General features: G+C 62.6%; 64 protein-coding genes and 1 pseudogene (1 of these 65 only partly in view). 28 read left to right on the forward strand and 37 right to left on the reverse strand.

Annotated elements, in window-relative coordinates; genetic code table 11:
- Nucleotides 1-384: the end of a thioredoxin-disulfide reductase gene (gene trxB, locus LJD17_RS13350; protein ID WP_227384674.1), read on the forward strand. Its footprint begins 579 nt before the window's first position; 384 of the gene's 963 nt are visible here — the last part of the coding sequence; its start codon lies beyond the left edge, outside the window; its stop codon occupies nt 382-384.
- Between the two features lie 112 nt (nt 385-496).
- On the forward strand, nt 497-1,387 hold the full coding sequence (locus LJD17_RS13355) for a LysR family transcriptional regulator (RefSeq protein ID WP_227384675.1): 891 nt from the start codon (nt 497-499) through the stop codon (nt 1,385-1,387).
- Between the two features lie 389 nt (nt 1,388-1,776).
- Here the strand turns inward: LJD17_RS13355 and LJD17_RS13360 are convergent, their stop codons facing one another.
- The 5 genes from LJD17_RS13360 to LJD17_RS13380 all read right to left on the reverse strand — a co-directional run bounded on the left by LJD17_RS13360 (nt 1,777) and on the right by LJD17_RS13380 (nt 7,986).
- Nucleotides 1,777-3,501, reverse strand: a complete 1,725-nt coding sequence (locus LJD17_RS13360) for an AMP-binding protein (protein ID WP_227384676.1) — start codon at nt 3,499-3,501, stop codon at nt 1,777-1,779.
- 207 nt (nt 3,502-3,708) lie between these two features.
- Nucleotides 3,709-5,748, reverse strand: a complete 2,040-nt coding sequence (locus LJD17_RS13365) for an elongation factor G (protein ID WP_227384677.1) — start codon at nt 5,746-5,748, stop codon at nt 3,709-3,711.
- A 179-nt stretch (nt 5,749-5,927) separates the two neighbouring features.
- Nucleotides 5,928-6,401, reverse strand: a complete 474-nt coding sequence (locus LJD17_RS13370; RefSeq protein ID WP_227384678.1) for a DUF992 domain-containing protein — start codon at nt 6,399-6,401, stop codon at nt 5,928-5,930.
- 74 nt (nt 6,402-6,475) lie between these two features.
- A complete protein-coding gene (locus LJD17_RS13375; RefSeq protein ID WP_227384679.1) occupies nt 6,476-6,787 on the reverse strand; it encodes a hypothetical protein in 312 nt (103 codons plus the stop codon).
- Nucleotides 6,784-7,986 carry a pyridoxal phosphate-dependent aminotransferase gene (locus LJD17_RS13380; RefSeq protein WP_227384680.1) on the reverse strand — a complete coding sequence of 401 codons (1,203 nt, stop codon included), beginning with the start codon at nt 7,984-7,986 and terminating at the stop codon, nt 6,784-6,786. Before LJD17_RS13380 ends, LJD17_RS13375 begins: the two co-directional genes overlap by 4 nt.
- A 122-nt stretch (nt 7,987-8,108) precedes the next feature.
- Here LJD17_RS13380 and LJD17_RS13385 point away from each other — a divergent pair, with 122 nt between their 5' ends.
- From LJD17_RS13385 to LJD17_RS13400, 4 genes are all read left to right on the forward strand, one after another.
- Nucleotides 8,109-9,098 (forward strand): Bug family tripartite tricarboxylate transporter substrate binding protein, encoded by a 990-nt coding sequence (locus LJD17_RS13385; protein WP_227384681.1) that lies wholly within the window; start codon nt 8,109-8,111, stop codon nt 9,096-9,098.
- Between the two features lie 113 nt (nt 9,099-9,211).
- Nucleotides 9,212-9,643 carry a VOC family protein gene (locus tag LJD17_RS13390; protein WP_227384682.1) on the forward strand — a complete coding sequence of 144 codons (432 nt, stop codon included), beginning with the start codon at nt 9,212-9,214 and terminating at the stop codon, nt 9,641-9,643.
- Nucleotides 9,644-9,755: 112 nt separating this feature from the next.
- Complete coding sequence (locus LJD17_RS13395; RefSeq protein ID WP_227384683.1) at nt 9,756-9,950, forward strand: hypothetical protein; 195 nt, start codon at nt 9,756-9,758, stop codon at nt 9,948-9,950.
- Between the two features lie 81 nt (nt 9,951-10,031).
- Complete coding sequence (locus tag LJD17_RS13400) at nt 10,032-11,171, forward strand: PQQ-dependent sugar dehydrogenase (RefSeq protein WP_227384684.1); 1,140 nt, start codon at nt 10,032-10,034, stop codon at nt 11,169-11,171.
- Nucleotides 11,172-11,184: 13 nt separating this feature from the next.
- On the opposite strand, the gene LJD17_RS13405 is transcribed toward LJD17_RS13400, so the two are convergent.
- Complete coding sequence (locus LJD17_RS13405; RefSeq protein ID WP_227384685.1) at nt 11,185-11,523, reverse strand: DMT family protein; 339 nt, start codon at nt 11,521-11,523, stop codon at nt 11,185-11,187.
- Nucleotides 11,524-11,768: 245 nt separating this feature from the next.
- Here LJD17_RS13405 and LJD17_RS13410 point away from each other — a divergent pair, with 245 nt between their 5' ends.
- Nucleotides 11,769-12,569, forward strand: a complete 801-nt coding sequence (locus tag LJD17_RS13410) for a class I SAM-dependent methyltransferase (protein ID WP_227384686.1) — start codon at nt 11,769-11,771, stop codon at nt 12,567-12,569.
- Between the two features lie 46 nt (nt 12,570-12,615).
- Here LJD17_RS13410 and LJD17_RS13415 read toward each other — a convergent pair whose 3' ends face one another.
- Nucleotides 12,616-13,413, reverse strand: a complete 798-nt coding sequence (locus LJD17_RS13415) for a C13 family peptidase (RefSeq protein ID WP_227384687.1) — start codon at nt 13,411-13,413, stop codon at nt 12,616-12,618.
- 21 nt (nt 13,414-13,434) lie between these two features.
- A complete protein-coding gene (locus LJD17_RS13420; protein WP_227384688.1) occupies nt 13,435-13,689 on the reverse strand; it encodes a SemiSWEET transporter in 255 nt (84 codons plus the stop codon).
- 181 nt (nt 13,690-13,870) lie between these two features.
- Here LJD17_RS13420 and LJD17_RS13425 point away from each other — a divergent pair, with 181 nt between their 5' ends.
- Nucleotides 13,871-14,305, forward strand: a complete 435-nt coding sequence (locus tag LJD17_RS13425) for a DUF3775 domain-containing protein (protein ID WP_227384689.1) — start codon at nt 13,871-13,873, stop codon at nt 14,303-14,305.
- Nucleotides 14,306-14,478: 173 nt separating this feature from the next.
- On the forward strand, nt 14,479-14,679 hold the full coding sequence (locus LJD17_RS13430; protein WP_227384690.1) for a hypothetical protein: 201 nt from the start codon (nt 14,479-14,481) through the stop codon (nt 14,677-14,679).
- A 75-nt stretch (nt 14,680-14,754) separates the two neighbouring features.
- On the opposite strand, the gene LJD17_RS13435 is transcribed toward LJD17_RS13430, so the two are convergent.
- Nucleotides 14,755-16,938, reverse strand: a complete 2,184-nt coding sequence (locus LJD17_RS13435; protein ID WP_227384691.1) for an esterase-like activity of phytase family protein — start codon at nt 16,936-16,938, stop codon at nt 14,755-14,757.
- Nucleotides 16,939-17,061: 123 nt separating this feature from the next.
- Between LJD17_RS13435 and uvrB the strand changes: the two genes are divergently transcribed.
- A complete protein-coding gene (gene uvrB, locus LJD17_RS13440) occupies nt 17,062-19,767 on the forward strand; it encodes an excinuclease ABC subunit UvrB (RefSeq protein WP_227384791.1) in 2,706 nt (901 codons plus the stop codon).
- 10 nt (nt 19,768-19,777) lie between these two features.
- On the opposite strand, the gene LJD17_RS13445 is transcribed toward uvrB, so the two are convergent.
- Nucleotides 19,778-20,131, reverse strand: coding sequence for a hypothetical protein (locus LJD17_RS13445; RefSeq protein ID WP_227384692.1), 354 nt, complete (start codon nt 20,129-20,131; stop codon nt 19,778-19,780).
- Nucleotides 20,132-20,296: 165 nt separating this feature from the next.
- Nucleotides 20,297-20,374: pseudogene (locus LJD17_RS13450) on the reverse strand (IS5/IS1182 family transposase); the annotation flags it as partial.
- 319 nt (nt 20,375-20,693) lie between these two features.
- Between LJD17_RS13450 and LJD17_RS13455 the strand changes: the two are divergent.
- Nucleotides 20,694-21,575: an AraC family transcriptional regulator gene (locus LJD17_RS13455; protein WP_227384693.1), complete on the forward strand. Its 882-nt coding sequence runs from the start codon at nt 20,694-20,696 to the stop codon at nt 21,573-21,575.
- 97 nt (nt 21,576-21,672) lie between these two features.
- Here the strand turns inward: LJD17_RS13455 and LJD17_RS13460 are convergent, their stop codons facing one another.
- Nucleotides 21,673-21,909, reverse strand: coding sequence for a helix-turn-helix domain-containing protein (locus LJD17_RS13460; protein ID WP_227384694.1), 237 nt, complete (start codon nt 21,907-21,909; stop codon nt 21,673-21,675).
- 97 nt (nt 21,910-22,006) lie between these two features.
- Between LJD17_RS13460 and LJD17_RS13465 the strand changes: the two genes are divergently transcribed.
- Nucleotides 22,007-22,246 (forward strand): hypothetical protein, encoded by a 240-nt coding sequence (locus tag LJD17_RS13465; RefSeq protein ID WP_227384695.1) that lies wholly within the window; start codon nt 22,007-22,009, stop codon nt 22,244-22,246.
- Between the two features lie 401 nt (nt 22,247-22,647).
- On the opposite strand, the gene LJD17_RS13470 is transcribed toward LJD17_RS13465, so the two are convergent.
- The 3 genes from LJD17_RS13470 to LJD17_RS13480 form a co-directional block, all read right to left on the reverse strand.
- Nucleotides 22,648-22,935, reverse strand: a complete 288-nt coding sequence (locus LJD17_RS13470) for a hypothetical protein (RefSeq protein ID WP_227384696.1) — start codon at nt 22,933-22,935, stop codon at nt 22,648-22,650.
- A 99-nt stretch (nt 22,936-23,034) separates the two neighbouring features.
- Nucleotides 23,035-23,796, reverse strand: coding sequence for a ZIP family metal transporter (locus LJD17_RS13475; protein ID WP_227384697.1), 762 nt, complete (start codon nt 23,794-23,796; stop codon nt 23,035-23,037).
- A 128-nt stretch (nt 23,797-23,924) separates the two neighbouring features.
- Nucleotides 23,925-24,083, reverse strand: a complete 159-nt coding sequence (locus tag LJD17_RS13480; protein ID WP_227384698.1) for a DUF3309 family protein — start codon at nt 24,081-24,083, stop codon at nt 23,925-23,927.
- Nucleotides 24,084-24,377: 294 nt separating this feature from the next.
- Here LJD17_RS13480 and LJD17_RS13485 point away from each other — a divergent pair, with 294 nt between their 5' ends.
- The gene (locus LJD17_RS13485) at nt 24,378-24,602 is read left to right on the forward strand and encodes a NepR family anti-sigma factor (RefSeq protein ID WP_227384699.1); all 225 of its coding nucleotides are present in this window, start codon (nt 24,378-24,380) and stop codon (nt 24,600-24,602) included.
- Nucleotides 24,599-25,147 carry a sigma-70 family RNA polymerase sigma factor gene (locus tag LJD17_RS13490; protein WP_227384700.1) on the forward strand — a complete coding sequence of 183 codons (549 nt, stop codon included), beginning with the start codon at nt 24,599-24,601 and terminating at the stop codon, nt 25,145-25,147. Before LJD17_RS13485 ends, LJD17_RS13490 begins: the two co-directional genes overlap by 4 nt.
- Nucleotides 25,148-25,164: 17 nt before the next feature.
- On the opposite strand, the gene infA is transcribed toward LJD17_RS13490, so the two are convergent.
- Together infA and LJD17_RS13500 are read right to left on the reverse strand one after the other, a co-directional pair.
- A complete protein-coding gene (gene infA, locus LJD17_RS13495; protein ID WP_224314919.1) occupies nt 25,165-25,446 on the reverse strand; it encodes a translation initiation factor IF-1 in 282 nt (93 codons plus the stop codon).
- Nucleotides 25,447-25,541: 95 nt separating this feature from the next.
- Entirely contained in the window at nt 25,542-25,751 is a 210-nt protein-coding gene (locus LJD17_RS13500; protein WP_109595655.1) for a cold-shock protein, read from the reverse strand.
- 336 nt (nt 25,752-26,087) lie between these two features.
- Between LJD17_RS13500 and LJD17_RS13505 the strand changes: the two genes are divergently transcribed.
- From LJD17_RS13505 to LJD17_RS13525, 5 genes are all read left to right on the forward strand, one after another.
- Entirely contained in the window at nt 26,088-27,002 is a 915-nt protein-coding gene (locus tag LJD17_RS13505; RefSeq protein ID WP_227384701.1) for a BON domain-containing protein, read from the forward strand.
- 161 nt (nt 27,003-27,163) lie between these two features.
- On the forward strand, nt 27,164-27,535 hold the full coding sequence (locus LJD17_RS13510) for a hypothetical protein (RefSeq protein ID WP_227384702.1): 372 nt from the start codon (nt 27,164-27,166) through the stop codon (nt 27,533-27,535).
- A 61-nt stretch (nt 27,536-27,596) separates the two neighbouring features.
- On the forward strand, nt 27,597-29,204 hold the full coding sequence (locus tag LJD17_RS13515) for a methyltransferase regulatory domain-containing protein (RefSeq protein ID WP_227384703.1): 1,608 nt from the start codon (nt 27,597-27,599) through the stop codon (nt 29,202-29,204).
- A 97-nt stretch (nt 29,205-29,301) separates the two neighbouring features.
- A complete protein-coding gene (locus tag LJD17_RS13520) occupies nt 29,302-30,117 on the forward strand; it encodes a nucleotidyltransferase family protein (RefSeq protein WP_227384704.1) in 816 nt (271 codons plus the stop codon).
- Entirely contained in the window at nt 30,110-30,832 is a 723-nt protein-coding gene (locus LJD17_RS13525) for a metallophosphoesterase family protein (protein WP_227384705.1), read from the forward strand. Before LJD17_RS13520 ends, LJD17_RS13525 begins: the two co-directional genes overlap by 8 nt.
- 16 nt (nt 30,833-30,848) lie before the next feature.
- Here LJD17_RS13525 and LJD17_RS13530 read toward each other — a convergent pair whose 3' ends face one another.
- Nucleotides 30,849-31,007 (reverse strand): hypothetical protein, encoded by a 159-nt coding sequence (locus LJD17_RS13530; RefSeq protein WP_227384706.1) that lies wholly within the window; start codon nt 31,005-31,007, stop codon nt 30,849-30,851.
- 12 nt (nt 31,008-31,019) lie between these two features.
- Nucleotides 31,020-31,238 (reverse strand): hypothetical protein, encoded by a 219-nt coding sequence (locus LJD17_RS13535; RefSeq protein WP_227384707.1) that lies wholly within the window; start codon nt 31,236-31,238, stop codon nt 31,020-31,022.
- A gap of 129 nt (nt 31,239-31,367) precedes the next feature.
- On the opposite strand from LJD17_RS13535, the gene LJD17_RS13540 reads away from it, so the two are divergent.
- Nucleotides 31,368-31,949: a type 1 glutamine amidotransferase domain-containing protein gene (locus tag LJD17_RS13540; RefSeq protein ID WP_227384708.1), complete on the forward strand. Its 582-nt coding sequence runs from the start codon at nt 31,368-31,370 to the stop codon at nt 31,947-31,949.
- Nucleotides 31,950-32,023: 74 nt separating this feature from the next.
- Here LJD17_RS13540 and LJD17_RS13545 read toward each other — a convergent pair whose 3' ends face one another.
- A complete protein-coding gene (locus LJD17_RS13545; RefSeq protein ID WP_227384709.1) occupies nt 32,024-33,043 on the reverse strand; it encodes a Tim44 domain-containing protein in 1,020 nt (339 codons plus the stop codon).
- Between the two features lie 64 nt (nt 33,044-33,107).
- Complete coding sequence (locus LJD17_RS13550; RefSeq protein ID WP_227384710.1) at nt 33,108-33,719, reverse strand: hypothetical protein; 612 nt, start codon at nt 33,717-33,719, stop codon at nt 33,108-33,110.
- Nucleotides 33,720-34,209: 490 nt separating this feature from the next.
- Here LJD17_RS13550 and LJD17_RS13555 point away from each other — a divergent pair, with 490 nt between their 5' ends.
- The gene (locus tag LJD17_RS13555; RefSeq protein WP_227384711.1) at nt 34,210-35,460 is read left to right on the forward strand and encodes a Y-family DNA polymerase; all 1,251 of its coding nucleotides are present in this window, start codon (nt 34,210-34,212) and stop codon (nt 35,458-35,460) included.
- Between the two features lie 72 nt (nt 35,461-35,532).
- Here LJD17_RS13555 and LJD17_RS13560 read toward each other — a convergent pair whose 3' ends face one another.
- A complete protein-coding gene (locus tag LJD17_RS13560; protein WP_227384712.1) occupies nt 35,533-36,420 on the reverse strand; it encodes a branched-chain amino acid aminotransferase in 888 nt (295 codons plus the stop codon).
- Between the two features lie 162 nt (nt 36,421-36,582).
- On the opposite strand from LJD17_RS13560, the gene LJD17_RS13565 reads away from it, so the two are divergent.
- From LJD17_RS13565 to LJD17_RS13575, 3 genes are read left to right on the forward strand one after another with little or no spacing between them, the layout of a single operon-like run.
- Nucleotides 36,583-37,101 carry a MarR family winged helix-turn-helix transcriptional regulator gene (locus tag LJD17_RS13565; protein WP_406600803.1) on the forward strand — a complete coding sequence of 173 codons (519 nt, stop codon included), beginning with the start codon at nt 36,583-36,585 and terminating at the stop codon, nt 37,099-37,101.
- Between the two features lie 14 nt (nt 37,102-37,115).
- Nucleotides 37,116-37,835 (forward strand): response regulator, encoded by a 720-nt coding sequence (locus LJD17_RS13570; RefSeq protein WP_227384713.1) that lies wholly within the window; start codon nt 37,116-37,118, stop codon nt 37,833-37,835.
- Nucleotides 37,832-39,190, forward strand: a complete 1,359-nt coding sequence (locus tag LJD17_RS13575) for an ATP-binding protein (protein WP_406600804.1) — start codon at nt 37,832-37,834, stop codon at nt 39,188-39,190. The genes LJD17_RS13570 and LJD17_RS13575 overlap by 4 nt, the downstream gene beginning before the upstream one ends.
- An 11-nt stretch (nt 39,191-39,201) precedes the next feature.
- On the opposite strand, the gene LJD17_RS13580 is transcribed toward LJD17_RS13575, so the two are convergent.
- The 5 genes from LJD17_RS13580 to LJD17_RS13600 form a co-directional block, all read right to left on the reverse strand.
- Nucleotides 39,202-39,561, reverse strand: coding sequence for a tRNA-binding protein (locus LJD17_RS13580; protein ID WP_227384714.1), 360 nt, complete (start codon nt 39,559-39,561; stop codon nt 39,202-39,204).
- Nucleotides 39,562-39,587: 26 nt separating this feature from the next.
- Complete coding sequence (locus LJD17_RS13585; RefSeq protein ID WP_227384715.1) at nt 39,588-40,286, reverse strand: TetR/AcrR family transcriptional regulator; 699 nt, start codon at nt 40,284-40,286, stop codon at nt 39,588-39,590.
- Nucleotides 40,287-40,345: 59 nt separating this feature from the next.
- On the reverse strand, nt 40,346-41,173 hold the full coding sequence (gene proC / locus LJD17_RS13590) for a pyrroline-5-carboxylate reductase (protein WP_227384716.1): 828 nt from the start codon (nt 41,171-41,173) through the stop codon (nt 40,346-40,348).
- 68 nt (nt 41,174-41,241) lie between these two features.
- A complete protein-coding gene (locus LJD17_RS13595; RefSeq protein WP_227384717.1) occupies nt 41,242-41,742 on the reverse strand; it encodes a type III secretion system chaperone family protein in 501 nt (166 codons plus the stop codon).
- Between the two features lie 240 nt (nt 41,743-41,982).
- Complete coding sequence (locus LJD17_RS13600) at nt 41,983-42,258, reverse strand: accessory factor UbiK family protein (protein ID WP_227384718.1); 276 nt, start codon at nt 42,256-42,258, stop codon at nt 41,983-41,985.
- Nucleotides 42,259-42,395: 137 nt separating this feature from the next.
- On the opposite strand from LJD17_RS13600, the gene lgt reads away from it, so the two are divergent.
- The 3 genes from lgt to pgeF are packed head-to-tail and all read left to right on the forward strand — an operon-like array spanning nt 42,396 to nt 45,126.
- Nucleotides 42,396-43,262, forward strand: a complete 867-nt coding sequence (lgt, locus tag LJD17_RS13605) for a prolipoprotein diacylglyceryl transferase (RefSeq protein ID WP_227384719.1) — start codon at nt 42,396-42,398, stop codon at nt 43,260-43,262.
- Nucleotides 43,259-44,344 (forward strand): class I SAM-dependent methyltransferase, encoded by a 1,086-nt coding sequence (locus LJD17_RS13610; protein ID WP_227384720.1) that lies wholly within the window; start codon nt 43,259-43,261, stop codon nt 44,342-44,344. The genes lgt and LJD17_RS13610 overlap by 4 nt, the downstream gene beginning before the upstream one ends.
- Before the next feature lie 5 nt (nt 44,345-44,349).
- Complete coding sequence (pgeF, locus tag LJD17_RS13615) at nt 44,350-45,126, forward strand: peptidoglycan editing factor PgeF (protein ID WP_227384721.1); 777 nt, start codon at nt 44,350-44,352, stop codon at nt 45,124-45,126.
- On the opposite strand, the gene LJD17_RS13620 is transcribed toward pgeF, so the two are convergent.
- On the reverse strand, nt 45,107-45,886 hold the full coding sequence (locus LJD17_RS13620) for an SDR family oxidoreductase (RefSeq protein ID WP_227384722.1): 780 nt from the start codon (nt 45,884-45,886) through the stop codon (nt 45,107-45,109). The two genes, pgeF and LJD17_RS13620, sit on opposite strands and share 20 nt — an antisense overlap.
- Nucleotides 45,887-46,159: 273 nt before the next feature.
- On the opposite strand from LJD17_RS13620, the gene LJD17_RS13625 reads away from it, so the two are divergent.
- Complete coding sequence (locus LJD17_RS13625; protein WP_227384723.1) at nt 46,160-46,846, forward strand: outer membrane protein; 687 nt, start codon at nt 46,160-46,162, stop codon at nt 46,844-46,846.
- Between the two features lie 60 nt (nt 46,847-46,906).
- Here LJD17_RS13625 and LJD17_RS13630 read toward each other — a convergent pair whose 3' ends face one another.
- The 9 genes from LJD17_RS13630 to pgsA form a co-directional block, all read right to left on the reverse strand.
- On the reverse strand, nt 46,907-47,512 hold the full coding sequence (locus LJD17_RS13630) for a glutathione S-transferase family protein (RefSeq protein ID WP_227384724.1): 606 nt from the start codon (nt 47,510-47,512) through the stop codon (nt 46,907-46,909).
- Between the two features lie 66 nt (nt 47,513-47,578).
- Complete coding sequence (locus LJD17_RS13635) at nt 47,579-48,427, reverse strand: 23S rRNA (adenine(2030)-N(6))-methyltransferase RlmJ (RefSeq protein ID WP_227384725.1); 849 nt, start codon at nt 48,425-48,427, stop codon at nt 47,579-47,581.
- Nucleotides 48,428-48,498: 71 nt separating this feature from the next.
- Nucleotides 48,499-49,167, reverse strand: coding sequence for a ribonuclease T2 (locus LJD17_RS13640; protein ID WP_227384726.1), 669 nt, complete (start codon nt 49,165-49,167; stop codon nt 48,499-48,501).
- Complete coding sequence (locus LJD17_RS13645) at nt 49,164-49,595, reverse strand: hypothetical protein (RefSeq protein WP_227384727.1); 432 nt, start codon at nt 49,593-49,595, stop codon at nt 49,164-49,166. Before LJD17_RS13645 ends, LJD17_RS13640 begins: the two co-directional genes overlap by 4 nt.
- Before the next feature lie 81 nt (nt 49,596-49,676).
- Complete coding sequence (locus tag LJD17_RS13650; RefSeq protein WP_227384728.1) at nt 49,677-50,690, reverse strand: extensin-like domain-containing protein; 1,014 nt, start codon at nt 50,688-50,690, stop codon at nt 49,677-49,679.
- Between the two features lie 538 nt (nt 50,691-51,228).
- Nucleotides 51,229-51,483 (reverse strand): hypothetical protein, encoded by a 255-nt coding sequence (locus LJD17_RS13655; RefSeq protein WP_227384729.1) that lies wholly within the window; start codon nt 51,481-51,483, stop codon nt 51,229-51,231.
- Nucleotides 51,484-51,641: 158 nt separating this feature from the next.
- Nucleotides 51,642-52,109: a molybdenum cofactor biosynthesis protein MoaE gene (locus LJD17_RS13660; RefSeq protein ID WP_227384730.1), complete on the reverse strand. Its 468-nt coding sequence runs from the start codon at nt 52,107-52,109 to the stop codon at nt 51,642-51,644.
- Nucleotides 52,110-52,126: 17 nt separating this feature from the next.
- Nucleotides 52,127-52,378 carry a molybdopterin converting factor subunit 1 gene (moaD, locus tag LJD17_RS13665; protein ID WP_227384731.1) on the reverse strand — a complete coding sequence of 84 codons (252 nt, stop codon included), beginning with the start codon at nt 52,376-52,378 and terminating at the stop codon, nt 52,127-52,129.
- A gap of 7 nt (nt 52,379-52,385) precedes the next feature.
- Nucleotides 52,386-53,000, reverse strand: a complete 615-nt coding sequence (gene pgsA, locus LJD17_RS13670; protein ID WP_406600805.1) for a CDP-diacylglycerol--glycerol-3-phosphate 3-phosphatidyltransferase — start codon at nt 52,998-53,000, stop codon at nt 52,386-52,388.
- Between the last annotated feature and the right edge of the window lie 73 nt (nt 53,001-53,073).

Raw genomic sequence — 53,073 nt, forward strand, 5'->3', positions numbered from 1 at the left:
CAACCCAATATCGAGGTGATCTGGAATACGGCGGTCGAGGAGATCTGCGGCACGCACGCCCCCCTTTCGGTCACCCACGTGAAGCTCAAGAACCTCGTGTCCGGCCAGATGACCGAGCACAGGACCGATGGGGTCTTCATCGCCATCGGCCATAAGCCCTCCACCGAACTGTTCGCCGGCCAGCTCGACATGAAGCCGGGAGGCTATCTCCTGACCAAGCCGGGCTCCACGGCCACGAACGTTCCCGGCGTCTTCGCGGCCGGCGACGTGGCGGACGACGTCTTCCGCCAAGCCGTCACGGCGGCGGGAATGGGCTGCATGGCGGCGCTGGAATCCGAGCGTTATCTGGCGGCCCTTGAGGTCACTCAGCAGGCCGCTGAATGATTTCATAACAAGAATTGGTGAGTCTTCGGCCCGAATTCCTATTGCGTCCGGCCGAAGCTGGTAAGAGATAAGAAACCCGGCCTAATCGGAGCCGGGACACCAGGGGAACGCCGTGGATTGGGACAAGATCCGGATTTTCTACACGGTCGCGGAAGCGGGGAGCTTCACGCGGGCCGGCGACGATCTCGGTCTCAGCCAATCCGCCGTCAGCCGGCAGATCAGCGCCCTGGAGCGCGAGCTGAAGGCTCCCCTGTTCCACCGTCACGCCCGCGGCCTGATCCTGACGGAGCAGGGAGATCTTCTCTTCCGGGCGGCCCGCGATATGCGGATGCGTCTGGAGACCACCAAGGCGCGGCTCGTCGAGACCAGTGAGCGCCCTTCAGGGGTCCTGAAGGTGACCACCACCGTCGGCCTCGGCTCGATCTGGCTGGCGCAGCGCATCGCGGAATTCCTGGATCTGTACCCGGACGTGCGCGTCGAGCTCATCCTCAACAACGAGGAGCTCGATCTCGCCATGCGGGAGGCCGACGTGGCGATCCGCCTTCGCCGACCGGCCCAGCCCGACCTGATCCAGCGGCGCCTGTTCACGATCCACTTTCACGTCTACGCCTCGAACGACTATCTCAAGCGCTTCGGCGAACCGAAAACCCTGGAAGATCTCGACAAGCACCGGATCGTCTCCTTCGGCGGCCAGGAGCCTTCCTACCTGATGTCCGTGCACTGGCTCTCGACAGCGGGCCGCGAAGGCCAGGAACCGAGGCAATATCATTACGTCGTAAACAACATCACGGCCCTTCGCTACGCGGTGGAGACGGGAGCTGGGATCGCCGTGCTGCCCGATTACGTCGTTGTCGGCAATCCGCACCTCACACAGATCCTCCGCGACGTGGAAATGCCTTCGCTCGACAGCTATCTCGTGTATGCGGAGGAAATGCGCTCCGTGGCGCGCGTTCAGGCGTTCCGCGACTTCCTCATCAGCAAAGCCCAGCGTTGGACTTACTGAGTACGGCGGATCGACTTTAGCGACCGCTTTCCATTTTAAACTTCCACTCTCGGATCTGTGCGCTCGCTCCTGACGGCGCGAAGCCGCCGTCGCGCGTTGTTTTTCAACGCAATTCTTCAGCCAAGCTGAATGGCTCCGGCCAATTTTGTCAGCTTGACGACACTAGCCATGCATAGAGTGCAGCCCTTTTATGAGGCATGCTGCATTGCAAAAGAGCGCGTTGCAGTCGATATGAGCAGTGGCTGATTTCAACGCGGCATCGCTTTCTTCCTCCCAGCGCTGCCGTGTCGGCCGTTCCCTCTGGAAGGTTTTCGACATTTGTCGGACCTCACTTTAGCCGGGCTTCGTGCCCGGCTTTTTTTTGCCTTGTCCGCATATTGAGATGCGAATTATCCCGCGCCCGTCACATCGTCCTTCAGCACACGGCGCAGCACTTTTCCGACATTCGACTTCGGCAGCGTCTCACGGAATTCGACTCGCCTCGGAACCTTGTAGGCCGTGAGATTATCTCGTGCGAACTGGCGCAGCGCCTCTGCCGTGAGAGACGGATCTTTCCGGACCACGTAAGCCGCAACGATCTCGCCCGAATGCTCATCGGGCAGACCGATGACAGCAGCTTCCATCACGCCCGGATGCTGACTGAGGATGTCCTCGACCTCGTTGGGATAAACATTGAAGCCTGAGACGAGGATCATATCCTTCATGCGGTCGACGATCCTTACCTGTCCGTCGGCCTGCAGGACCGCCACATCGCCCGTGCGAAAAAAGCCGTCCGATGTCATGACTTTCGCGGTCTCGTCCGGACGTTTCCAATATCCGGCCATGACCTGCGGACCCTTCACGCACAACTCGCCGCGCTCACCCTGCGCAACGGGGACGCCCTCGCTTGAGCGAATGGAGATTTGCGTCGAAGGAATCGGGTATCCGATCGTGCCGGTGAACTCCTCGATGTCGAGCCGATTGGCACAGACCACCGGCGAGGTCTCCGACAGCCCGTAGCCCTCGACGATCGGTTGTCCCGTCACTTCCTTCCACTTCTTGGCCACGGCCGCCTGCGTCGCCATTCCGCCCGATACGGCAAAGACGAGCTGCGAGAAGTCCACCTGCTCGATGCCAGGGGCGTTCGCCAGCGCGTTGTACAACGTATTGACGCCGGACATGAGCGTGATGGGGCGGGACTTCAGCGTCTTCACGAAACCGGAAATGTCCCGCGGGTTGGCGATCAGGAGCTGGCAGCCGCCGATCCGCATCATCAGCAGGCCGCACACGGTCAGCCCGAAGATGTGATAAAGCGGCAATGCGGCGACCATCACATGATCGTTGCGCTCGCCGAAGAAAGGACGCATCCACGCTTCGCATTGCAGCACGTTCGCCGCCACGTTGCGGTGGAGCAGCACGGCGCCCTTCGCGATACCGGTCGTGCCACCTGTATATTGCAGGAAGGCGATATCATCCGGCGTGATCGTGACCGGAGCCGCGGGGCGCGCCCTGCCCTCGGCAAGCACCCGCTTAAAAGGCGTCGCCTTCGGCAGGTCGAAGGACGGGACGGCCTTCTTGATGTGCCGCGACACGAAATTGACGATGAGGCCCTTTGGCCCGAGCAGATCGCCCGGCGTCACGAGCACCACGCGCTCGAGCTGCAGTTCGGACAGCGTTTCCTGGACGGTCGCGGCGAAATTCTCGAGCACGAACAGAAACCGTGCCCCGGCGTCCTTCGTCTGGTGCGCGAATTCACGGGCCGTGTAGAGCGGATTGACGTTCACCACCGTGCCGCCGGCAATCAGGATGCCGAACAGGATGGCCGGATAAGCCATGACATTCGGCAGCATGATGGCAACCCGGTCGCCCTTTTGCAGGCCCTGGGCCTGGAGCCAGGACGCGACGGCGTCAACCGCGCGCGCGAGGTCCGCGTAGGTCACGCGCGTACCAAAGCTCTCCGCCGCGTAACGGTCACCGTACTGTGCCACGCCGGCGTGAAACATGTCGACCAGCGTGCCGACCTTCGCCTCGTCGATAGTCGGTGGGATCTTCGACGGATAGTGCTCCAGCCAGGGTTTGAGTGCGGCTGGATCGGCCGCGCCCGCCAGGACGGGGGCCGGTATCGTGGCGTTCATTCGTGTTTCCTCCGCTTCGATGCGGCTGTTTCCGGGGAGACACTCGTCTCCGTTGCCACCTAACTTGGCGTGGCGAGGTCTCTTTGTCGATGGGGCGCCGCCTTCCTGCCGTGCCGGGTGCGGCAAATCCTGAGGAACCCTTGAGACGGAACGCAAAAACGGCCGGATTTCTCCGGCCGTTGGCTTGGTCGTCCGCAAGACCCCGCTTCAATGCGCCTTCTGCATGACCTGCTCGGCCGGTTTGCCACTGAGTTCGGCCATATGATCGAATCGGGTCGAGAATGTTCCGACCCCCGAGGTCGCGGAGCGAAGTTCGACAATCAGGTCGCCGATCTCGGCCTCGGGGATGGTCGCGTTGATCACGTCCCAGCCGGACCAGCCTGGTCGGGCGTCATAGCCGAGGATCTGTCCCCGGCGGGATGTGACAAGCCCCGTCGCCTTGGACAGGGCTTCGGTCGGGATCGTGATTTCGACGGACAGGACCGGTTCCAGCAGAACGGGCTTCGCCTTCGGCAGGGCCTCCGCGAGGGCGAGCTTCGCGGCCGCCTGGAAAGCCGCGTCCGAGGAATCGACCGTGTGGTACGAACCGTCCGTCAGCGTCACCGCAAGATCAACCACCGGGAACCCCAGCGGGCCGCACCGTATGGCATCCCTCGCCCCGGTCTCGACCGACGGGATGTACTGCCGCGGAACCACGCCGCCCGTGATCTTGTCCTGGAACGCGAACCCCTCCCCTCGTGGAAGCGGGTGGACCTCGATCATCACGTCGCCGAACTGGCCATGACCGCCCGTCTGCTTGCGATGCCGTCCCCGCGCGGACGCCGGAGCACGGATCGTTTCGCAATAGGAGATACGCGGCCTGCTCGTCTCGACGCCGACCTGGAATCGGGAAGCGAGCTTTTCGACCGCGACCCGCAGATGCATTTCGCCCTGGCCCAGGAGCCGGATTTCCCCGATCTCCGGCCTGTTGTCGATGACGAGCGATGGATCCTCCTCGGCGATCTTCGCGAGCGCGCCCGTCAGGCGCACATCGTCCTTCCTGTCCTTTACGCGGATCGCGAACGAATAAACAGGCTCCGGCGGGGCGACCGACAGGATGGCTTCCGGACGATTCCGCCCGGTGCTGAAGCAATCCGCCGTCGCCAGCTCCTCAAGGCGCCCGAAGCCCAGAGTCTCGCCCGCCACAGCGGTATCCTTACGGGTCGTGGCCGCGCCCATGAGAGACAGCAGCGAACCGATACGGGACTCGCCGCCACGCGACCCGATAACCGTATCGCCTTCATGAAACTCGCCGCGCAGAACGCGCGCCACGGACATCTTGCCTCCCTGCCCGAGATGCAGGGTCTTCATGATCTGAGCGAGGGGTGGACCTTCCTTCGCGAGGCCCAGGCGAGCGCAGGTATCGTCAATGCCGGGCGCTTCATGGCGCAACGCCTTGAGAAGACGCGTGACGCCGTTGCCACGTTCGGCCGCGCCGATAAAGGCCGGCAGCACATGCTGGTCCTTGAGCTCCCGGGCCAGATCGTCGAAGACACGGTCCCGCGGCGGCTCGATTTCTGAAATCAGATCCTCCATCAGCGAGTCATCGTAGTCCGCCAGGCGCTCCAGCATGGCAAAGCGCGCTTCCCGCTCCCGCAGGGTCTCGCCGTCGGGCATGTCGACGATTTCGCTGGGGGCATGCTCGCGATAGATGAAGGCGCGCTCCAGGGCGAGGTCGATGAAGCCGACCGCGATGCCGTCCTTCCAGATGGGAATCTGGCGCAGGAGAAGCGGAGTGCGTGACGCTTGCTGCAGCAGGGCGAGCGTCTCGCGGATCCTGCGGCTCGCCGTATCGATCTTGTTGATGAAAAGGAAGCGCGGAATATCGGCCTCTTCAAGCTCGCGCAGGATGATCTGCAGGGCCGGGATCTTGCGCTCGTCCGCTTCGCACACGACGATTGCCGCATCGCAGACCGGTGCCACATTGCGCATTTCATGCAGGAACTCGGTCGAGCCGGGGCAATCCACGAAAGTCATGGTCTCGCCGAGGAAGGACACGGTCGCCACATTCGGCTCGATGCTCATGGCATGAGCGCGGGCTTCCGGGCTTGCGTCTCCGACGCTGTCTCCGTTCGTCACCCGACCCGATCGGCCGATCGCGCCGGTTCGCTCCAGGATCGCCTCGAGGAGAGTCGTCTTACCGCTTTGAAACGGGCCGACGATGGCGATGCATCGTGGGCCCTTTGTTTCTCTGCCGTTGGGTGCCATGACAGTTTCCTTCCTGCCCCCGTCAGCTTCGCGCTCTTCTCGGCCGCGTTATGCCCGATGCTCTGCCTCTCCATCGGCCTTGGCAAGGGATTTATCGGCCGTCATCCGACTGGTTCTGGTCGCAAAAAGCAAACGGCCGGGCATCGACCCGGCCGCGGAAAACCGACAATGGCGTGGCGCTAACGTCCCGGACGCAGCTCCAGATCGCCTACTCCGAGAGCGAAATTGAGGCCCGTCTGCCCGCCGACGGAGACAGGTTGAAGGGCGATATTGCGATTGAAGCCGCCGACGAGCACGTTCGCCCCGAGCCCCGCGCCGATCGTTGCCTCGGCTGTTGCTCCCACATAGTTGCCGGCCAGGGAACCCGGTCCGGGACGTCCCCCGGAAAAGACCGCCCAGGTGATGACGCCGCGGCGTGTCGCGCCGATATCGAGGCCGAACCGGCGAATGACGCCCACGTAGCGCTCGGCCGGGCCGCGACGGGGGCGGAACGTGCAAGCCGTCGCTTTCTGGGATCCCAGGATGAGACCGATCCCCCCGGAAACGTTGCAGGTCAGAACTCCAGCCCGGATGCGGCTCTGGGCTTGCGCCTCCGTGACACCGATCGAGGCGATCAGCGCGAGGGCTGCGACGGATGAAACGGCGCGAAGCATCGTGATCTCCTAAAGCTTGGCTTTACCAGGCGATCAACGGCGTGAGGGGGAACATGGTTCCCGAGGCTTCGGGCCTACCCCTCCACGGGGTTCGGGACGGCAGCCGGATCCCTGTCCTGGTGCTCTCCGCGGCGGACGATCTGCATGGATGAAATCGTGACGGGCCCGGCCCGGAGCAGGTTCAAGGCCGAAACGATCATCTCGGCCAAGCGCTCGGGCGTGACGTGGTCGCCCTCGATGTCGAAGATGAAGTCCTTCGCCTCGATGTGGCCGCCATTGGTGAAGTCGACACGGAAGTCCGACTTCACCCGATAGGGCGAGCGTTGATCGAGGCGATAGGGAGGAGCCTCGGGATCCGGGTGGAATGTCCGAGGCAGGTTTGTCACCGCAGGGATCCGCAGAAGCGCTGAATGCGGTTGCAGGCATCCTCCAGAGCCGCGCTCGACGTGGCATAGGAGATGCGTAAGTTCGGTCCAAGGCCGAACGCGGAACCGTGAACGGCCGCAACGCCTTCCGTCTCGAGGAGTTCGGAGACGAAGTCCTCGTCCGTCTGGAGAAGTTTGCCGGACGGCGCGGTCTTCCCGATCGCTTCGGCGCAGGACGGATAGACGTAGAACGCGCCTTCGGGCATCGGGCACTTAAGGTACTTCGACTGGTTGAGCATCGACACGACCAGATCGCGACGTTCCTCGAAAGCCTTCTTGAAGCGCGGCAGATGGTCCTGCGGACCATCCAGGGCCTCCACAGCCGCCCATTGCGAGATGGAGGCGGCGCCGGAGGTCTGCTGGCCCTGCACGAAATCCATGGCCTTGATCAGGTGCTCGGGGCCCGCGGCATAGCCGATACGCCAGCCGGTCATGGCATAGGCCTTGGACACCCCGTTCATGGTCAGGGTGCGGTCGTAAAGCCCGGGCTCGACCTGCGCGGGAGTCACGAACTCGAAATCACCATAGGTCAGGTGTTCGTACATGTCGTCGGTGAGGACCCAGACATGCGGGTGGCGCATCAGCACGTCGGTGATCGCCTTCATTTCCGCGCGCGTATAGGCCGCTCCGGTCGGATTCGAGGGCGAGTTGAGGATGATCCACTTGGTCCGGGGGGTAATCGCCCGCTCCAGAGGCTCCGGCTGGAGCTTGAAGTTGTGCGCCATGGTCGTGTCGACGAACACGGGCTTGCCGCCGCAAAGGCCGACCATTTCCGGATACGAGACCCAGTACGGGGCCGGGATGATGACCTCGTCGCCCGGATTCAGGGTCGCGAGGAGCGCGTTGTAGATGACCTGCTTGCCGCCCGTGGACACGATGGTCTGGGACGGCTTGTAGTCGAGGCCGTTCTCCCGCTTGAACTTGCGGGCGATGGCTTCCCGCAGGGGAACGATTCCGGAAACCGGGGTATATTTCGTCTCACCCCGACGGATCGCCGCGATGGCAGCTTCCTTGATATTGTCCGGGGTATCGAAATCCGGCTCGCCCACGGAGAGGCTGATCACGTCCCGGCCCTGGGCTTTCAGGTCCCGCGCTTTCTGCGTGATGACGATGGTCGCAGACGGCTTGATGCGGGAAAGGGCGTCAGACAAAAAGCCCATGGGAATCCTCCGGTCGGGGCGTTAGAAGGGAGCGTTGACGGCCGCGGACCGTAGTCCGCCTAGGCCGCTCAATCAAGCAAAACAGCCCACCTGCCGTGGGTTTTTAAGGAGACTTCCCGCCGATGAGCTTTTCCCTGACCCGCCGCCTTGCGCTTGGCTTTTTTGCCGGTGCGACGTTTCTTGCCACCTCCGCCATGGCTCAGGACTTTCCGGCTCGCGTCATCAAGATGGTTGTACCCTATCCGGCGGGCGGGCCCACGGACGTCATCGCTCGCATCGTCGCCGAGGAGATGGGTAAGGATCTCGGCCAGAACGTGATCGTCGAGAATCTTGCCGGCGCCTCCGGGGCGGTCGGCACCCGCACTGTCGCCAAGGCCGAACCCGACGGCTACACGATCGTCTTCGGCAACAACCAGACACACGGGAACAACATGTTCCTGCTCAAGGAGCCGGGCTACGACGCGATCAAGGATTTCGCGCCGCTCGCGGGCGCCGGCGCGTTCGAGCATGTGTTCGTGGTGAGCAACGACCTGCCGGTGAAGACGATTCCCGAACTGATCGCTCTCGCCAAGAAGGATCCGGGCAAGCTGAATTACGGCTCCACCGGCGTCGGATCCGGCTCGCACCTGGCGACGGAACTCTTCATGGTGCGCACCGGGATCAAGATGACCCATGTCCCCTTCCGTGGCGCGGCTCCGCTCGTGACGGAATTGATGGCCGGGCGCATCGATGTGTCGAACTCGACGCTGCCGAGCGTCCTCGCGCAGTTCCAGGCGGGCCAGATGCGCGCCATCGGCTTGGCCAGCCCGCAGCGCAACCCTCAGGCGCCGGACGTGCCGACCCTGCGCGAGCAGGGCATCACGGATGCGGATGCCGAGTCCTGGGCAGCCTTCTTCGCACCGGTGAAAACCCCGAAGCCCATTCTCGACAAGCTGTCGACGACGATCATCGCGATCCTGAAGAAGCCCGATGTGAAGGAGCGGATCACCAAACTCGGATTTACCCTCAACGTGCGCGATCCGGAGGCTTTCAAGCCCTACCTCGCCAAGGAGATCCAAACCTGGTCCGATGTCATCAAGGCAGCCAATATCAAGACGGTCGAACCGAACTGATACCCGCCGCATCGCCTTTCATGGCCGGGCTTCGTCCCGGCCATTTTTTGTTGGCGCCCCTCCCTGTCCGGCCGAGGCGCCCTACGTCGCTCCGGTTCATGGAGGAGCGCTGCATGGAGACTCACAAGGGGCGCCTGATCGATCACGTTCATCTGCGTGTCGCCGATCTGGAGAAGAGCCGGCGTTTCTACCGGGCCGTCCTGCGGGCCGTTGGGCGGGACTTCACCTCCGAGAGTGCCGAGCACTTCGCGAGCGACGAACTCTGGGTCGACAGGGCCGACGGGCCGGTCTCCAAGGTTCACTTGGCGTTTCAGGCATCGGATATCGAGACGGTCAAAGCCTTTCATGTCGCTGCCTTGGCTCACGGGGGCCGCGACAACGGCGGACCGGGAGAGCGCCCTTATCACCCCGGCTATTATGGCGCGTTCGCGTTCGATCCGGACGGCAACAACATCGAGGCGGTCTTCCACGGCCCGAGCAAGCGCTCGGCGGAATCCGTGATCGTAAGCGACCCACCGAGGCCTGAAAGGTTAACAAATAGTTAATTCCAGTACTTACCCGATATTGCGGAAGCAACCTTTTGGTTAACGGCCGGAACTTTCTCGATTCAAACAGGTTTTTCCTGCAACAACTGTTCAGTACATGGGGAAAACCACCATGCATACCACCCGCAGGACCCACACCTACCACGTTGCGTCACGCACCCAGAGGATCGACGCGCGGCAGCAGAGCCGGTTCTCGCTGGCCCTTGTCATGCTGATGGGACTTGCAACGATTTCGGTCATGGCGACGACCACGACCGCGCTCTCTGACCATGGGCCGATCGCTCCGCAAATGATGCTGCCCCAATAACGCGGGCGTGATGATCGCGCCGGTTGACGGCGCCATAGAAACGGCTAGCTCTCCGCCTTGTCCGGAATGATGGAGAGCCCGATGACCCACCGCCTTTTTCCCGCCCTCGCCATCGCCATCGCGTTCGGTGCTTCACCGGCCTTCTCCCAAGACACCCAGCGCCTGCGCACCGACAAGGTGGAGGTTGTCGTCGAAACGGTTGCCAAGGGCCTTTCAAATCCCTGGAGCCTGGCGTTCCTGCCAGACAACCGGATGCTCGTCACAGAGCGCCCGGGCCGCCTGCGGATCGTTTCGGCGGATGGAAATCTCTCGGACCCGATTGGCGGCATGCCCCGTCTGGCCACGCGCGGTCAGGGGGGCCTGCTCGATGTCGCCCTTGATCCCAATTTCGCCGGCAACCGCCTCGTCTACCTGAGCTTTGCGGAGGATCGGGGAGACGGCCAGGCGGGGACGAGCGTCATGCGCGGGCGTCTCGACGAAAGTGGGAAAGCTCTTGCCGATACCCGGGTGATCTTCCGACAGGAGCCTGCCTATACGGGCGGCAATCATTTCGGCTCCCGCCTCGTCTTCGACCGCAACGGCAATCTTTTCGTGACGGTCGGAGACCGCTTCGATCTGCGGGACCAAGCTCAGAATCCGGCCAATCATCTTGGCAAGGTGATCCATATCCGCCCTGAAGGCGGACCCGCACCTGACAATCCCTTTCTCAATCGCGAGGGGACGCGCCCTGAGATCTGGTCCATCGGCCACCGCAACGTGCAAGGCGCGGCGCTTCATCCTTCGACCGGTGAACTGTGGACCGCCGAGCACGGGGCGCGCGGGGGCGACGAGATCAACATCCCCAGGAAGGGCCGCAATTATGGTTGGCCTGTCATCACCTACGGGGTCGATTACTCGGGCGTGAAGATCGGCGAAGGCACCAAGAAGGCGGGCATGGAGCAGCCCGTTTACTACTGGGATCCCTCCATCGCACCGTCGGGAATGGCGTTCTATACGGGAGACAAGTTCCCGGCCTGGCGTGGCAGCATCCTGGTCGGCGCCCTGGCCGGAAAACTGGTCTCGCGCCTTGAAACGAACGGTGACCAGGTAACCGGTGAAGAACGCATGCTCCGCCAGCTCGGGGAGCGCATCCGTGACGTCCGGCAGGGACCGGACGGGTACGTCTACCTGCTGACCGATTCCGGCAATGGACGGATCCTGCGCGTCAAACCCGCGGACTGATCGAAACGCCGGCCTATCCGCGAAAGATGAAGGATGCCCCGGCCGCGATGAGCGCGAAACCGACCAGATGGTTCCATCCGAGCGGCTCCTTGAGATAGAGCACGGAGAAGCCGGCGAAGACCAGGAGGGTGATGACCTCCTGCATGGTCTTCAGCTCCGCCGCCGAATAGACCGACGATCCGATGCGGTTCGCCGGTACCGCCAGCCAGTATTCGAAGAATGCAATGGCCCAGCTGACCAGAACCGCCATCCAGAGGGCGGAGGTTTTATATTTCAGGTGTCCATACCAGGCGAACGTCATGAAGACGTTCGAGGCGCAAAGCATGGCAATGGGAGCGATGTAAGGATTCATGGGGCTTAAAAAAAAATCCGACGGGAGGCCCTGCCCTATTCGTCTCCAGGGCTCTGTCAAGTCGCAGAATAGGGCATTGCCCTAAAATGCTGCCCCAAACGAACCCGGTTCAAGGTCAACTTGTCGCAATCCGTTACGATACGTAGGTCTTCTTTCCGCAAGCGGCTTCCCGTCCTATCTTGCCGAACTCCGATCCAGGCGGCGCCATCGGCGACCGGGCTGCTCCAGAATTTTAGGGAGGGAGAATGACCGACACTGTTCTCGACGAAAACGCAGTGGCCCAGGCATGGGACGAGAATGCGGAGCGGTGGACGCAGGACGTCCGCGCAGGCTTCGACCTTTATCGTGATCTCTACACTTTTCCTGCATTTCTGGATTTCATCCCGCCCCTCAACGATCGTGAAGTCATTGATCTCGGATGCGGCGAAGGCACCAATACCCGCCACTTTGCCAGACTCGGCGGCCGCATGACCGGCATCGACCTGTCCGGAAAAATGATTGCCCACGCTCGGAGCCAGGAAGCGGAGGAGCCGCTCGGCATCACCTACGGGATCGGCTCCTTTACCGATCTGAGCGCATATAGCGACGGTTGCTTTGATGTAGCGCTTTCGACCATGGCTCTGATGGATGGACCGGACCTGCCCGCGGCGTTGCGATCCGTCTACCGGGTCCTGAAGCCCGGAGGCATCTTGTGCTTCAGCGTCCTGCATCCCTGCTTCGTCACGCCTGCGATCCAGTGGCTGGTCGATCAAGAGGGAACTCACCTGGGCTTGCGCGTCGGCCGCTACTTCGACGACGCGCCCTTCGTGGAACACTGGCGCTTCAGCAAACGCCCGGACCCTGAGCAAGTACCGAAATTTACCGTGCCGCGATTTCCCAGGATGCTGTCGGACTACATCAATTCAGTAAGCGATACGGGTTTTCAGAGCATCAGAACCGCCGAGCCCCGCCCGGACGAAAACGTCTCCGCAGCGCATCTCTGGCTCAAGCGTTGGAGGGACCATGTGCCGTTGGTCCTTTTCGTTTCAGCCATCAAGCCCCGTTGAAACCTGAATGGACGTTGCTTCGGAAAGGCGATTTTACGTTTCAGCGTCAGCAAGCCCGCTGAAGGCTGGCGCAACGCGCCCTTAGGCGTTCCAGCACGGCGTTCCCACCGGCGATTTGCGGGTTCGAGGGGTCGAACCCTTCTCGCTTTTCGCGGGCCGTGACGAGCTGCCTGGCTCTTTCGAAAGCCAGATTCAGGCGAGGCTCGGTCCGCAGGGCCTTGTTGAAGAACGCATCGCCGAAATATGTCCATGTCGCCCCGTCCTGGCAGCCGAAGGACGGTCGGTCGGCGGCCGCGGCGGTGATGACGAGGGTACGTTCGTCCGCGAGCGCCTTTGCGAAGACGCCCGAATAACAGGCCGAGACGATGAGCACCCGGTTGCGCGCCCGCCCCTCGTTGAGGAGTTCACGGACATTGTCCGGCGTCACGATGCCCTCGTCCCGGCGGGAAACCAGCCCGATGCCGTCCGGGCTTCCATGGGATGTCAGCACGAGCACGAGAACGTCCTCCTCGGGATCGAGGGCATGGCCGGCCGCCTGCGCAGCCGCCACCATGGTGGCGGGCGTCGCCCCCGAGCGGCGCTTGGTGTTGGACAGGACAATCGTGCGATTCTTGGACCCGAGCTGCTGCTCAAGGATTCGCGCGGCTCCCCTGGCCTCGCTCTCGAAGACGCTTTGCGGGCCCCACAACCCGAAAGACAGGATGTACACGTCCGTCTGGCCGGACTGATGCGGCGCGAGGTTGGAGCCTCCCGTGCGGGAAGCCCGCTGGCTGAAGGCCGCATCGGACCATCCAAGCAGAAGTGCGGCACAGAGCAGGGCGGACGTGAAAAGCCGGCGCATCATGATCTCCGGAACGGAATATCCTCATCCATACCGTAACTTCATAGCGAGGATAAGCGCCACCAGAATGAACGTGACGGCATTCGCAAAGATGATCGGAGCATTCCCGGCCAGGATCCCATAGATCAGCCAGAGGGCGACCCCTAGCGTGAAGACGCTTTGCGTCAAAAGGGACAACGACTTGGTGTCCTTGGTCCGGATTGTCCTGAACGCCTGTGGCAGCCAGCAGACGGTCGTCAGGATGGCGGCGATAAAGCCGAGGATTTCTAAACCGGACATGGAAGGGCCGAATCGCGTGGAACTATGTTCGCTTTACCACGGCTCGCCTGAAGAACCGATGAAGTTCCAGGGACCGTCCTTCCGAGCCCTCCGGCGGCCTGGACCTGCTCCTTTGATGCCCTCGATGCATTCTCCCGTCCGAACCGGTCGAACCGAATCCCTTTTTCCGGGTTTTCTCATCATGACGCAGAAAAGAGACTTTTCCCAATCCGTCTCCCTCGATATCGGGATCGACAAGGTTTGCGGCCTGATCGCTCGCGCGAAGGCCATCGATGTCAAGGAAGGCGTAACCGACCCGGCCTCAGGCTCGAACCCGATCGACGATGGGAACATCGACGCCTTGGCCGCCAGCCCTGACGACATGACCGAGGAGGAAATCCGAGAGGTTGTGGCAGGTTTGAACGACGACGAGCGTGCCGATCTGATCGCCCTGGTTTATATCGGGCGGGGCGATATGGAGCCGGAGGAATGGGCCGATGCGCTGCGTCTTGCCCGTGAGCGCGAAGCGTCAAGCTCCCTGTCGACCGCGGATTGGCTGATCGGCATCCCGAACCTCGGGGATCTTCTCGACGAAGGCCTGAATCTCCTCGGACGCAGTTGCGGCGAAGCCGACTAAGGGCTCCTGACAACCGGCAGCGCTTTCTCGGGCCTGACGACGCTGTTCCGGCGTCGTCATGGCTGTCGATAAGAATACTGTGATCGGTGGAATTCGACAGCTCTTTGACGTCCCGCCGCCGCAATTGGGACACGGATTCCATCAAGACTCCGCGCCGATTCATGGAGCGTGTCATGACCACTCATTCGCCTCTCCCTCCCCTTGAAGAAGGTGATGAACCTTCTCTGCAGGCCGTGCCTGCTCCATCTCATGACAGCCCGCCGCTTGTTCACGAAGATCGTGGACGGGACATGTCCGATCCGGCCGATCAGGAGCGCGCGCGGATCGAGCGCACGGCCCGCTATTTGAAAGGCCCCACGGCGTTTTCCGCCTGATCCGTCCTGCGAAGAAACAAGAAACGGCGGCCTGAACCTCAGGCCGCCGTTTCGCATTTGGATCTTCCCTGAAGCCTACATCTTTCCGAGTTTGACGAACTGCGTTTCGCCGGAGGAATTATCGACGCCGTCGTTGTCGGTCACGATATACGCATCACCCGCCGCATCGATCGTGAAGCCTTCGACCTTGTCCAGCACATAACCTTTCGGGGCTTTCAGGTCGGGCAGCAGATCGCGCAGAGCGGTCTTCTTGACGACGGGCAGATCGCTGCCGAGCGGTGCGGGCTTCATGTCGGCAAGGGACACCGCATAGAGCTTCTTCACCTGGGCCTTGTCGGCGATCTGATTGTCGCGCTCGATGATGATGACCCGGTCACCGGCTGCGGTAATCTCGGACAGGCCGATCCAGCCGGCCTCCGCCTTGTCGAGAGGGTAGCGCACGGCGCCCCAGCTTTTCGTCGCGGGCGTATAGGCGAGAAGCTTCACGAAGCCCTTGCCGTCGTCCGCCCATTCCCGCTGCACCGCGAGCCAGACGGTTTCGTCGGCTCCCGAGCCGGTGACGGTCACGCCCTCGTAGCCGTAGTTCTTCGCGCCCTCCTCGAGGCTCGACGGCAGGGTGATTTCCTCCTGGATCGCACCCTTTGAATCGACCTTCAGGAGCAGGTTTTTCATGCCCTTTTCAAGGTTGCCCTCCGAGGCGAGCCAGAAGCCGCCGTCGCTCGCGACAGCAATGCCTTCGAGATCGAGCTTCTCGGCCGCGGCGCCGCTGCGCGTCACCAGGATCTCACCGGTAATCGCCGCAGGCTTGCGGGTCGCATCGATGGTGAGAATGCGCGGCGCTGCGGTGTAGAAACTGTCAGTCACCGCATAGAGCTGACCGGCCTGCGTCTTGGCCGCGGCAAGGCCCGACAGAGCGCCCCAGGCGATCGGCAGGCCATCCGCGCTCTTCGCGGAACGGATCGTCGGATAAGCAGGCGCCGCGCGCTCCTTGCGCTCGTAGATCATCACGTGCGGAGCCACGCCGCCATCGCCGCGCAGATCCGTTTCGCTCGTGGCGACGAACAGGTGACGCGACGGGATGGCGAGCAAACCCTCGGGGCCGATACCGGTCGGGAGAACCTGCACCAGCTCGGGGGCCGCGCCGGTATCGCGATAAACGCCCACGACGGAGGCCCGCTCGGAGCCGACGAACAGCAGCGTGTCGCTGCCGAAACGGCCCACCTCGACACCTTCGATTTCGACGCCCTTCTTGTCGCGCTTTTCCGGATAATGGCCGAGCGCGACGATCTCATGCTCCAGGCTCGGGCCGGACTCGTAGGCGACCGAGCCGTCCTTGTTGAAGATGGTGAAGCCGCGGGTGCCGCCCTTCCAGTCACCCTCGTTGGCCGTGACGAAGCGGTTATTGTCGATCCAGTGCACACCGTCGGGCTCGCGCGGCACGCCGTTCATGCTGCCGGTGAGCGCGATCTTCCCGTCCTTCTTGGTGTCGATGGTCTTGAGGTCCACCGCGCCGGCGGAGAAATGCGCCTCGACCTGGCCCGTACGACCATCGATCACCGCGATGTGGTTGTTCTCCTGGAGCGTGACGACCACCTTGCCGGCTTCGTTGATGTCGACGAACTCGGGCTCCGGATCCTCTCCGGCAACGGTTGCCAGACCCGTCATGGTGACGGTTTTCAGGGCCGCGCAATCGAGGGCGTCGCCTTTCAGGGCTCCGATCACGACGGAGCCGGCGGGCATCTGCGGCAGGGCGCCGTCGTTCAGTTTCTCGTCGCGCTCGTTCTCGATCGCGACGGCAAGGACCTCACCGTGCGCGGCGACCGAATCCGGCTGTCCCGGCAATGCGCATTCCGCCGCGATGGACTTCCTGGCGAGATCCACCATCACCAATTTGCCGCTCGGCTTGGTGAAGCTCTCGGAGGTGTTCACCGCCACGAAGGCGCGGCCGCCCACGACCTTCACGGATGTCGGCTCGCCGCCGACCTTCAGGTGGCCGCCGGCGGCGGGCTTTGCCGGATCCGTGATGTCGATGAAGCCGATCGCCTCGCCGGGGCTGTCCGTATAGACGAGGAGCTTGCCGTCCTCGCTGGCCGAGAGGATCTCGGCGACGGTGCCCTTCTTCGGATCGGCGTCCTTCGGAAGGTTGGCGGTGATCGGGAAACTGGCGATCCGGTCGAAATACTCCGCCGCCGAGGCCTCGAGGGCCGTTCCGGACAGGAGGGTGGCGGCAAGTGCGCCGAGCGCGATACGACGATGCATGGGAGGCCCCGCTGGATGAATCGTGACCGGGCCGTCATGCCTTTGCCCCATGACGGACAGATGACGGTGGGACAACAAGAGCCGACCCTTCCCAAAACCGGCATTTCGTACCATATTCGTTCTATGGCCAAAGCACCCAAGAAGCCCAAGCTTTCCACCGGGAAGGCGACCAAACCTGATCTGAAGCCCCTGGCCCCTCATCTGGCAGAACTTCTCAATCCGGCGGTCAACCGGGAGCGGGAAGCGGCTGAGGGTTTTGCCGAGCGGGCGCAGGAAACCTTCATTCATGGCGACATTACCGATGTCGATCCGGCTCTGGCCAAGAAGCTTGGCCTGAAAGGGCCCGACGACGGTCCGGACGTGGCCGAGGAGCTCGGCGACCTCTCCCCCGGTTCCGGCGTGTCGGCCACGGTCGATGCGCTCACGAGGCTGCTGACCGAGGGCGATCCGCGTTTCAAGGGCGGCAAGGCCTGGGTGCCGCACCGCCCGCCGCGCCCCGAAAAGTCGGAAGGCGGCATTCCATTCAAGATCAAATCCGACTTCCGACCCGCGGGCGACCAGCCCACCGCCATTCGCGAACTGGTGGACGGGGTGCGCCGGGCCGAGCGCGATCAGGTACTGCTCGGCGTCACGGGCTCCGGAAAAACCTTCACCATGGCCAAGGTGATCGAGGAGACGCAGCGCCCGGCCCTAATCCTTGCGCCAAACAAGACGCTGGCCGCGCAGCTTTATGGCGAGTTCAAGTCGTTCTTCCCCGACAACGCGGTGGAATACTTCGTCTCGTATTACGATTACTACCAGCCCGAGGCCTACGTGCCGCGCTCGGACACCTTCATCGAGAAGGAAAGCTCCATCAACGAGCAGATCGACCGCATGCGCCACTCCGCGACGCGTGCGCTCTTGGAGCGCGACGACGTGATCATCGTGGCTTCGGTGTCGTGCATCTACGGTATCGGCTCGGTGGAAACCTATACGGCCATGACCTTCTCGGTGAAGGTGGGCGAGCGTATCGAGCAGCGCCAGCTCATCGCCGATCTCGTGGCCCTGCAATACAAGCGCATCCAGAATGATTTCGCCCGCGGCACCTTCCGGGTGCGCGGCGACGTGATCGAACTCTTTCCCGCCCACTTGGAAGACCGCGCCTGGCGCATCGGCCTGTTCGGCGACGAGATCGAGAGCATCGTCGAGTTCGATCCGCTCACGGGCAAGAAGACCAACGACCTGCAATTCGTGAAGGTCTACGCGAACTCGCACTATGTGACGCCGCGCCCGACCTTGCAGCAAGCCGTGAAGGGCATTCAGGATGAACTGCAGCACCGCCTGCAGGAACTGACCCGCATGGGCCGCCTGCTGGAAGCGCAGCGCCTGGAACAGCGCACCCAGTTCGACCTCGAGATGATCGAGGCCACGGGCGTGTGCAACGGCATCGAGAACTATTCGCGCTATCTCACCGGCCGCAAGCCGGGCGAGCCGCCGCCGACCCTGTTCGAATACCTGCCGGACAACGCCCTCGTCTTCACCGACGAGAGCCACGTGACCGTGCCGCAGATCGGCGCCATGTATCGCGGCGACTTCCGCCGCAAGGCAACCCTCGCGGAATACGGCTTCCGCCTCCCGTCCTGCCTCGACAACCGCCCTTTGCGCTTCGAGGAATGGGATGCCATGCGTCCGCAATCGGTGCATGTCTCGGCCACCCCCGCCAAGTGGGAGATGGAACAGACCGGCGGCATCTTCGTGGAACAGGTCATCCGTCCCACGGGCCTTGTCGATCCGGTGGTGGAGATCCGCCCCGCGCGCTCACAGGTCGACGATCTCGTGCACGAGGTGAAGGAGCTTGCCGCCAACGGCTACCGCACGCTCGTGACGACGCTCACCAAGCGCATGGCGGAAGACCTCACGGAATACATGCACGAGAACGGCATCCGCGTGCGCTACATGCACTCGGATATCGACACCCTGGAGCGCATCGAGATCATCCGCGACCTGCGGCTCGGCGCCTTTGACGTGCTCATCGGCATCAACCTGCTGCGCGAGGGCCTCGACATTCCGGAATGCGCGCTCGTCGCCATTCTCGATGCGGACAAGGAAGGCTTCCTGCGGTCCGAGACCTCGCTGGTGCAGACCATCGGGCGCGCGGCGCGTAACGTGGAAGGCAAGGCGATCCTCTACGCCGACAAGATCACCGGCTCCATGGAGCGCGCCATCGCGGAGACCAGCCGCCGCCGCGAGAAACAGCTCGCCTACAACGCGGAGCACGGCATCACGCCGCAGAGCGTGAAGCGCAACATCGCCGACATCCTGGAAAGCGTCTACGAGCGCGACCACGTGTCGGTCGATACGGGCCTCGCCGAGAAGACCGTGGGCCACAACCTCAAGGCCGTCATCGCCGACATGGAAAAGCGCATGCGCGAGGCCGCCGCCAACCTGGAATTCGAGGAAGCCGCGCGCCTGCGCGACGAGCTCAAGCGCCTCCAGGCCACGGAGCTCGCCATCAGCGACGATCCCCTCGCCCGCCAGGGACAGGTGGAGCGCGAGGCGGGCCGCTATTCGGGCTCGCGGAAATACGGCCAGAGCGCCAACCTGCCCCCGAAGGGCCTCGGTCCCTCACCGGAAGGCGCCAGCGCCGGCGACGAGGATGCCGACGCCTACGGCCCCACCGGCAAAGGCCGCTCCGACGAGGGCACCCGCATCCGCAAGCCCGGCCTCGACGAAATGGGCCCCGGCACGGACCGGGAAGTTCCCCTCAACTTCAAGGAGCGCCCCCTCCCCCGCTCGACGCAGGGGCATGGCGGGCAGAAGCCGAAATATAAGGGGCGCAAGGGGCGGTGAAGCACCGCAGTCAGGGATTGGGTTCGAGAAAAAGCGGAGCGAGGATGATCGGCATCCAGATGCCGACGAGCATGGCGGTGAGATACCACATCAGGCGCCCCCACGCTCCCGCCCGTCTCGCATAAAAATAGAAGTTGGTGAAGAACTTCCATTGCCAGCGCGGCGTCATCGCCACGAAGATCAGGGACGGCTGTCGGCCAAGTCCTTCCCTTTCGAACACATCATAAAAGATCGCCGTTTGAGTGCGGATCAAGCCGATGATGCCGACGAGCGTCAGCGCCCAGAATCCAAAGAGCAGGACAACGACCAGCGGCGAAGTCGTGAAGTCAAATTCCGTCCTAGCGAAGTGGTATTCCACGTGCATGGCACTCGATCCTTTGCGCTTTTATGATATATTGTTTTGTTTACAGAGCCTTCAAGTGCGATGGCGCACGGATGGATCGCAGGAGGGAAGCCGAAGTATAAGGGACGTAAGGGGCGGTGAGCCTGGGCTGCAGGCTCGTCAGCGGAGTCACGGTCGCAGCGAGGTGAGCTTGTCATAGCGCGCGGCGACACGTCGGAAGTGCTTCAGCTTGGAGAGGAAGCACTCGATTAGACCGTGCTCGCGCTAGAGCTTCTTGCCGAAGCAGGTCATCGAGCGCCGGACCTATTTTTGCCCGTGCTGCCTGCTAATGGGCATGAAGGCAGATGCGGTCGATCATCCGGATTCTGCCATCGTGCTGAACGCCGAAGCTTCTATCGGCCAATCCCGGGCACAGGCTCTCCGCCGTCGCACGAAGCGGTCGTAAGGGGCAATGCGCGGTCCATAGCATTCTGGCAGGTCGCGCCAGTGGGCAATGACCCGCGACCAGGGATGAAACCGCAAGATCGGTCGAGCGCTACATTAGCCGAGGATCTAGTTTGAGCTGCCACGGAGAACAGGACGAATGACCGCAGCGCTTCGGAACTATCATGAGCGGATGCAGCGGGCGCTGGAGTATATCGACCAGCACCTCCATGACGATCTCGATCTAGATGTTCTGAGCGGTGTCGCAGCCTTCTCGAAGTTTCATTTCCACCGGCAGTTTACGGCGACCTTCGGGTTATCCGTGTATCGCTACGTCCAGCTCGCCCGCATGAAGCGCGCCTCATACCGGCTGGCCTACAGGAACGAGGAATATGTCACCGAGATAGCGATGGATGCCGGTTACGATGCACCGGATGCCTTCGCCCGCGCTTTTCGGCAACGGTTTGGGCAATCGCCTTCGTCGTTCCGGAAGTCTCCCGACTGGGAGCCGTGGCTTGCGGCCTTCGGGCCTCTCGACATTGCCAGGAGCAAGCTTATGCAGAAGACCTTTACCCACAAGGACGTGACAATCCGCAACGTATCCCCCACGCCGATAGCGATCATGGAGCATCGAGGAGACCCGTCTACGCTCGGCGCCACCATCCAGCGGTTCATCGCGTGGCGCAAGGCCGCCGGTCTGCACCCCAGGACAAATCCGACCTTCAATGTCTGGCGTTCCGAACGGCGTCCTGCCTCGCCTGCCGGTTATAGCGTGGACCTTTGTGTCGGGACCGACAAACCGATCGTGGCGAACGGCGAGAAGGTCAAAGCCAGCGAGATCCCCGGTGGACGCTGCGCGGTGCTGCGCGTCGTCGGCAACACTGACAATCTGGAGCCAGCCGCGCTGTACCTCTATCGTGAATGGCTTCCGGCCAGCGGCGAGGAAGCACGCGACTTTCCGATCTACTGCCAGCGGCTGAGCTTTTTTCCGGAGGTGCCGGAGCATGAGACGGTGGCGGAGCTGTTTCTGCCGCTGAAATAGCGCCTTTTGACGGCGGCTTGTCTCTTCCGATTGCAAGGAACGGATAGGCCGCTGCCATGAGGTGGCGCCCTGAGCGACGAAGACCCGCGCTCAAAATTCAGTCGTTCTTGAGCCGCGATAGAAATGACGCTGTGTCGAGCTTCAGCGCCTCAGAGACTTCCAAAAACTCGATCACATCCAGCTGCCGTTCACCGCGCTCGTACTTGCTGACGAACGTCTTGTAGGCGCCCATCCGCTCGGCAAGCTCGTCTTGCGTCAGCCCCGCTTCCTTGCGCGCGGCCTTGAGCATGGCGCGCAGGCGCTCCTGACGCTTGGTGTGAATGGATTTGTTCATGCCCAGCCCACAATGAGGGGCTGTCGAAATATGCTGTTTCAGCAAATTAGCCAAAATAGCTACTTGCTATTTTAGCGAATTTTGAACATCATGAGCTATGCCCACCTCTTGGAAACACTCCCGCGAAGCCCCGCTCTGGCGGCGTCTGAAGCCGGCGCAGGCCGGGCGGGTGCTGGGGCAGTGCTATGGCGACAGCGCCGGGGCGGAGGCGCTGTTGCGGGCTTATCTGGCGGAGCGGGACCGCAACAAGGAGGCGGCGCGGTTCTGGCTCGCGGTCCATGCGAGGCTGGCGGAGACGGCGGCCGCTGCCGGGCCTCTTCTGTCTCCTTCGGGTTGAGCGGCTTTGGTGTTCCCCGAGGGTGCTTCCTGCGCCGCGCGGGCCGGGAGGACAACATTGTCATTCCGGGGCCGCGCAGCGGAGCCCAGAGCCGCTGAGGATCCCAGAAAAGACGCAACGGCTGCGGTAGTGCCTTATCTCGAACCGTTAGCGTTTATGGGTTCCGGGCTCTCGCGTTCGCTCGCCCCGGAATGACAGAGCACCACCGTCATTCCGGGGCGCCGCAGGCGAGCCCGGAACCCATACACGCTGAGGGTGACGAAAGAGAACGCAACGGATGCCAAGGCTCCTGATCCGGGAGCGGGAGCGGCTCTGGGTTCCGGGCTCTCGCGTTCGCTCGCCCCGGAATGACGGTTGCGGCACTGATATCCCGGCATGGCGACCGCGTTCGGTTCGGGTCCTCAGCTTGGCTGGCTCGCCAGGATTCCGGCCAGGACCGAGCCCACGAAGGTGAGAATCACGGCCGCGGTGGCTAGCGCCCTCGGCCACAGGAGCCCGGCGCGGCGGGCATCCGCGTACCAGCCTTTGAGGCTGCGCCATTGCCAATAGACCGAGAGGGTCCAGTCCTGCCGGTAGGGCCGGTTCTCCCGGCGGCAGATGTCCCAGACGATGCGGTCGTTGATCCGGTAGAACGCCACCGAGGCGGCCCCGAACAGCACGAGGCCGACCAATCCGAGCCTGCCCATCACCCGATGCTCCGGCTTCCTCCGGCGACGATCATGGCGGCAGGGCGGGACGCTTTTAGGGCAAGGCACGGGCCGGGGCCCACCCAACCCATTCGGCCGACCTCATCCGCCCAGGACGCGGGACAGGGTGAAAGCCGCCAGGAACCCGGCGACGGTGATGAGGCCCGCATAATCGTGGGCGATCTCGAACGCCTCGGGGATCATGGTGTCCGACAACATCGCCAGGATCGCGCCCGCCGCGACGGCGGTCACGAAGGCGACGACGCCGGGAGGCGCTCCGGCAAAGGCCCAGCACCCGAGCATCGCCGCGACCGCGGAAGCAAGGGCGATCCCGCTCCAGATCCCGAAGATGTAGGTGGCGGACCGTCCGGCCTTCTGCATCCCGGCGGCGCTGGACAGGCCTTCGGGCAGGTTCGACAGGAAGATCGCCGCGACCGCCACGAGGCCGACGCCCTCCCCCGACAGGAGACTGACGCCGATCACGATGGATTCCGGAATGCCGTCGAGAAGCGCCCCGAGGGCGATGGCAAGCCCGCTTCCGGCATCGCTGGGCTGGCGCGCGTCCTCCCCGTGGCCCGACCGCTTGCGGTGCCGGGCACCCCGCCGCGACAGGAGCAGGTTGGCTCCGGTGTATACGGCGGCGCCTGCGAGAAACCCGAGGGAGGTGGAGAGAATGCCGCCGGTCCGATACGCCTCGTCCATCAGATCGAACGACAGGGCGGAGATCAGCACCCCGCTGCCGAAAGCCATCACGGCGGCAACGAGGCGCTGGGGCAGCGTCAGGAAGTAAGCGATGGCCGCGCCGATCACCAGCGCCGAGCCGCTCAGCAGTCCCCACAGGCCGGCTTGGAGGGAAAGGGGCATGGTCTATTCCACAACGGGAAGGGAAACGCCGCCGGACCGCCCGAGTTCGGCAGCGCCTGAAAGGGTAACGCGCGGCCGGCTCGAGGCCGGCCACGCGCTCCGCGGGTCGGGGAAGCTCTAACGACCCGTCAGATTCGTCCCATCAGCAGCAGGATGATGAAGATCACGAGGATCACGCCGAGAATGCCGCTCGGCCCGTAGCCCCAGCCGCGGCTGTAGGGCCACGCGGGCACGGCGCCGATCAGAAGCAGGATCACGATGATGAGGAGAATGGTGCTGGTTGCCATGATGGTTTGTCCTTGACCTTGAGGCCGCCGGGTTTTGGGTCCGGTTAGGCCTGACGTTGCCTCTCGCACCCTGGGAATCGGAAGCATCCGGTTTCGTCCGCCCAGGGCATGCGTGAAAGAAACTTGGCGGTAAGGATTAAGTTCCGAAGGCACTCCGAGGAAGCGTGGCAGGAAATGACCGTCCGCAAGGGAACGATCAATGGAACCTGAGCGTTGAACCTCCGGCGATTGGGTGCCGCCATGAGCGCGACCCATTCTGGGAGGTCGCTAACCCGCATGGATCAGGATGACCCAATGAAAGCAAAAAACAGACAAGATTCGTCCCGTGATGAGCTCGACCCCGTCCCGGGCATGAGACAGTCGTCTCCCGCTCTTTCACGCTCCGTGCAGGCGCAGCTCGGCCAGAGACTGCGGCAGTTCTACGAGAGTCTGGCGCTCGGCGAGACTCCTGTTCCCGACCGGTTCATCGAAATCATCAATCGCCTCGATCAACGGGTTCCGGAGAAGCAGCAATCATGAGCATCGACGTGACACTCCGTGATTCCATGCTCAAGGCGACCCCAAACCTGCGCGCCTTCGCGATCTCGCTGACCAATAATGTGGATCGTGCGGACGATCTGGTGCAGGAAACCTTGATGCGGGCCATCGCCAACATCGACCGGTTCCAGCCGGGCACGAACATGCAGGCCTGGCTCTTCACCATTCTGCGCAATCTGTTCCATTCGGAATACCGCAAGCGCCGCCGCGAGGTGGAAGATGCGGACGGCAAGTACGCCTCGACCCTGTCGGTTCAACCGGACCAGATTCCGCATCTCGATTTCGAGGATTTGCAGAAGGCCCTCGCCCGGCTGCCGCACGACCAGCGCGAAGCCCTGCTTCTCGTGGGCGCCTCGGGCTTTTCCTACGAGCAGGCGGCGGACATCTGCGGCTGCGCCGTCGGCACCATCAAGAGCCGCGTCAACCGCGCCCGCAACCGGCTCGCGGAGCTGATGCACTTCACGGATATGGACGAAGACATCGGTCCCGACCGCGTGACCCTGTCGGTCATGGCCGCGGTCGCCTGAGAAAGGCGGCCGCGCGTTTAGCGGCGGCGGAACTGCTGACCGCCGCGCTGCGGCGGACGGGGGCCGGACGATGAACCCGAATCCTTGTGACGGAAGATGAGACGACCCTTCTCGAGATCGTAAGGAGACATCTCAACCGTCACACGGTCGCCCGCGAGGGTCTTGATGCGGTTCTTCTTCATCTTGCCGGCCGTATAGGCAATCACCTCATGCCCATTGTCGAGCTGAACGCGGTAGCGCGCGTCAGGCAGGATTTCGGTCACCAGACCTTCGAAGGTGATCAGTTCTTCCTTTGCCATGCAAAGCCTTTCGTCTCAAAAACAAAAAGCCGCTCCTGAGCGGAACGGCTGATGTGCAAGAGGGCGTGACCAGCACGCCCCCCGGCATCGAACCCTTACGCGTTCTGCAGGTTCACTGCAGAAGAGCGGCCGGTACGCTGATCGGTCTGAAGCTCGTACGAGATCTTCTGGCCTTCGCGAAGACCACGCATGCCGGCGCGCTCGAGCGCCGTCGCATGAACGAACACGTCCTTGCCGCCGTTGTCGGGCTGGATGAAACCATAACCCTTGGTTTCATTGTACCACTTCACGGTTCCCGTTTCCATGGGAATTCCCTTTCACTGTCGTTTGCACGTGGGCGGAGCGCCGAAACAGAACCACCCATTTAGTCGATATTGGTAGAGAGAAGGAACGTGCGCCCGGCAGTGCCAAAGCGAAGTAGCCCAGTCGTCCGGCCAAATGTCGATGACGAAATAACTAGGGGAAGGATGGGGCAATTGCAAGGCATCCTCCCCTTTTGCCCAGCTCTCCACCCCTAAAGCTTAACCGTCGGGGAACCGCCGCGATCGGGCGCCCGCCAGGAACCGTCTCGGTTTCCTGTCGTTGCCGTGGTGGGTCGCAACACGTGGCGACCGGCCTTTCAAGACATGAGGAACGCTCCTATGGCCAACGATCGTTATCGCTACGGCTCGGATCGATACCGCAACCGTTCGGAAGATTGGCGCGACAGGGACGAGCCCTTCGGCTCCCGCCGGTCCTTTGGCTCAGAATACGGCCAGGGCAGCCGGGGACCCGAGGATGACGGATACATCGCCCGCCGGGGCTTCGGGAACCGCTCGGCAGGATATGACCGGGGCCGGGACGATGAAAGCCGCTCCGACTGGTCCCGGGAACGGGATTACGGTGACTCGGCCGGCTACGGCTCCGGCGGATCGGCTCAGGACTGGCGCGACGTGGTGGGCGACGACCGCCGCCGCGGCATGTCCGGCTACGGCATGGACTACAGCCGGGACCGGGACACGGCCGCGGGGTACCGCTCGTCCTTCGACGATCGCGACCGCTCCGGAACAAGCACCTTCGGACGTGGATCCCGCGATTATGGCGAGGACCGGGGCTTTTTCGAACGCGCCAGCGACGAGGTTCGCTCCTGGTTCGGGGATGAGGAAGCCGACCGCCGACGGGATCGGGATATGCGTCAGGCGGAAAGCTACCATCGCGGCCGCGGTCCGAAAGGGTACCAACGCTCCGACGAGCGGATCCGGGAGGACGTGAACGACCGGCTGACGGACGATCCGCACATCGATGCATCGGAAATCGAAGTCACGGTCATGAGCCGGGAAGTCACCCTCAACGGCATCGTCCAGAGCCGTTTCGAGAAGCGGCATGCGGAGGATCTGGCGGAATCCGTGTCCGGTGTGACCCACGTCCAGAACAACCTGCGTGTCCGGCAAGTCGGGGATGCGGGCATGGGCGGCGGCACTCAGACCGGCTCGGGCACATCCCAGACGACCGGAAGCGCCTTCTCCGGCTCCGCTCAGCCGACGGGCCGGCGCACGACGAGCAGCTCCGACGTCTGAGACCGCTTTCCCGGATTTCGCTGATCCGAACTCATCACTCCCGAGGCCGGGCCCCTGGCCCCGGGAAGTTTCGTAGGATGACGCAGGTTTCTTGAATCGGCGCCTCTTGCCTTTCCCTTCGCGGCCTGCGACCCCATATCGGGCGGGGAGGCTCAAACTTCATGGCAGGAATTTCCGTCACGCTCGATGGCTCTAACATCCAACTGGCCTTTCAAAAGGGCGAGCAGTCCACGGCTGTCGTCATGGATCCCCATGCCGCCCGCTCGCTCGTCAAAGCCCTGAGCCAGCTTCTCGCCGCAATCGGCGAAGGATCGGAAGGCGAGGACGCCATGGAGGAAATCCTCGACGTGACCTCTTCGACGATCGACGTCGGCATGGACGAGAACGGACAGGCCGTCGTGGCCCTCCAGGCAGGTCCCATGCCCTCCTTCATGCTGCGGCTCAAGGACGACGAGGCCCGGCACATCGCCAACAGCCTTCTGGAAATTCTCAACAGCCCCCGAGACGTCAGGGTTTCCCTCGGAGGACACTGACGGCCGCAACGTTTCGCGGCAAAAAGGAAATTGGCCCGCCGATCAAGATACGATATATCGTATGATGACCGGGAGTACGGACGTCATGGCCAATTGGGCATCAGGATACGTCGTCGACGTTGATTATACACACGGGTTCTACCGAGAGCTTGCTCCAAGCTACCTGAGCTTTCTGGCGCTGATCCAAGGCATCCAAGCACCCGACCGGCGCAAAGGCACCCTCGCCTATTGTGAACTCGGATGCGGCCAGGGCTTTTCGACCAATGTGCTGGCCGCCGCCAATCCGCAGATCCGGTTCTACGCGACCGACTTCAATCCGACCCATACCGTCGGCGCCGAGAACCTGGCGCGCGCGGCGCAGCTCGAGAACGTCCATTTCTTCAATGACAGCTTTGCCGAGTTTCTGATCCGGGACGATCTGCCCGCTTTCGATTTCATAACTCTTCACGGGATCTACAGCTGGATCTCCCAGGAGAACCGCCGCAACATCGTCGAATTCATCCGCCGGAAGCTGAAGCCGGGCGGTATTGTCTATGCATCCTACAACACCATGCCCGGATGGGCCTCGGTCATGCCGCTCCGTCGCCTGCTCGTGGAGCATGCCAACGGGCAAAAGACCGGATCCCAAACCGCGCGCATCCGCGACTCCATCGCGTTCGCCGAGCGGCTGAGCCAGCTCGGCAGCCGGTACTTCGTGAATCATCCCAAGCTCAATGATCGTCTGAACGCAATCAAGGCGAAGGACTCCCATTACGTTGCCCACGAATACTTCAATTCTCACTTGAATCCCTTCTATTTCATCGACGTCGCCCAGGAACTGGAAGACGCGAAGCTTCGGTGGGTCGGTCCGGCCAATCCGCTGGAAACGGTCGACGAACTGAACCTCTCGGAAGAGCAGCGGAAGATCCTGGCCGACATCGACGATATTCCGCTGCGGGAAACGGTGCGTGATCACATCGTCGATCAGAGCTTTCGCAAGGATCTGTTCGTCAAGGGTCCTTTAAAGCTCGGCAAATCCATGGCCCGGGAACGATGGCTCGACATGGGGTTCGCCCTCTCTCAGCCGGATTCGGCCATTCCAACGGAGGTCAAGGGGAGAGGATACAACCTCCAGATCCAGCCGGATTTCCATGACGCTCTAACCGGTGCGCTCGACCATAAGCCCCAATCCCTTCGTGAAATCATGGCCGTGCCGAAGGTCGCGAAATATGGGATCGACAAGGTCATCCAAACCCTCGTCTGTCTCGTGGGCCAGGGACATTGCCATCCCTGCCTGCATCTCGATGAAGTTGCCATGCGCAGTTCCCACACCCACAACTTCAACAAAGCCGTCGCGACACACACGACGCACGAATATGTTTATTCGACCTTCGCTTCCCCGGTGACGGGAAGCGGTATCCGAATGGACCAGATCGATCAGATGATCTGGCTCGGACTCGAGCAAGGAGAACAGAACCTTCCCGAGTTCGTCTGGCGCACCATGCTCGAAACAGGCCATCGGCTGGCGAGAGATGGGAAAACCCTGTCCACGAAGGAAGAGCATGTGGAGGAACTTCAGGTCCGGGCGACCCGCTTCCAGCAGAAATCCATTCCCCTCCTCAGGACTCTCGGAATCGTGACAGACCGTGTTTCATCCGGAACCGTCCAGGGATTGCGGCTGAAGGCCTGAGGTCCTTCCGGATAAGCTTTCGCCTGCGGCCAAGGAACTTCATTACGGTCACCCGGTTGTCGAACGCGGGCAATTTGCTGCCCTTCGGACGAGGCCGATGACGGTTCATAACCCGGATTTTACCCCCATAGCCCATCCAGGCGTTCCCATTCTGGACGCGAAGGCGGAGCCAACCCTTCAGTATCCTGAATCCGAAGCATTTTATGCCGAGGCATTGCGGGAGCTGAACCAGCTTGGTCTTCCGTTTCTGCTGGCCGGCACCTACGCGCTGTCGGCCTACACGGGAATCACGCGCCCCACGAAGGATCTCGATATCTTCTGCAAGGCGGGCGACTACACACGGGTTCTGTCCCACTTCAAGAGCCTCGGCTACGCAGTCGAGATCGAGGATGATCGGTGGCTCGGAAAGGTCTTCAAGGGCCGCTACTTCTTCGATGTCATCTTCGCTTCTTCGAACGGCACAATGCCCATCGGAGACCAGTGGTTCGAGAATGCACGCCAGATCGAGGTTTTCGGCTCCCCTGTCCGTATCGTCGGACCGACGGAACTCGTATGGTCCAAGTGCTTCATTCAGCTGCGCCATCGTTATGACGGCGCGGACGTTGCCCACACGATCCTGAAGGCACACGACCTGATCGATTGGCACCGCCTGCTCGGCTATATGGAAGTGCATTGGGAAGTGCTGCTCATGCACCTTCTGAACTTCCGCTGGATCTATCCGACCGAGCGGGACAACATCCCGCGCTGGGTAATGAATGAGCTGCTCGACCGGCTGGCGAAACAGCTCGAGCTTCCTCCTCCTCAGATGAAAGTGTGCCGCGGGCGTATGTTCTCCCGTGTGGATTATGAGATTGACGTAAAGGAATGGGGCTTCGCCGACGTGGGCGGCGAAGGCGAATGGCGGAATGACTGACACAAACTCACCCCTGAAGGTCGCCGCCATGGGCGACCTTCATGTTCGCGAAGATAACTCTTCCTCTTATCGCGATCTCTTCGCTGAAATTTCAAAGGAAGCCGACGTCCTCGTCCTCGCCGGCGATCTGACGGACTTAGGAAAGCCTCGCGAGGCCGAGCTGCTCGCGCAGGACATCAAGACCTGCTCGATTCCCGTGATCGGCGTCCTTGGCAACCACGATTACGAGTGCGGCGTGCCGGAAGAGATCACCCACATCCTGCGAGATGCGGGCATGCGTGTGCTCGACGGCCAGTCCTGCGAAATCGACGGTGTGGGCTTTGTGGGCGTGAAGGGTTTTGCCGGTGGATTTGGTCGCCGCATGTTGGGATCGTTCGGCGAGCCCGCAATCAAGCAATTTGTCGGCGAAGCGATGAACGAAACAATCCGGCTCGAGAATGCCATGAGGCAGGTTCGCGCCAAGCGCTCGTTGGTAATCCTGCATTATGCTCCCATCATCGACACGATCGAGAGCGAGCCGCTTGAAATCTATCCGTTCCTCGGCTCCTCGCGGCTTGCGGAAACGATCGATCGCTTCAAGGTTTCCGCCATCGTGCACGGTCATGCCCACCGGGGACGCTTCGAAGGCCGCACGCCGGGTGGCCAACCGGTCTATAATGTGGCGAAACACATTGAGAAGCCGAATGGCAAACCCTATGCGATCCTGGAAATCTGATCGGGGATCGCGATGCTCACACGCTGTGCGCTTGCATGAACTGATCGTTGAGAAGGCTTGCCATGAGAGCCATGGCCCGTTCTTCGCTGAGCCCCGTCTCGACACAGCGGCCATCGCAGTAAACCGCCATTGTCGGACGTCCAGCGACAAGCTCTCGCTTCACTGCGATGTCCATTGTGATCGTCCTCTAGAACCGCGTTCCCGGATCCGTCGGATTTCCCGGCAGGTAGTCCGGCTCGGAGCCCGGACCGTGCGGATCCAGGATGCCGGGATCGTTCACCGGGTAAGGCGTCCGCGGACCTGTCGGACCCACGTCCGGCTGCTCGTCGGGGGGAGCCGGCGGAACCGTGCTCGGTATGTTTCCTCCAGGGACCGGATCCTGACCCGGGATGCCTGAGCTGGCCATTATCTTTCCTCGACATTTGCTTGTCCGAGGAGTCAACCAGCGGGCGCATGAGGGGTTCCGGCCTGATCGGCGGGAACTCTGACCCGCTTCGCCCGTTGCCCGGCCATTCCTCAAACGACGGAGCGTACCATGCCCGATATCAAGCAGGCGAAGATCCTCATCTTGGCTACGGATGGGTTTGAACAGGCCGAGCTGATGGTCCCGCAGAAAAAGCTGAAGGAAGCGGGCGCCACCGTCATCGTGGCGGCACCGAAATCGCGCCAAAAGCCGGATGGCATCCGCGGATGGGACGAAAAGGACTGGGGCGAGACCGTCAAGGTCGATCGGGATGTGGAAGAGATCGATCCGTCTGAATTCGACGCTCTTGTCCTGCCGGGCGGCCAGATCAACCCCGACAAGCTGCGGGTCGAAACGAAGGTGATCGAGATCATCCGCGCCTTCTATGGGAGCGGCAAGGTCGTCGCCGCGATCTGCCATGCCCCATGGCTGCTGATCGAAGCCGGACTGATCCGGGACCGCAACTGCACCTCCTATCACTCCATCAAGACGGATGTGATGAATGCAGGCGGCAGATGGCGGGATGAAGCCGTGGTGACCGATCAGGGATTAATCACGAGCCGCAACCCCGGCGACCTCGACGCCTTCAGCGCCAAGATCATCGAAGAAGTTCAGGAGGGGAGCCATTCCGGTCGTCGGCATGCCGCGGAGTGACGGACCTCTGATCGCGAAAAGGCGGCCAATCGTTGAAGATTGGCCGCCTTTTCTTTCAATACGAGAACTTCGTCTTAGCTCTGCTGGATCGCGGAGACCTTCCAGGGGCCACCCTGATCGCGACGGAACGTCCAGAGCTCCGTAGCCTCCACCGGGCGTGAAGGATCGCCCTCCACGACCCGTCCGGTCGCCTTGTCGGTGGTGACGTCGACCAGGGAGTAGCGCATGGCGACCGTCGCGTAATCCGTGGCGCCCTCGCGCCAGGCTTCGGCCAGGTCACCCTGGAGCAGGCGCACGCCGGAGACCGAATTGACGACGCCGCGCGCCGCGTTGTCGTTCAATTCCTCCTGCATGTAGCCAGCCATCTCGGGCGTCGCCAACGACCAGAGCTTCGCCACATCGTTACGGGAATAGGCTTCCTGCACGTCGGCCAGAGATCGCTCGAACGCTGCGTAGTCCCGTTCGCCGACCCCGACCTCGTCACGGACGGCCGGGCGTTCGGCGCCCTGCCCCATGGATCCGCCAAGACCGGTTCCCAAGCCAGCGCCCAGTCCTCCGAGACCACCGAGGCCCCCTTGGCCTGCCGGTGGAACGGACGAACCGCCGGAAACGGTCCGGTCATAGGCCTGCGGACCCGCGTAGGCAGGAGACTGCCGCCGCCGGAACCATTTCATGGCGAGCGAGACGAGGAACACGACCAAGCCGATCTGGAGCAGAAGTCCCAGGAGAGAGCCGATACCCGACAACCCGCCGAAGAAGCCATGGCCCATCAGCATCCCGAGAAGGCCGGCGCCGAAGAGGCCCGCCATCAGACCGGTCCCGAAACCGAACCGGCGCGGCTGTGCGACGGAAGGGTTCGGCATGCCGGGGCGGTTGAAAGCCGGCCCTTGATTGGGGATCTGCGAACGCTGCATGGGCGCAGCCGTTCCCGGTGCCGTGTTGGTGCTCGGAGGCGCGCTCCACGTGCGGCCGCCCCGCGAGCCGAAACTGCTCCGTCCCCCGCCGACGCGAGCCTCCGCCGCGCTGCCGGCGAAAACAAGTGCCGCCGCGAGCACCATCATGATGCGGCTGCGGCGAGAGGCGATGTTCATCATTGTCCTATATCATCCCTAAAGGGCGTGATGCCCGTGACTAAGATATGGGAGCTTGGCCGAGCTGCTAAAAGGGGTGCTTGAAAATCGGGCGCTGCCGCACCCGGCGCCGTGCAACGGCAAGCCAACCCCGCCGTTTGTCCCTGCTCAGGAAACCGCGCAGGCTCCGGCCCGTATCGGTTACGGCCGTCCGCACGGTAAGGATGAACCGCTTCGCCTGCCGCCAGAGCCGCGTTCCCTGGAGCCAGGCATGCACGATGTCGCGGATCGCGACGGTTTTTCCGAAACACCAGGCGAACCAGGCGATGGTGAGAAGCTTGTCCCGCCCGACGGCGAAAAGACGCTCCGCCAATCCAACTCCGACGACCTTGGCGACAAAGAAGGTGAGAAGCCCCGAGGCGAAATGCCCAAGGCTGAAAAGATAGAGGGCGTAGATCTTGAAGGGCTCGATGATCGCGAGAGGGACGAGAAACAGGGCCAGGATGCCGTAAGGCGGCAATCGGGCGATCAGGGCTTCCAGCCACCGCATGAACGGCAGGCGGGCGAAAGCCCGGACGGCCGGGATGACGAACGCCCGGAACGCATCGTCTATCAAGACGACGCAGATCGCCAGCACCAACAAAGGCGGATTCAGGATCCTCCGCAGGAATCGGGTTTGAAGCCTGGACGTAAGACGCATGCGGCGTAACCTCGCCATCGACCTGATGGCATGCACCCGGAATGTGGAGACCATACGGCCTTTCTTCAAATCCTGTCGGGCGACGCCCGCGATCCAGCAACGCGGAAATTCGGATACCGATGAAACGAACAGCCTATGTCTTGTGCTTGCTCCCGGCCCGCCGCGACCGCGTTGAATCCATTTGCGTGGCAAATCTCCCTACCTGAGACGGCAAAGATTCATACAATAGGCAATGGCGATTACTTGGCGTTCCGCCTTTGCCCCGGCGCACATTCTTTGTCGCGATCGAACATCTCGGCCCGGTTGCTCGGGAGACTCTTTTTGTTCGCCGTACGTTCGAAACAAGAACAAGATTTCCTTTCCCTAGGCTCCGTAAGGAAAGTGCAGTCTTCGAAAGATAAAACGATCCCCGTTATCCACAGCTCGCCGACTCGACTCTTCAAAATGCCTGTGTTCCTGTTTTGTTCAGACACACAGGAGTCCCCTCAAGATGCGAAAGCCCGCAGGCATAGAGCGGCTTTATGTCGATTTCGACTCGTTCTTCGCCAGTGCGGAACAGCATCTTCGGCCCGAACTGCGTGGCAGGCCGGTCGGGGTCGTGCCGATTGCCTCCGAGCATACCGGCCTGATCGCGGTCAGCCGTGAAGCAAAGCTCCGGGGCGTAAAACGAGGGGCGTTCGTCCGTGATGCGCGCCGTTTATGTCCCGAGATCGTTTTGGTGGTGGCGCGGCATGAACGCTATGTCGCCTTGCACAAGGACATCCTTCGGGCGATCGACACGGTGCTGCCCGTCAAGGGGATTTGCTCCATCGACGAAATGGTCTGCGCCCTCGCGCCCTCCGAGCAGAACCAGGCGCAGGCCCTGGGCCAGCGCGTCAAGGCAGCGATCGCGCACCATGTCGGCCCGACGCTCACGTGCTCGGTTGGTCTTGGCCCCAACGAGCTTCTGGCGAAGATCGCCGCAGAGATGGAAAAGCCGAACGGTCTCGTCGTCCTGCACCCGCAAGATCTTCCGGGTCCTCTCCTGTCGCTTGCCCTCACCGACATTCCGGGGATTGCGCGCGGCAACGCGGCGCGGCTCGCGCGGGCCGGAATCAACGATATGGCGGGCCTGTGGCGTCTTCAGCCGAAGGAACTGCGCCGCCTGTGGGGCAGCGTCGAAGGAGAGCGCCTCTGGATGGGCCTCCATGGCTATGCGGTGGAGCGGCCGGAAACGCAGCGGCGCATGTTCGGACATGGACGGGTTCTTCCGGCCGATTGGCGACACCTGAGCGGAGCCTATGCGTGCGCCCGGACGCTTCTGGCGAAAGCGGCAAGCCGCATGCGCCGAGGGCAGTTCTCGGCCAGGGCGCTGTCCTTATGGCTTACGGACCGGCATAGCGCCGGCTGGTACGGGGAGGAGCGCTTTCAGCCCACGGCCGACGATCCCTCGCTGCTTCGCAGTCTTGCCCGTCTTTGCACGCTCGCCGAAAGGGAACGTCCTCCGAACGAGCGACTTCGCAGCGTGCATGTCGCCCTGCATGATCTCGTAAGCAACAAAGACCTCGAAGAAGATCTCTTCAGCTTCACGACAGAGGCGGAAATCAAGCGCCGGCAGGAACATCTCTCCCTGCTCGCCGACCGGCTCAATGCCTATTACCGGGGTCCGCTCCTGCATTGGGGACCCTGGGCCGAGATCCCGGGAGGCTATGCGGGCGCCAAGATCGCCTTCAACCGCATTCCCGATGCGGAGGATTTCTGAGCGGATGTCGCGATCGCCCGGCGACAAACGGCGCCGGAATCCCGGCGCCGTCGTCGGTGCTTTATGAGTGCCTTACGCGGCTTTGGCCTTGGGCTGAACCTCGGCCTCGTAATCCTCCAGCAGGGTCTTGGTGAGAGCCCCCGGCTTGAAGGTGTAGGAGCCGATCTCGGCGACCGGTGTCACCTCGGCGGCGCTACCGGTGATGAAGCACTCGCTGAAGCCTGCCATTTCCTCGGGCATGATCCGGCGTTCTGCCACCTCGATGCCGCGCCGTTTGGCGAGATCGATCACGGTCCTGCGCGTGATGCCGTCCAGGAAGCAATCGGCGATGGGCGTGTGCAGAACCCCGTCCTTGATGAAGAACACGTTGGCGCCCGTGCACTCGGCCACCCGGCCCTGCCAGTCGAGCATGAGCGCATCCGCATAGCCCCTGCGCTCGGCCCGGTGCTTGGAGATCGTGCAGATCATGTAAAGACCGGCAGCTTTCGCCGTGGAGGGAGCCGTTGCCGGGTCGGGACGGCGATACTCGGCCATGTCGATCCGGATCCCCTTCATCTTCTGGGCCGGATCGAAATAGCTCGGCCATTCCCAGCTGGCGATGGCGAGATGGATCTTGTTGTGCTGAGCGGAGACGCCCATCATTTCAGATCCGCGCCAGGCCACCGGACGCAGATAGGCGTCCTTCTGGCCGTTCTTCTCGAGCACGAGGCGCTTGGCCGCATCGATCTCGGCCACGCTGAAGGGGATCTCGAAATCGAGGATCTGCGCGGATTTCTTCAAGCGTTCCGCGTGTTCGATGGACTTGAAGATCACGCCGCCATAGGCGCGCTCGCCCTCGAAAACGCTGGAGGCATAGTGAAGAGCATGGGTCAGCACATGAACCTGGGCGTCCTTCCACGGTACCAGCTGCCCGTCATACCAAATCCATCCATCACGTTGATCGAAGGGGGTACCGGACATGTGTCTTCTCCTGAAGGGCGACCATATGGCTCATCGGGGTCGCGAAATTTCCGATGCCGTTCCGCGCGGTTTCGAGTTCATTCATTTCGCGGAAGCGCCTTGACGAGTAACAATCGACTTGAGATATGTCAACAACGCTGACGTAAATAATGGACAGAGACGGTGCCAGACGCAATCCCGGTTCTACGATCCGCCAAGCCCGGCGCAGAGGCTTCCGCCGAACGCCCGGCCTATGATCTCATCGAGCTGTTCTTCTTCGCCTACCGCGACTTCGTCAGCGATCCGGACAGAATTCTGGACGAGTATGGCTTTGGTCGGGCGCATCACCGGGTCCTCCACTTCGTCGACCGCCAGCCGGGCCTGACCATCGCCGAGCTGCTCGACATCCTGCGCATCACCAAGCAGAGTCTGAACCGGGTGCTGAAGGAGCTGATCGAAAAACGTTTCATCGAAAGCCGGATGGGGACCTCTGACCGCCGCCAGCGGCTGCTCCATGTCACGCCGCAAGGCCATGATTTGGCCCTGAAGCTCGCCAAGTTGCAGACGCGGCGCATCGCGCGGGCGCTGACGGATCTGGATTCTGCTGCCAAGGAGAGCGTAACCCGCTATCTCCTGAGCCTCATCGACCCCGATGATCGAAGCCACGTGGAGCGCCTCGTGTTCGGAAGCGCGAAAGTCTGATAAAGCCGGAGCTTATGGAAGCCACACGTATCGATATCCCGGACCACGCTCCCCATATTCTCGTGGTCGACGATGACCGCCGCCTGCGCGATCTCCTGGCCCGTTTCCTCACCGAAAACGGCTATCGCATCACGACGGCGGAAAGCGCGAGCGATGCCAGGGCGAAAGCCGAGAACTTCGTGTTCGACGCCCTCGTCCTCGACGTCATGATGCCGGGAGAATCGGGCTTCGATTATGCCCGAAGCCTTCGGCAGACGTCTCAGATCCCCATCCTGATGCTCACGGCGCGGGCGGAAGCGGGCGACCGGGTCACAGGCCTCGAGATCGGGGCGGATGACTATCTTTCCAAGCCCTTCGAGCCACGGGAACTCCTGCTGCGCCTCGGCAACATTCTCAAGCGTGCCGCGCCTACGGAAGCTCCCGGGACGGCCGACATGCCTGAAATCGTTCGCTTCGGACCCTTCACCTACCGGTTCGATCGCGGCGAGCTCCGCAAGGATGACGAAATCGTCCGCATCACCGAACGCGAGCGGGAAATCCTCACCATCCTGGGGTCGCGCGCCGGCGACAACGTTCCCCGCGAGGAGCTCGGGGGCACGGGCCTTGCTGCCAATGAACGGACGGTCGACGTGCAGATCAACCGGTTGCGCCGCAAGATCGAGATCGATCCCGCCAACCCGATCTTCCTGCAGACCGTGCGCGGCATCGGCTATCGTCTCGTGATCGACCGATGAAATTCAGCCGCGCCCTGAAGCATTCTCCGTTCGATCTCGCCATGCGCTGGCTCGGGCGGATCCTGCCGAAGGGTCTGTATGCGCGCTCGCTGATCATCATCATCGCGCCGATCGTGCTGTTGCAGTCGGTCGCCGCCTACGTGTTCATGGAACGGCACTGGCAGCTCGTGACGCGGCGCCTGTCCTCCGCCGTCACGTCGGATATCGCGGCCCTCATCGACATCTACGAGAGTTATCCGCAGGATCGGGATGCGACGACGCTGGCCCGCATCGCGTCGGAACGCCTGCAGCTCGACGTGGATATCCTGCACGATACGGATCTGCCTCCCCCGGGCCCCAAACCGTTCTTTTCCATTCTCGACGAAGCCTTGTCGGAGGAGTTGCGGCGTCAGATCGACAGGCCGTACTGGATGGATACCGTCGGGCGCTCGAATTTCGTGGAGATCCGCGTCAAGCTTGATCCGACAACCGTCATGCGCGTTCTGACGCGCCGCAGCCAGGCCTATGCGTCGAACTCCCATATCTTCTTGGTGTGGATGGGTGGCTCGTCGCTGGTCCTGATGGGAATCGCGATCCTGTTCCTGCGCAACCAAATCCGCCCGATTCTGCGCCTCGCGGAAGCGGCCGAGGCGCTCGGCAAAGGACGGGAAATCGAGTTCCGCCCGCGCGGCGCCCGCGAGGTCCGACAGGCCGGTCATTCATTCCTCGAGATGAAGCGGCGCATCGAGCGAAACATCGAGCAGCGCACCACCATGCTGAACGGCGTCAGCCATGATCTGCGCACGATTCTCACCCGCTTCAAACTGTCCCTCGTGCTTCTGAAGCAGACGCCGGAGGTCGAGGACCTCAAACGCGACGTGGACGAGATGAGCCGCATGCTGGAAGGCTATCTGGCCTTCGCCCGGGGCGATACCGGCGAGCAGGCCGTCGCAACCGATCTGCGCCCGCTCCTCGAGGATCTCCAGACCGACGCCGAGCGCCAGGGCCACACGACAAGCCTCGACATCGTCGGCGATCCGATCGTCATCGTTCGTCCGGATGCCTTCCGGCGCCTCCTGTTCAACTTGGTCGCCAATGCGGCCCGGCACGGAGAAAAGATCCAGATCAGCGCCAATCACGAGACGCGCTGGCTCGTTCTTCATGTGGACGACGACGGACCGGGAATTCCCGCCGACCTGCGCGAGGAGGTTTTCAAGCCGTTCGTCCGGCTGGATGAAGCGCGCAATCAGGACGAGGGCGGCTCAGGTCTCGGCCTCGCCATCGCCCGCGATATCGCCCGCTCGCACGGGGGCGATATTTCCTTGGGGGACAGCCCGCTCGGAGGACTGCGCGCGACGGTGCGTCTCCCAGCGTAACGCGAGGCGCCTTAATACAGCCGCCCGCCGACAGGCACATCCCGGTCGGGACGGATCAGCATCACGTCGCCATTCGGATCCGGGACGCCGAGCGTCAGAACCTCCGACATGAACGGACCGATCTGCCGCGGAGGAAAATTGACGACCGCCAGAACCTGGCTGCCGACCAGGTCCTCCGGCGTATGGTTGATGGTGATCTGCGCGGACGAGCGCTTCGTGCCGATCTCTGGCCCGAAATCGATGGTGAGCTTGAATGCAGGTTTACGCGCCTGCGGGAAAGGCTCCGCAGCCACGATACGGCCGACGCGGATGTCGACTTTCAAAAAGTCGTCGAACGAGATCTGCGCCGGTCGCGTGCTTGCCTGATCCATGAATGTCCTGCCCTTGTCGAGGAATGCTAGATGGCGGCAGCCGGATTGCTGGCCTCGCCGTCATCCTTGCGCTTCGTGTAGCTTCTGGCCGAGCGGCGGTTTTCCATCAGGGCTCGGCCGGCGGCGCGGAACGGAGCGGTCAGCCGGCGCACGTCCTCCGCGCGTTCCAGGATCCTCTCGCCCCGACGCAGTTCCCGGTCGAGCCGGGCCATGGTCTTGGCCATCGCCGGATCGTCGTCCTCGAGCCAGGTCCGCAGGGTGTTGGCGTAAACCAGCGCCGCACCCTGGATCTTGAGCGTGCCGAGCGGGCCTTCCGTGGAAATCCCGGCGGCCGCGAGCATGAAGCGCTGGGAATTGAGCGCTTCCCGGTTCAAGGCCGCCAGGGCGAAGGGATCGAACTGCAGATCGCGCATGATGGTGCGAAGAGCGCTCTTGTAAGGGGCCAGAGCATCGAAGCGGCGCATGAACACATCGAAAATGCGCTCCCGTGCAGGCTCCTGGGCCAGGTCTTCGGTGGTTCCCTCCAGGACTTCCTTGTCGACCTGACGGGACAAGGCGCCGAGTACGGCACCCTTGGACGGAAAGAGGTCACGGAACTCCGCAAGGGACAGGTTGGCGGCCCGCGCCACATCGGCGATCTCGATCTCATCCCACCGCCGCTGAGCGGCAAGACCCATCAGGGCGTCGATAACTGCTTTGCGCTTGGATGAGACGTCCGCCGCCATGGCAACCTCCTGGCCGTGAATGGTACCTTGAAGCTAATGTAGGTTGCGCGCGCGCTTCGTCAGCCTGCCAGCTCCTCCGCACGCGTCTTTGCCGCAGCGACGGTGCTTTTCATCAGCGCCTTCAGGCCGCCGGGATCCGCCATGAGGACCTGCAGTCCGGCCGCCGTCGTGCCGCCGGGCGAGGTGACGTTCTGGCGGAGGGTTTCCGGCGACAATTCGCTCTGGAAAAGGAGCTCCCCCGCTCCTGTGACCGTGGCCCGGGCAAGCCGCTGCGCCAGATCCGCCGGCAGCCCCGCGGCGATCCCGGCTTCCGCGAGACATTCCACCAGATGAAAGACATAAGCCGGCCCGGAGCCGGACAAGGCCGTCACTGCATCGATGAGGTCCTCCGAGGGGAGCCACTCGACTACGCCGACGCTTTTCAGCAGGTTGTCGGCGACGAGGCGCTGGGCCTCCGAAACATCGTCGCTCGCGGCGGCCCCGGTGGCGCCGCGCCCGATGCTGGCGGGCAGATTGGGCATGGCCCGCACGACGGCATGGGCCGCAGGCAGCCGCTTGCGCAGATCACCGATGGTTTTGCCCGCAAGGATCGACACGATCAGCGTTTGCGGCCCAACAAGCCTGTTCAGGTCCTTGGCCGCGTCATCCAGCAGCTGTGGCTTTACGGCGAGAACCAGAACCTCCGGCGGCCGAGGCGCGGCAGGATTGAGAGCGATGCCCCGATCCCTGCAAAGGCGCTCCATGTCCTCGGACGGACGAGGATCGAGGATGGTGACGCCCGCCGGCGGCATTCCCTGAGCGAGCCATCCTTCCAGCATGGCGCCGCCCATCTTCCCCGCACCCAGCAAAACGAGAGAGGACGGCAGGTGCGATACGGATACGGACATGGAGGAGCCTTCAAGATGTTGCGGGCCCGAAATCTAGCGATCCCGGAGCCTCGCTGTCGAGGGCGGGCTCAGGCCTCGCCTTCCGTTTCGAACAAAACCGCGTCGAGGGCTTCCTTGGGGGATTTTCCGGCCCATACGACGAACTGGAAGGATTGGAAGTAGCGCTCACAGGCCTCCGCAGCGACGCGCAGCATGGTCTCGCACTGTCCGTGGGTCGGATCGGCTCCGCCCGCCAAAAGCAGGGCATGCCGGAACATCACGACGTTTTCCTTGCTCCAGAGATCGAAATGACCGACCCAGAGCTGCTCGTTGATGCGGGAAATGAGCTGGAGGACATCCTGGCGGCGCCGGTCCGGCACCTTCAGGTCGAAAGCGCAGGCGACATGAAGCGCCTCGACATCCTCGATCCAGGTAAAAGCAACGTGGTAATCGGCCCATTTACCGGAGACCGAAACCGACATCTCGTCAGCTTCGGCGCGATCGAAGATCCAGTCACGGAGGGAAGCCAGCCGCTCGACAACATCGAGCGGATGTTCCTGCCGATCAATTTCGATGTGAAGCTGAGACATTATCGTTCCATGAAATCTTGCCTGAATTATGCAAAGCACAACCAAGCAATGTCGTAACGTAAACTCGCATCAATTGTGGTTACCACTTCCGAATACATTCGATAACCGGAAGCTTTTCCCAAGTCGAAGCGAATCAACTCATGGATCGACAGTCTTAGATTTTGACTCCCGTCACAATGCGTCTGTCTGACCTTGTCCACAACAGGTGGCCCTGCGTCATCGACAAGGCTGTGGACGGCGTCACGCGGCCGGATTCTGAGGCGAGGTTTCGCCTAGCTTCGCCTCCAGGGTGGCAATCCGTGCCGCGAGGCGCTCGTTCTCCGCCCGGGCTTCAGACACCATCTCGCGAAGAACCTCGACCTCCTCGCGGGTCGCCACATCCATATCCTGGATAAAACGCTCGATCTGGCTCTTGACCACGCCCTCGACCTCTCGCCTTACGCCCTGGGCCGCACCGGCGGCATCTGTCGCGAGGCGGGCAAGTTCATCAAAAAGCCGGTTGGAGCTCTGAGTCATGGGTCTTTCCGTGATCATAAGGGCGGACAGGAATGCCGCATGGGCTCACACATGGGCGCTTTCGCCGCCGACCGCAACAGGGTTGACGATCCCGGCTTTGACGGTCCAATGGCAGAAAACGCACCAAGGCTTCCCGAATGCCTCTTTCCGGCCTCGCCTTCCCTCTTATCGATCCGATTGCCTTCTCGATCGGCCCCTTTGCGGTTCGCTGGTACGCCTTGGCCTATGTGGTCGGGCTTCTGGGAGGCTGGTTCTATGCGAAGCGCCTTGCGGCCCGGGCGGACCTCTGGACGCCCTCGCCCCAGCCGAAGCCGGTGGATATCGATGACCTGATCGTCTGGGTCGCGTTCGGCGTCGTCCTCGGCGGCCGGATCGGGTACGTCCTTTTCTACAACCTGGGCGCCTATCTGGCTCACCCGCTCGAAATCTTCGCCGTCTGGCGCGGCGGCATGTCGTTTCACGGCGGCTTCCTGGGTGCGGCCCTGGCCATCGTGCTTTTCGCCCGCTCTCGCGGCCTGAACGCCCTGACGCTCCTCGACCTTGCGTCGACGGTCGCGCCGATCGGCCTGTTCTTCGGCCGTATCGCCAACTTCATCAACGGCGAATTGTGGGGGCGTCCGGCTCCAGACTTTGCGTACGCCATCGTGTTTCCCCATGGCGGGCCGATCCCCAGGCATCCGAGCCAGCTCTACGAGGCCTTTGCCGAGGGGCTGGTCCTGTTCATCGTGATGGCGATCGCCGTCCGCCGCTTCGGCTTCCGCCGCCCCGGCCTCCTCGGAGGGATCTTCCTTCTCGGTTACGCGGTGGCGCGGATCGGCTGCGAGTTCTTCCGCGAACCGGACGAGCAGCTGGGCTTCCTGTTCGGCACCTCGGTTCCGTTCCTTGAAGGCGGCATCACGATGGGAATGGTTCTGTCCGTCCCCATGGCGCTTGCCGGAATCGTGACGATTGCCCTTGCGGTGCGGGGCCTGACCCGCCCCTCGACCGCTGCAAAGCCCGCGTGACCGCCTTCGCCGATACCCTGCGCAGCCTGATCGCCCTGGAGGGGCCGATCACGGTCGAGCGCTACATGGGCCTTTGCCTCGCCCATTATTACGGAACCCGGGATCCGCTTGGACAAAGGGGCGACTTCACGACGGCGCCGGAGATCAGCCAGATGTTCGGAGAGCTGATCGGCCTCTGGATGCTGGAGGTCTGGCATGGGATGGGACGCCCCGAGCGAATCCGGCTCGTCGAGCTCGGCCCCGGACGCGGCACCCTGATGGCGGATCTTCTGCGGGCCGCGCGCCTCATGCCGGACTTTCTCGCGGCGACCTCGGTCCATCTGGTGGAAACAAGCCCCGTTCTTCGAGAGCGCCAGAAGGCCGCCCTGGCCCAGTCGGGCACCGCCGTGACCTGGCATGACAGTTTCGACGATGTCCCCGGGGGACCTCTTCTGGTTGTCGCCAACGAGTTTTTCGACGCGCTGCCGGTCAGGCAATTTCTGGCAACGGACCGGGGCTGGTGCGAGCGCCTGGTCGGCCTCGACGGAGAAAGCCTGACCTTCGGCCTGAAGCCCGATCCGGAACGCGGCCTCGGCAATCCGATCAGGCGGGGCGATGTGCTGGAATGGCCGGCGGTCGCCCAGTCCCTCGTGCGAAGCCTGGCACAATGGATGGCGCGGGAGAGCGGCGCCGCGCTGATCATCGACTACGGCTATTGGGGGCCGGCCTTCCGGGACACGCTCCAGGCGATCAAGGGGCATAGCTACGCCGATCCTCTCACCGAGCCCGGCGAGGCGGACCTGACGACTCATGTGGACTTCCACCGCCTTGCGGAAACCGCCCTGCGCGAGAACGGCCGTGTGTACGGCATGGCCACCCAGGGGGATTTTCTTGAAGCGCTCGGCATCACGGCGCGGGCCTCCTCTCTCAGGCAGCGGGCGACACCGGCGCAGGCCGATGCCATCGACAAGGCCCTGGCGCGGCTGACGGAACGTGGCGCGAAGGGCATGGGGGAGCTCTTTAAGGTTTTGGCCCTAAGTCATTCCGGCCTCGAGACCGTTCCTGGATTGGCCCTCCACCCCCTCTCCCCGGCAAGGACCTGAAGCTCATGTTCGTCGAAGCCCCCGAACTCGCCACCTATCCCAATCTGAAGCATGCCTTCTTCACCCGGGAGGGCGGCGTATCCGAAGGGCTCTATGCATCCTTGAACGGCGGCCTCGGATCGTCCGACGACCCGGAAAAGGTTCGTGAGAACCGGCGGCGCATGGCGGAGGAACTGGAGGTCGAGCCCGATGCCCTGGTGAGTGTTCATCAGGTCCATTCTCCGGACGCGGTCGTGGTCGACGGCCCCTGGGCCGGCCAGCGGCCCAAGGCGGACGCCATGGTGACGGCTGTCCCGGGAATTGCCCTCGGCATCACCACGGCCGATTGCGGTCCGGTTCTGTTTGCAGATCCCCATGTGGGGATCATCGGCGCGGCTCATGCCGGGTGGCGGGGTGCGTTCACGGGGATTCTCGAGGCGACCCTCGAGGCGATGGTGAACCTCGGCGCGCGGCGGGACAAGATCGTGGCGGTGCTCGGCCCCACGATCAGCCAGGGGGCCTACGAGGTCGGTGGGGATTTCCGGGCGCGCTTCCTGGAACAGGACCCGCAGAACGAGAGCTTTTTCATCCCCAGCGAACGCCCGGACCATGCCATGTTCGACCTGCCCGGCTATATCGGCCGGAGGCTGGAAAAGGCCGGGATCGGGGAGTTCGCCAATCTGGGCCTGTGCACCTACGCAAACGAGGAGCATTTCTTCAGCTACCGGCGCTCCACTCAGCGCAATGAGCCGGATTACGGCCGGCTGATCTCGGCGATCACGCTCATTCCATCATACCTGTAACGTCGGGGGTTTCCCAGGCGAGGTGCTGTCCCCCGTCCACGGCGATCATCTGGCCGGTGACGCTCTGGGCACGGACCAGATACATCAGGGCGTCCGCGATATCGTCCGGAGTACTGCCCCGGCGGAGAAGCAGAGCCTCGGTCTGCTTGGCGAAATCCGCCTCCGCCTGTCTCGTGTTCGCCAAGGTGGGGCCCGGGCCGATGGCATTGACCCGGATGTGCGGGGCCAAGGCCTGCGCCATCGTCCGGGTTGCGCTGTAGAGAGCGGATTTCGTGAGCGAATAGGAAAAGAACTGCGGCGTCGGCTTCCACACCCGCTGGTCGACGATGTTGACGATCAGACCCTTTGCGCCGTTCGGCATCTGACGAGCAAAGTCCCCCGCCAGAAAAGCCGGCGCCCGCAGGTTGACCGCGAAGTGCCGGTCCCAGCGTTCCGGAGACAGGGTCAGAACCTCATCCGGCTCGAATTCCGACGCGCTGTTCACCAGAAGCGTCAAAGGTCCGATGGCGGTGCTTGCGGCAGCCAACAGACGAGCGACGGCGTGGAAATCCGAAAGGTCGGCCTGGACGACGCTGGCGCTCCCGCCGTTCTGACGGATCGCATCGGCAAGGGTTTCGGCTTCGTCCGTGGAACGGTTGCAATGGATGGCGACCGCGAACCCCTCCGCCGCGAGCCTTTCCACAAGACGCCGCCCGATCCGCCGCGCCCCACCGGTCACCAGCGCCGCCTCCCTCTTTATAGCATCTTGACGTGAGCTCACCGGAGAACTCTCCTCACTTTGGGCCCAAAATCACATTTCATCACTGCGTCTCGAACAAACTGGGCCGTCAAGCGTTTTGGGGATCAGGGGATGCCAAGGGGAAACAACAAGGCAGCTTCTGCCACATTGCTGTCACAGTGCCTTTCGGCGTTGTGGTGGACAAGTCACAGTCCTCACGAGGCTCTTACCCTATAAAGGATCCGTAGTCTGGCTCGGTCCGAGTCAATTGTGTGTTTGTGAATCGGGACCGGGAACGTCGAATAGGAAAGTATCATGAAAAAATTCCTTCTAGCCAGTGTGGCCCTTTTCGGTTTTGCCGGTGCTGCCTCCGCGGCGGATCTTCCCGCACGCGCTGCTCCCCCGGCTCCTATCGTTGCGGCGGTTCCGATCTTCACCTGGACCGGCTTCTACGTCGGTGTGAACGCCGGTTACGGCTGGAACACCAACAACAACGATCCGTTCTTCTATGATCCGCTGGTCGGATATTACGGCGGTGACAGCGGCAGCGACGGCGGCTTCGTCGGTGGTGGCCAGGTTGGCTACAACTACCAGATCGGCCAGTTCGTCATCGGTGTCGAAGGCGACGTTCAGTTCGCCGACCGCGGCGGCAGCAACCGCCTGCTCTATAGCCCGACCATCGGCTACTACTACGGCGGCAACGACTCCGACGATTGGTTCGGCACCGTCCGCGCCCGCGCCGGCTTTGCCTTCGATCGCGCGCTCATCTACGCCACCGGCGGTTTTGCCTTCAACGGCGATAACGGCGGCTGGGCCCTTGGTGGCGGTCTCGAATACGCCTTCACGAACAACCTGACCGCGAAGATCGAAGGTCTGTACGTGAACATCGACACGGGCAACAACAACAGCATCTACGGCCTCGGCTACTATGGCGGCGGCCGCAACAAGGATGAGTTCGGTGTTGTCCGCGCCGGTCTGAACTACAAGTTCTCGACCTACTAAGACTGATCTGCCACGGCAGAAACAAGAAGGCCCGGCGATCATCGCCGGGCCTTTCGTTTATCAGGCCGTCACGCGGGTTTTGGCGAAGGCCGGCACCCTCGCCTCGAAATCGGCGAGCCAGGCCACCAGCCTGGGATAGCTGTCGCGCCAGCGACCGCCCATGCGCAGATCGAGATAGCCGAGGGCACAAGCCAGCGCGATGTGACCCACATGAAGATCGGCCGCCGGCGTCGCGTAGTGGCCCTCGGCATAATCCAAAGCACGCTGGACCTTGCCGACCTGCAGTTCGACCCACTTGGGCTCGTGCCGCTCCGCCGGGCGGAACCGTCCTTCGTAGACCTGAAGCAGCGCCGCATCCATGATGCCGTCGGCAAGGGCCTGTTGCCGCAAAGCGAGAAATCGCTCGTCCCCGGCCGGATAGATCTTTCCGCCGCCGGCGAGATAATCGAGATACTCGATGATCACGCGGGAATCGTAGAGGGTTTCCCCGTTCTCCAGAACAAGGGTCGGTATCTTTCCGAGTGGATTTTGCTGGCGGATGGTGTCGTCCGGATTGGTCGTATCGGCGACGACAAGTTCAATGCGGTCCGACAGACCGAGCAACGAGGCGGCAATCTTGACTTTGCGGCCGAAGGGGGAAGCGGGAGACGTGCGAAGGATCAGCATGTGAGAAAACCTGGACAAAGATAACCGTGCTTTCATGACGATCCTGCCCGGTCGCCGCAACGGATTTCATGCGGCGGGTCCGAATGGCTCACAACGATAGCCCGCATAGCTCCCCCGCGAGAGCCGCTCTGCGAGGGCAGGCAGCAGGATCTCGGCCTCGTTCCGCAGAGCCCAGGGCGGATTGAATACGATGAGACCGCTTCCATTGAGGCGGGCCGGATCCCGTGGGTCGTCCACCAGCAGTTCAAGACGCAGCCCCGGCCTCGGGCTTTCCTGATCGAGCCGTTTCACGAGGGCGTCGACCGGACCAGAAGCCTTGATCGGGTACCAGCCGGCATAGACACCGGTCTCCCACTTCCTCAAAGCGGCAAGAATTTCCGTTCCCATGCGCTCGAGCTCGTTCGGCTGCTCGAACGGCGGGTCGATCAGAACGACGCCTCGCTTTTCCTTGGGCGGAATGAGCGCATGGAGCGCCGTCCAGCCATCGAGATGCATCACCTTCAGGTTGGAAACAGAATTGAAGCTCTCGTTCAGGACTTGGAAGTCGGCCGGATGCAGCTCCACGAAAACGCCGCGATCCTGCCGGCGCAGGAGCTCGCGCAGGATTCCCGGCGAGCCGGGATAGACGCTCGCTCCATGGCGCGCACGGACATCGCCAACAACCTTGCGGTAAGGCTCGAGCAAGGCTTCGACCTCCGGCGCGAACGCGGTGTCCAAACGCCCGATGCCGTCGACCCATTCGCCGGTGCGCCCCGCCTTGTCACCGGCAAGGTCGTAAAGCCCTAGGCCTGCATGGGTATCGATGACGCGCAGAGGCGTTTCCTTGCGCTGGAGATAGGTGAGGACCCGCACGAGGAGGACGTGTTTCATGACATCGGCGAAGTTGCCGGCATGGAAGGCATGGCGATAGTTCATGGACGATCTAAAGCACGTTCACGACGTGTGCGAAACCATCATGGTTCTCATGCCATCAAAGGACCGCGGACCTAGCGCGGTGCCGGAACCGCGATCTGTCCCGCGCGGCATCCGTCCTCGTTGACCTCCGGGCATTGGCGAAAGCCGCGCAGGTCCTTGTCGAGGCAGATACGGATCTCCTGAAAGACCCGGCGGCCGCAGGATACCGACATCATCTCCGGTCTCAGCCCCGGATTGGCGTTGGCGAAGGCCCGCTCGATCTCGATGGGCATGACGTGGGTTTCCGCCTGCGGACCTTTCAGTCCATCCGGAATCTGAACCCGATCTCGCGCCTTTCGCACAAGCGCGAAGTACTCGCTGGGGCTGACCCCGGAGCAAGTGCCGTGCTTGCGCCACTGATAACGGGCAAGGTTCGAGTCCGGATAAAGACCGTCGATCTGATCGATCACCGCTCGCGGAACGAAGCGTCCTTGCGGCTCGCAGAAGGTGGGATAGCCGCGATCCGATTGCGGCCACAGGCCATGGATCACGAAGCCGAGGCCGTTCCCGTCCTCGCATTGCTTACGCTCGCTTCCACGGGCGCCGACTTCGCAGAATCCCGGTGACCATGACAGGGCAAGGACATAGAAATCGAAGGCCCCGGTCGGCGCGCCCCGCGCCTCCTGCATCGGCTGGGCGGTGGCCGGAAAGGCAGTGAAGAGCCAGGCACCCGCAACAGCAAGGCGCCAGGCCGGCCTCACGGCTGCGCCTGCTTGCACAATGGCGCGTAGGCGTAGTTGCGGTCGAGCCCGACGACGCACCATTCCGTTCCCCAGCCGAAGCCGAGGAACCCGAGCTTCTCCCGGACCGAGTAGTTGATCCGGCGCTTATAGCCATCGGAAACGATCACGGTCCCGGTGCAATAGCGACGGGGGATATAATCCAGTCCCCAGGGGCGCCACGAGGTCTCGCCCAGCTGCTCGAAGGCGACGATCGTCAGGGACGAGGACCAGAAGCGGCTTTCGCGGGTCGAGAAATCCTGGGAGATCTGGCCGAGGACCGACGGATCCGAACATGACGGAAGGGAAGCGCTATAGGAATGGTCCCGCCGCTCGGCCGGGGTAATTTCGCGAGCCAACGCCGGTGCGCTCAACAGCACGCAAGAAACCAAAGCCGCCAGCCACTTCATCGCAATGCTCCAACAGATCCCGTGATCGTTTTGAGGACCATGTAAGCGCCGGCGCAGAACGTCAAGGCTCCGCTTCTCGCTTTAGTAGATTCCGGTACCGTTCAGGGGGAGCGGCTCGCCCGGCCCCGGCAGGCGGGCTGAAGGGGGAATGGCGGTCTGGTTGATCGGACGTGGCGCCGGCGACGCCGGATATCCGCCCGATCCCGGCAGGTTCGCGAATTCGCCCGCTCCCGGAGCTTGTGCCGACGAATAAGGGCGATTTGCCCCCATCAGGGGAGCGGCGCCGGCCGCAGGCCCCGGCGCGGAGCCCGCCGCATAGTCGCCCTCGGGAAGATCCTGCTCCATGTCGATCGGCGCAAGATCCCCGGTTGGCGCGGGGTTCGTCTCGGCAAAGCGGCTGCGCTCCGGATCGATCCGGGCCTCGAACTTCAGAATCGGCTTGCAGATGCGCCGGGTGCCCCGTGGGTCGTGCCGGGCGAGATCGATATGAAGGTGGTCGTAGTGAAAGGCGTCGGAGCCTGGGCCCAGTACGGTGTTGAAATAGCGGCATGCGCCGACGAACACCTCACGGAGGAATTCCTGCTCTGCGGGTTCACCCTTCCAGCCCTTCGCGACGGCGATTTCCCGGCCGTCGGCAAGCACGAAAGCCATGACGTCGAGCGCATTGCCGAACGCATGCTCGGATACCTTCGCGCCGCGCTGATTGTTGCGCGGGCGGCACGAATAGGAGCCTGCCTTCAGATCCACGACCGGGACGCCGAAATACAACGTGGCTGCGGGCTTGACGATCTCGTCGATCCACGTGTCGATCCGGGGGATGATCGGGCAGGCCAGGGTTACTTTCGATTTGAGACCGACGGACCCGTTGTTGAAGGCTGAAACCTTGAAGGGGTGATCCATGCCGCACACCCCTGGCCCATCGATCTTGGAGGACAGGGCCATATAGGCGGAAGGCTGGACGAGGCGTTGAGCCAAGCAGGCCTCCTCGGCCTGGGCGCGCCAGGGCTCGCGCTGTTCGAACCGGAACAGACCGCATCCCGTGACACCGAGCCCAACCATCGATAGGGCAAAAAACGCAACTAACCCACGACGCATGCGGGGAAATTACCAAGCCGGACGTAAACATTCCGTCAACACTTCACACCGCAGGGCTAAAGTTTTTAAGTAAGCATTACAGACGTAAAAGTAAGAAAAAGGGTCGATCTTCGAAATACATTGAGAATAAACTTCGTTATCAGCCGGTATAATTGTGAAGATTTTCCCGTTCAAAACGGAACGCAACTTTTTCAAGTCTGCCCGGTCGAAAAATTCCGTTGTCCGGTCAAGCCTTTAGGATCTGGTATACCAGTGCCCGGGCGGTTTTCCAGAATTTCCATTGCACCGACCGCTTTTCATATACTTAAGGCTTTGTTAACGTACCCCTCTATTCAGACAGGGGATTCCCATGAACCTGACGTCGAATTTGGATAAGGCTTCCAAGCTCAACATCGCAGCGGTCTGCGTGTCTCTCGCATTCATCTGCGCCATTGTCGTCGGGGTGTTCTAGAGGAAGCTTTGATCGGTCATTGTAAGCCGACAATCGCCTCGCCCACGAGTTTCAAAGAACCCGCCGCCGGACCTTCCGGCGGCGTTTTCATGAGTCGAGACAGGGTGTTTCGCTGAAGGCCCAGGACGTTACGTTGATCTCCATCCGGCATTGGGCCAGACGCGGTCCGTCCGCCGTTCTGAGACAGACCTTCTCCCCGACCGGGAACATCTTTCCCCCTGCCCTGCAATAGCAATCGAGAGGGTTGTGGTTCGGGGCCTGTGCTTGAGCGGTATTCGTCCGCTCGGCAGCGCCGGACCCACCGGCAAGAAACAAGCTCAAGGCGATGGCGACGTAACGCATGAGAGCACCTCCGTCGATCCCTTCTGATTTGAGGGTCTACCTATGGTGATGCCTCGTCAAGCGGGATATGGAACAGGCAGGAGAAGCGCGCGAGAGGGCGTCGGCGCATCCCCATCGCCAGGCATCCGCGAACCGATTTGAGCGCGCATCCGTAGGGTTCAGCCCTGTGTCCGTTCCCAGCGCTCCAACGCCGCGTCGTCCCGCGCGGCGGCCTCGACCCAGGCGCCTTTCGTTCCGTCACGCAGATGCTCGCGTTTCCAGAACGGAGCGTTGGTCTTCAGGTAATCCATCAGGAAGGACGCCGCGGAGAAGGCCGCCTCGCGATGGGCGGAAGCGGTGAGAACCAATACGATGTCCTCCCCGGGCCGGATCATGCCGTGGCGGTGGATCACGGTCAGCCCGAGAAGCGGCCAGCGTTCCCCGGCCATCTCGGCGATCCGCCGGATCTCCGCTTCGGCCATGCCCGGATAATGCTCGAGTTCGAGGGCAGACAATCGCCCTCCCTCGTCGCGGCACAATCCGACGAAGCTGACGACGGCGCCGATATCGGCACGCCGAGCCGTCAGGAGAGCCGTCTCGCGGGCCGTGTCGAAAGGATCGGCCTGAATCTGGATGGTGACGCTCACGTCTGTCCTTGCGAAGATCAGCCGCCGGTCATTGGCGGGAAGAAGGCGATCTCTCGCGCTCCCGCAATGACACGATCGGGCTTGGCGTGGACATGATCGATGGCGGCGCGCACGATCTCTTCGTTCTCGAAGGCGTATTCGTATTCCTCGCCGCGGGTTTTGAGCCAGCGCACGAGATCGGAGACGGTCTCGATACCCTCCGGCAATTCCACGGTCTCGTCCGTCCGGCCGATGCGCTCACGCACCCAGGCGAAGTAAACGAGCTTCATGGCCGCCCTACCCTTCATCGATCATATGATGGATTCCGGTCTTCAGATAATCCCAACCGGTATAGATGGTGAGGATCGCGGAAACCCATAACAGGATCGTTCCGATCAGGACCGTGCCCGGCAGGACCGTTTCGCCGGCGGGCCCGGCGATCAGGAATCCGACGGCCACGAGCTGCGCGGTGGTCTTCCACTTGGCGACCCGGCTGACCGGAACGCCAACCTTCAGTTCGGCCAGGAATTCCCTGAGCCCGGAGACCAGGATCTCCCGGCAGAGAATGACGATGGCAGCCCACAAGGACCAGCTCTGAATCGTCTTGTCGGCAACCAGCATCAACAGGCATGCCGCAACGAGCAGCTTGTCGGCGATGGGATCGAGCATCCGTCCGAGGGCGGATTGCTGCGCGTACGCGCGCGCCACATAGCCGTCCAGGTAGTCCGTGATTCCCGCAATGGCGAAAACCGCCAGGGCGGCCCAGCGGGACCAATGATCCTCCGGCCAGAACAGAAGGCCGACGACCGCCGGCACGGCCACCAGCCGGCCGTAGGTCAGCATGTTGGCAAGGTTGAAGGCCTTCGACCGGCGCATGGAGGAGGCTGTGCTCATGATACAGGCAGGAAGCATGCCGAAGGCGGCCCCGTCAACCTGACTCCGGCATGCCCGATCGCCTGCAGGCTGCGAAAAGCGATGTTTCCCG

It is taken from the genome of Microvirga rosea (genome assembly GCF_020595095.1).
In the GTDB taxonomy this organism is placed as follows: domain Bacteria; phylum Pseudomonadota; class Alphaproteobacteria; order Rhizobiales; family Beijerinckiaceae; genus Microvirga; species Microvirga rosea.

What these genes read in the sequence shown, in the direction of transcription:
- LJD17_RS13360 (WP_227384676.1), bottom strand. Translation starts at nt 3,501, where the DNA reads ATGAACGCCACGATACCGGCCCCCGTCCTGGCGGGCGCGGCCGATCCA.
- LJD17_RS13365 (WP_227384677.1), bottom strand. Translation starts at nt 5,748, where the DNA reads ATGGCACCCAACGGCAGAGAAACAAAGGGCCCACGATGCATCGCCATC.
- LJD17_RS13370 (WP_227384678.1), bottom strand. Translation starts at nt 6,401, where the DNA reads ATGCTTCGCGCCGTTTCATCCGTCGCAGCCCTCGCGCTGATCGCCTCG.
- LJD17_RS13380 (WP_227384680.1), bottom strand. Translation starts at nt 7,986, where the DNA reads ATGGGCTTTTTGTCTGACGCCCTTTCCCGCATCAAGCCGTCTGCGACC.
- LJD17_RS13385 (WP_227384681.1), top strand. Translation starts at nt 8,109, where the DNA reads ATGAGCTTTTCCCTGACCCGCCGCCTTGCGCTTGGCTTTTTTGCCGGT.
- LJD17_RS13390 (WP_227384682.1), top strand. Translation starts at nt 9,212, where the DNA reads ATGGAGACTCACAAGGGGCGCCTGATCGATCACGTTCATCTGCGTGTC.
- LJD17_RS13395 (WP_227384683.1), top strand. Translation starts at nt 9,756, where the DNA reads ATGCATACCACCCGCAGGACCCACACCTACCACGTTGCGTCACGCACC.
- LJD17_RS13400 (WP_227384684.1), top strand. Translation starts at nt 10,032, where the DNA reads ATGACCCACCGCCTTTTTCCCGCCCTCGCCATCGCCATCGCGTTCGGT.
- LJD17_RS13405 (WP_227384685.1), bottom strand. Translation starts at nt 11,523, where the DNA reads ATGAATCCTTACATCGCTCCCATTGCCATGCTTTGCGCCTCGAACGTC.
- LJD17_RS13410 (WP_227384686.1), top strand. Translation starts at nt 11,769, where the DNA reads ATGACCGACACTGTTCTCGACGAAAACGCAGTGGCCCAGGCATGGGAC.
- LJD17_RS13415 (WP_227384687.1), bottom strand. Translation starts at nt 13,413, where the DNA reads ATGATGCGCCGGCTTTTCACGTCCGCCCTGCTCTGTGCCGCACTTCTG.
- LJD17_RS13420 (WP_227384688.1), bottom strand. Translation starts at nt 13,689, where the DNA reads ATGTCCGGTTTAGAAATCCTCGGCTTTATCGCCGCCATCCTGACGACC.
- LJD17_RS13425 (WP_227384689.1), top strand. Translation starts at nt 13,871, where the DNA reads ATGACGCAGAAAAGAGACTTTTCCCAATCCGTCTCCCTCGATATCGGG.
- LJD17_RS13430 (WP_227384690.1), top strand. Translation starts at nt 14,479, where the DNA reads ATGACCACTCATTCGCCTCTCCCTCCCCTTGAAGAAGGTGATGAACCT.
- LJD17_RS13435 (WP_227384691.1), bottom strand. Translation starts at nt 16,938, where the DNA reads ATGCATCGTCGTATCGCGCTCGGCGCACTTGCCGCCACCCTCCTGTCC.
- uvrB (WP_227384791.1), top strand. Translation starts at nt 17,062, where the DNA reads ATGGCCAAAGCACCCAAGAAGCCCAAGCTTTCCACCGGGAAGGCGACC.
- LJD17_RS13445 (WP_227384692.1), bottom strand. Translation starts at nt 20,131, where the DNA reads ATGCACGTGGAATACCACTTCGCTAGGACGGAATTTGACTTCACGACT.
- LJD17_RS13455 (WP_227384693.1), top strand. Translation starts at nt 20,694, where the DNA reads ATGACCGCAGCGCTTCGGAACTATCATGAGCGGATGCAGCGGGCGCTG.
- LJD17_RS13460 (WP_227384694.1), bottom strand. Translation starts at nt 21,909, where the DNA reads ATGAACAAATCCATTCACACCAAGCGTCAGGAGCGCCTGCGCGCCATG.
- LJD17_RS13465 (WP_227384695.1), top strand. Translation starts at nt 22,007, where the DNA reads ATGCCCACCTCTTGGAAACACTCCCGCGAAGCCCCGCTCTGGCGGCGT.
- LJD17_RS13475 (WP_227384697.1), bottom strand. Translation starts at nt 23,796, where the DNA reads ATGCCCCTTTCCCTCCAAGCCGGCCTGTGGGGACTGCTGAGCGGCTCG.
- LJD17_RS13480 (WP_227384698.1), bottom strand. Translation starts at nt 24,083, where the DNA reads ATGGCAACCAGCACCATTCTCCTCATCATCGTGATCCTGCTTCTGATC.
- LJD17_RS13485 (WP_227384699.1), top strand. Translation starts at nt 24,378, where the DNA reads ATGAAAGCAAAAAACAGACAAGATTCGTCCCGTGATGAGCTCGACCCC.
- LJD17_RS13490 (WP_227384700.1), top strand. Translation starts at nt 24,599, where the DNA reads ATGAGCATCGACGTGACACTCCGTGATTCCATGCTCAAGGCGACCCCA.
- infA (WP_224314919.1), bottom strand. Translation starts at nt 25,446, where the DNA reads ATGGCAAAGGAAGAACTGATCACCTTCGAAGGTCTGGTGACCGAAATC.
- LJD17_RS13500 (WP_109595655.1), bottom strand. Translation starts at nt 25,751, where the DNA reads ATGGAAACGGGAACCGTGAAGTGGTACAATGAAACCAAGGGTTATGGT.
- LJD17_RS13505 (WP_227384701.1), top strand. Translation starts at nt 26,088, where the DNA reads ATGGCCAACGATCGTTATCGCTACGGCTCGGATCGATACCGCAACCGT.
- LJD17_RS13510 (WP_227384702.1), top strand. Translation starts at nt 27,164, where the DNA reads ATGGCAGGAATTTCCGTCACGCTCGATGGCTCTAACATCCAACTGGCC.
- LJD17_RS13515 (WP_227384703.1), top strand. Translation starts at nt 27,597, where the DNA reads ATGATGACCGGGAGTACGGACGTCATGGCCAATTGGGCATCAGGATAC.
- LJD17_RS13520 (WP_227384704.1), top strand. Translation starts at nt 29,302, where the DNA reads ATGACGGTTCATAACCCGGATTTTACCCCCATAGCCCATCCAGGCGTT.
- LJD17_RS13525 (WP_227384705.1), top strand. Translation starts at nt 30,110, where the DNA reads ATGACTGACACAAACTCACCCCTGAAGGTCGCCGCCATGGGCGACCTT.
- LJD17_RS13530 (WP_227384706.1), bottom strand. Translation starts at nt 31,007, where the DNA reads ATGGACATCGCAGTGAAGCGAGAGCTTGTCGCTGGACGTCCGACAATG.
- LJD17_RS13535 (WP_227384707.1), bottom strand. Translation starts at nt 31,238, where the DNA reads ATGGCCAGCTCAGGCATCCCGGGTCAGGATCCGGTCCCTGGAGGAAAC.
- LJD17_RS13540 (WP_227384708.1), top strand. Translation starts at nt 31,368, where the DNA reads ATGCCCGATATCAAGCAGGCGAAGATCCTCATCTTGGCTACGGATGGG.
- LJD17_RS13545 (WP_227384709.1), bottom strand. Translation starts at nt 33,043, where the DNA reads ATGATGAACATCGCCTCTCGCCGCAGCCGCATCATGATGGTGCTCGCG.
- LJD17_RS13550 (WP_227384710.1), bottom strand. Translation starts at nt 33,719, where the DNA reads ATGCGTCTTACGTCCAGGCTTCAAACCCGATTCCTGCGGAGGATCCTG.
- LJD17_RS13555 (WP_227384711.1), top strand. Translation starts at nt 34,210, where the DNA reads ATGCGAAAGCCCGCAGGCATAGAGCGGCTTTATGTCGATTTCGACTCG.
- LJD17_RS13560 (WP_227384712.1), bottom strand. Translation starts at nt 36,420, where the DNA reads ATGTCCGGTACCCCCTTCGATCAACGTGATGGATGGATTTGGTATGAC.
- LJD17_RS13570 (WP_227384713.1), top strand. Translation starts at nt 37,116, where the DNA reads ATGGAAGCCACACGTATCGATATCCCGGACCACGCTCCCCATATTCTC.
- LJD17_RS13575 (WP_406600804.1), top strand. Translation starts at nt 37,832, where the DNA reads ATGAAATTCAGCCGCGCCCTGAAGCATTCTCCGTTCGATCTCGCCATG.
- LJD17_RS13580 (WP_227384714.1), bottom strand. Translation starts at nt 39,561, where the DNA reads ATGGATCAGGCAAGCACGCGACCGGCGCAGATCTCGTTCGACGACTTT.
- LJD17_RS13585 (WP_227384715.1), bottom strand. Translation starts at nt 40,286, where the DNA reads ATGGCGGCGGACGTCTCATCCAAGCGCAAAGCAGTTATCGACGCCCTG.
- proC (WP_227384716.1), bottom strand. Translation starts at nt 41,173, where the DNA reads ATGTCCGTATCCGTATCGCACCTGCCGTCCTCTCTCGTTTTGCTGGGT.
- LJD17_RS13595 (WP_227384717.1), bottom strand. Translation starts at nt 41,742, where the DNA reads ATGTCTCAGCTTCACATCGAAATTGATCGGCAGGAACATCCGCTCGAT.
- LJD17_RS13600 (WP_227384718.1), bottom strand. Translation starts at nt 42,258, where the DNA reads ATGACTCAGAGCTCCAACCGGCTTTTTGATGAACTTGCCCGCCTCGCG.
- lgt (WP_227384719.1), top strand. Translation starts at nt 42,396, where the DNA reads ATGCCTCTTTCCGGCCTCGCCTTCCCTCTTATCGATCCGATTGCCTTC.
- pgeF (WP_227384721.1), top strand. Translation starts at nt 44,350, where the DNA reads ATGTTCGTCGAAGCCCCCGAACTCGCCACCTATCCCAATCTGAAGCAT.
- LJD17_RS13625 (WP_227384723.1), top strand. Translation starts at nt 46,160, where the DNA reads ATGAAAAAATTCCTTCTAGCCAGTGTGGCCCTTTTCGGTTTTGCCGGT.
- LJD17_RS13630 (WP_227384724.1), bottom strand. Translation starts at nt 47,512, where the DNA reads ATGCTGATCCTTCGCACGTCTCCCGCTTCCCCCTTCGGCCGCAAAGTC.
- LJD17_RS13635 (WP_227384725.1), bottom strand. Translation starts at nt 48,427, where the DNA reads ATGAACTATCGCCATGCCTTCCATGCCGGCAACTTCGCCGATGTCATG.
- LJD17_RS13645 (WP_227384727.1), bottom strand. Translation starts at nt 49,595, where the DNA reads ATGAAGTGGCTGGCGGCTTTGGTTTCTTGCGTGCTGTTGAGCGCACCG.
- LJD17_RS13650 (WP_227384728.1), bottom strand. Translation starts at nt 50,690, where the DNA reads ATGCGTCGTGGGTTAGTTGCGTTTTTTGCCCTATCGATGGTTGGGCTC.
- LJD17_RS13655 (WP_227384729.1), bottom strand. Translation starts at nt 51,483, where the DNA reads ATGCGTTACGTCGCCATCGCCTTGAGCTTGTTTCTTGCCGGTGGGTCC.
- moaD (WP_227384731.1), bottom strand. Translation starts at nt 52,378, where the DNA reads ATGAAGCTCGTTTACTTCGCCTGGGTGCGTGAGCGCATCGGCCGGACG.
- pgsA (WP_406600805.1), bottom strand. Translation starts at nt 53,000, where the DNA reads ATGCTTCCTGCCTGTATCATGAGCACAGCCTCCTCCATGCGCCGGTCG.